The organism is Kitasatospora sp. NPDC058170, from assembly GCF_042883905.1.
In the GTDB taxonomy this organism is placed as follows: domain Bacteria; phylum Actinomycetota; class Actinomycetes; order Streptomycetales; family Streptomycetaceae; genus Kitasatospora.
Genome location: NZ_JBHVUV010000022.1, coordinates 119,737 through 175,727 on the forward strand (window position 1 = coordinate 119,737; position 55,991 = coordinate 175,727).

The window sequence follows — 55,991 nt, forward strand, 5'->3', positions numbered from 1 at the left end:
CCGCGACCTCTGGTCGGTGGAGCGCGCCGAGCTCGGCTCGCCGTCCATGGAGCGCTTCGCCCTGCGGCGCGACGGCGACCAGTACCTGCTGTACCTCAGCTACGTCGACCCGGCCGACAACCGCTGGCGGGTCGACGCCGTCCGGGCCCCCTCGCCGGACGCCTTCGACCTGGCCGCCCGCACCCCCGTCCTGACCGCCACCAGCACCGGCACCGAGGGCGTCAAGGATCCTTACCTCCTCGAACACGGCGGCGCCGTCCACCTGTTCGCCACCGTCTCCCGGGCCCGCGCGTTCACCCCCGAGGAGCGCGCCCTGGCCCACGCCGACGCCGACATCCACACCACCGGCCTGACGGTCCAGCCGACCGCGCTCGCGGTCTCCCCCTCCGGCGACGGCCTCGGCTTCTCCGCCCCGGCCGGCCAGGGCGCGGAGGTCCTGGACGTGGGCAGCGGCTGGGACGCCTACGAGGCCCGGATCACCGCCGTCCTGCCGGACGGCACGGGCGGCTGGCTCGCGCTCTACGACGGCTCGGCCGACGCGGCCGGGAACTACGAGGAGCGCTGCGGCCTCGCCACCTCCCGCGATCTGCGCCACTGGCGCCGGCTCACCGAGGGCGGTCCCTGGCTCGGCAGCGGCGTCCGCTACGCGGATGTGGTCGCCGCCCGGGGCCGCTGGTACCTGTACTACGAGCAGACCCGCCCGGACGGCGCGCACGAGCTGCGGGTCGCCGTCCTGGACGAGTTCGCCGGCCTGCGACCGCCGCACCCCCAGGACGGGCCCGACCGGCCCTGAGTCGCGCTCAGTCCTCGCGCGCCGCGGCCACCACCTCGGTCATGGCGAGCAGGAAGCGGCGGGCGACGGCCAGCTCGGCCGGGTCGAAGCGGCCCATCGCCGCGACCAGGTCGGCGATCAGCCGGCCGAAGAAGGTCTCGCCGAGCTCCATCGCCTGCTCCTCAACGAGCAGCCGGACCTTGCGCCGGTCCCCCGGGTCCCGCTCACGGCGGATCAGCCCGAGCCGCTCCAGGCGGTCGACCAGGGCGGTGGTGCCCGCGGAGTTCAGCCGCAACGCCTCACCGAGACGCCCGGGGGTCACCACCGTCCCGGCGCGGGCGGCGTCCAGCAGATGGATCAGCGCCCGCAGGTCGGTCGGGTGTAGTCCGTGGCGGCCGGCGAACTCGGCACCGAAGAGGTCGAGTTCGACGGTCAGCCCGCGCAGCAGATGGACCAGCTGCTGCCGCTCGTCCGGTCCGTCCGATCCAGCCGCTGTCTCCACCTTGTCGTCCTCTCCCTGGCGCCACGTCTCCACGACGCTACTTCTTCGCGGCGCTACTTCTTCACGGCGCATCGCCTCCACGGCGCATCGCCTCCACGGCGCATCGCCTCCACGATGCCGCCTTCCCGGGCGCAGCCTTCCCGTGGTGCCGCCCGTGCGATTATTCTCTCGTTCAGCGAGATTATTGTTCAGCGAGCAAACACGCCACCCGGAGGGCCCGATGTCCACGTCTGCCACGACCTCCGCCGACGGCTCCGCCGGCTCAGCCTTCTTCGCCGCCTACGACGCCGCCCTGGCCCGCTGGCCCGTCCCGGCCGAGGCCCTCGACGTGCGGACCGAGCACGGCACCACCCGGGTCAACGCCTGCGGCCCGCGGGACGGCCGACCCCTGGTCCTGCTGCACGGCGGCGGCGCCACCTCAGCCGCCTGGTTGGCCTGCGTCGGGGCGCTCGCCGCCGCCGGACACCGCGTCCTCGCCGTCGACCTGATCGGCGACCCGGGGCGCAGCGTCCTCGACGGCTCCCCGCTCGGCTCGGTGGCCGGACTGCTGGGCTGGCTGGACGCGGTGCTCGACGGGCTCGGCGTCCGGACCGCCGACCTCTGCGGCCACTCGTACGGCGCCTGGATCGCCCTGGAGTACGCGCTGCACGCCCCGGCGCGGGTCGGTCGGCTCGCCCTGCTCGACCCCACCCAGTGCTTCGCGGGCTTCCGCCCCGGCTACCTGCTGCGCGTGCTCCCGCTCCTCCTCCTGCCCCGCACGACCGCCCGCGCCCGCTCCTACCTGGACTGGGAGAGCCGCGGCAGCGGCCTCGACGCCGGGCTGCGCGAGGTGTACGCCCTGGGCCACGCCGGCTTCCCGGCCTCCCGCCCGGTCACCGGACCCCGCCCGACCCCTGCCCGCCTGCGCGAACTGGCCGCCCCGACCCTGGTCCTGGTCGCCGAGCTCAGCCGCCCCCACGACGCCCGCCGCCTCGCGGATTCGGCCCGCGCCGCCCTGCCCGCCGCCACCGTGACCGTCCTGCCCGGCGTCTCCCACCACACCCTCCCGACGGCTCACCCCGCCGAACTGAACCGCCACCTCACGGAGTTCCTCACCACCCACGGCTGACCCCGCCCACCGGGCACGCCCCCGCCGCCCGGCTACCCGGCAGCCCGACGACCGGCCGGGACGCGGTGCCCTCCACGGGCAACCGGCTTCCTCCCGGCGGTGGCCGATGCGGCGGCTGCCCGCAGCAGGCGGGGGTCCTCCCTACTCCCCCGGGCCCGCCAGGCCGTCGATCAGGGCGGCCAGGGCCGCCGGGAGTTCGTCGCAGCGCCCACCCGGTCGCGCGTACGGGGTGTCGGCCAGGACACGGGCCAGGGCCGGGAGGCGCTCGGGATCCACGGCGGCGAAGACGACATGGCGCTGGTTGGGTTCGCGGGGCGGGCTGACGGGGTGTTCGGAGAGGAGTTCGCCGAGGACGAGCTGCCAGCAGGAGCGGAACGCCGCCGAGGCGCGGGCCGGTGGCAGCCCGGCGGCCATCAGGTCGGCGAGGCAGGCGTCGGTGAAGGCGAGGGCGTTCTCTGCTACCAGCTCGCCCCGGATCAGGATGTGCAGCACCCAGGCGTGGCCGGCCATGTAGGTGTGGGCGTCGAGCAGCCGCCGCAGCACCCGGGTGCGCGGCCCGGTGCCCGGCACCTCGACCGGGAGGCCCTCGGCGATCTGCTCCAGCACGGCGAGCAGCAGCGCGTCCCGGTCGACCACGTGACGGTACAACGAGGCCGGGGCGGTACCGAGTTCGGTCGCAACGCTGCGCATCGTCAGCATGTCGATGCCGTCGCGTTCGATGACCCGGCGGCCGGCTGCGACCACCCCGGCGGTGGTCAGCCCGGGCCGAGGGCGGCGGCGCCCGTACCGGCCCCGCTCGGGAGTCCCGGACGCCTCGGGCACCCCGTCGCCCGCGGCGCCGCCGGCGACGGATGCGGCGTGCTCGACCGAACCGCTCTGCTCTGGCATTCCGCCATCCTGCCACGCGTCACGGGCCTCCCAGCAGGGCGCTTGCGCCCTCCATCATGTAAGGCTTACCTTACGCGAACAACGTTCGCATCGGAGGTCGCCATGCCCGAAGCCGCACCGCCCCGCACCGACTCCACCCCCGCCAAAGCCCCCGCCAAAACCCCCGCCCGAGCCGGCACCCTCACCCGCACCGCAGGTGCCGCCTCCGCCGGTACCGGCGGGCGGAGCGGCCTCGTACTGCTCACCGTCTGCCTCTGCCAGCTGATGGTCACGCTGGACGCCAGCATCGTGAACATCGCGCTCCCCGCCATGGGTGAGGCGCTCGGCTTCGCCGACGGCGCACTGCCCTGGGTGGTCAATGCCTATGCGCTCGCCTTCGGCGGCCTGCTGCTGCTCGGCGGCCGGATCGCCGACCTGGCCGGACACCGCCGTGCCCTGCTCGCCGGCCTGGTGCTCTTCGGCCTCGCCTCCGTCCTCGGCGGCTTCGCCCGGACTCCCGCCCAGTTGGTCTCGGCCCGCGCCGGACAGGGCGTGGCGGCCGCGGTGCTGGCGCCGATCAGCCTGACGCTGATCATGGTGACCTTCGCCGAAGGCCCCGCCCGCGCCCGCGCGGTGGGCATCTGGTCGATGGTGACCGCGGGCGGCAGCGCGCTGGGCGTCCTGCTCGGCGGTCTGCTGACCGACCTGCTCGACTGGCGCTGGGTTCTCTTCGTCAACATCCCGATCGTGCTGGTCGGGGTGCTGCTGGCCGGGCGGTCGATCCCGGCCGTCCGACCGCCGCGCACCGGGCGGCTGGACGTGCTCGGCGCGGTGCTCGGCACGGCCGCGATGACCGCGCTGGTCTACGGGCTCATGGAAACCGACCGCCACCCCTGGGGTTCGGCCCGGACCGTCGGCACCCTCGCCGCGGCCGTGCTGCTCGGCCTCGCCTTCCTGGCCTGGGAGGCCCGGTTCGCCTCGGCGCCGATCGTCCGGCTGGGCGTGCTGAGGGCCCGGACGGCCTGGGTGGCGAGCCTCGTCGTGACGCTGATCGGCGCCTCGATGCTGGTCGGCTTCTACTTCTGCTCGCTGCACCTGCAGAACGTGCTGCACTACGGTCCGCTGGCCGCCGGCGCCGCGTTCCTGCCGTTCTGTGCCGGGACGATGGCGGGCAGCATGATCGCCGGCCGCCTCACCGCCCGGTACGGCAGCCGGACCGTCCTCACCGGCGGCCTGCTGCTGGCGGGCCTCGGGATGCTCTGGTTCGGCGGGCTCGGCGTGGACTCGGGCTATCTGGAGGCCTTCGTCGGACCGTCGGTGGTGGCGAGCGTCGGGGTCGGGATCTGCATGGTCGCCAATACCTCGATGGGCACTTCGGGGGTCGATCCGCGCGAGGCCGGACTGGTCAGCGGCCTGCTCAACGCCGGTCGCCAGTGCGGCGGAAGCATCGGGCTCGCCGTGCTCTCCACCCTCGCCGTGGCCGCCACCCGGCACGCCTCGGCGGCGGGCGACACCCCGTTGGCGGCCCTGGCGGCCGGGTACGACCGGGCGTTCGTCGTCACCGCTGCGCTGCTGGGCGTGGCGGCGCTGATCGCGGTGGTGTTCGTACCGGGCCGGGCCGCCGCTGCGCGGCGCTGACCCGGGGGCGCTGACCCGGAGGCGCTGACCTGAGGCATTGACCTGGGGACGCTGACCTGGCGGCCCGTCCTCTGCCCGGGTCCGGACGGCCGTCACTCCCGCGCTGTCGACCTACCAACCTGTCGACCTGTCGACCCGCTGCTGGGCCTCTCCGCCGGACCGCGGCGAGGAACGGCTCCACCGGTCGCGGCCGGAGCGACCGGCCGGAGGCCGTCCCCGCCGACCGGAGCCGGTCGTTCCCGGCCCGGCCGGTCGTTGCCCGCGGATCAGGTGTCGGCAGGCGCGGGTACAGGTCAGCGCGGTACGGGTCAGCTGGGCACGTCCGCAAAGCGCGCGTACCGCCGAGCGCGGGTTCGGGCGGATCCAGGTGTCAGTAGATCAGGTAGCCGGGCCGGTGGCCCTCGTCCTCGATCTCCCCGGTGGCCTGCGCCCGCAGCTTGCGGGACAGCGATTCCAGGGCACGGGAGGCCGCGACCTCCTCGCCGATCCGGGCGAGCGGACGGTCGTCCGCACTCTTGATCGACTCCCCGTGGGCGCTGAGGCCCGGCGCCCTCGCGCCCGTCAGCCTCGCGTCACATCCCGTGTGCACGCCGTCTTCCTCGAAGCTCAGCTCCACATCCCACTGGTTGTGCATGCCACACCTCCTGGCGCCGGCCCCCGTCGTGCCTGCTCGGACCGGCACGGATGGTCACCCGGCACGGATACCTGCTCCGTGGCGGCTGCTCACACCAGCGTGCGCCCGCCCCGCCCGCCGCGGCAAGCGCGAGCGCCGCAGAGGCGGGCGGGATGAGCGGGACGGGAGGAGTGTGCAGGACCGGCAGAACGAGCGGGACGGGCGCAACGGCCGGGTGGGCGAGCGCGGCATCGAGCGCGGTGCCCCAGACGCAGCGGGCACGGTGAACCAGGCGTCGCGGGCGCGGCCGGCGCCGACAAGCCGCCGGCCAACCGCCCCGGCGGTAGGCTGGCGACAGCGCGCCGCGACCGCTGTCGAACCACGGACCGCCGGTGCGGCGCCGGCAGCAACGTTCGGGTGGTCCCTTCGTGGCGGTCTTCCTTCTCGCCCTGAGCGCCGCCTGCTGCCTGGGACTCGGATTCGTCCTCCAGCAGCACGCCGCGCAGCGGGCTCCGCGTGCCGACCTACTGCACTGGCGGCTGCTGCTCGACCTGCTGCGGATGCCCGAGTGGCTGCTGGGGACCGGCTTCATGGTCAGCGGCCTGATCCTCTCCGCACTCGCCCTGGACCAGGGCGAGGTCTCGCTGGTCGAGCCGCTGCTCGCCACCAACCTCATCTTCGCGATGGCCCTGTCACGTGTGCTGACCCGCCAGAGCCTCGGCCGCTCGGGCTGGGCCGGCGTGCTGCTGCTCGCGCTCGGGGTGACCGCCTTCATCGTGGCCGGCCGCCCGACCGGCGGCGGCGAGGCGGGCGGGGAGCTGCGGCAGTGGCTGGTGGTCGGGATCGTGGTGGGACTGACCCTGCTGCTGGTCTCGATGGCCCGCAGGCTGCCACTGTTCGAGGAGGCGACGCTGCTCGCCCTGGCCGCCGGGCTGCTGTACGGCCTCCAGGACGCGCTCACCCGGGCCACCGCACAACGCCTGGACCACGAAGGCCTGGGCGCGGTGCTGCAGACCTGGCAGCCGTACGCGGTGGCGGCGGCGGGGGTGGTCGGACTGCTCCTGGTGCAGAGCGCCTTCGAGGCCGCACCCCTGCGGATGTCCCTGCCCGCGCTGACGGCGGCGCAGCCGATCACCGGCATCGCCTGCGCGGTCGCCTTCCTCGGCGACCGGCTCCGGATCACTCCCGGCGCTCTGGCCTGGGAGTCGGCGGGGCTGGTCGCGATCGTGGTCGGGGTGGTGGTGATCGGACGCCACCCGGCCATGCCCGGCAGCGCCGCCAAGGGCGGCAGCGGCGGGACTGCCGAGGACGGCGCCTCCGCCGGGGCCGACACCGCAGGACACGGCACCGTCGACGGCATCGGCGACGGTGCCGGTGACAGCACCAGTGACGGCGCCAGTGACGGCGCCATCGGCCGCGGCCCCGACGACGGCCCGGGCTCCCGGTAGCCGGCAGGAGGCTCGGATGTGCTGGAGCGCGCAGGCGGACCTGATCGCCGGTGGCCTGGTGTCCGGCGTCGGCGTGCTGTGCCTGGTCCGGGCGCACCGGGCCGGACACCCGGAGCGGCTCCCCCTCGCGGCGCTACCCCTGGTGTTGGGCCTGCACCAACTGATCGAGGCCGCCGTCTGGTTCGGCGCGGACGGCGGTCTCTCCCCCGGCCCCGCCGGCTGGGCCCGCACCGCCTGGGCGGTGATCGCGTTACCGCTGCTGCCCCTCCTGGTCCCGGTCGGGGTCTGGTGCGCGGCAGGCCCGGCCGAGGACGACCCCGCGATCACCGGTCGACCTGCCCTCGATGAACGGTCCACCGTCACCGAACCGTCCGCCGTCACCGGACGGCCTGTCGGCGCCGGACGGCCTGTCGTCGCCGGACCGCCTGTCGTCGCCGGAGGATCCACCGCCGCCGGACTGTCCGCCGTAGGCGACCGGCCCGCCGCCGGCCCGCGACACGCAGCGGCCGGCCGGAGGCGGCGTGCGGTGCTCGCCGGGTTCGCACTGCTCGGCGTGCTCGTCGCCGTCCCGCTCGCGACGGCGGTGGCGACCCACCCGGTGACGGCCCAGGAGCACGGTCGCACCCTCAGCTACGCCATCGGCATCCCCCATCCGGGCCTGCTGCTGACCGGCTACCTGCTCGCCACGGTCGGCTCGCTGCTCGTCAGCGGTGACCGCCTGCTCCGGCGGCTCGGCGTACTCATCGGCGTGGGAGCCGCGGTGTGCGCGGTGCTGTGGCAGATGGCCTTCGTGTCGACCTGGTGCGCGCTGGCGGCGGTGGTCAGCGTGGTCCTGCTGCACTGGGCAGGCCGGCGCAGCGACTGAACCCTCCGCTGCCAGGCCCCCGCCCCCGCCTGCACCTCTCGCACCTCCCGCACTTCGTCACCGCCTACGGCTACGCCGCCACCGTGGGCCGCTCCGGCGGTGTGCCCGCCGGAGCGTCCGGTATCAGGTCGGCGGCTGCCCGGCCCTTGCCGCGCAGGCGGTCCATCTCGCGCCACTCGGGCCGCAGCCCGGCCACGGCGGTGGTGGCGAAGTACAGGCCGCCGGTCACCAGCAGCACGGGGACCAGCCCGGACAGCGCCACCGCCGAACCGGCGAGCAGGCCTCCCAGCGGGATGCCCGCCCAGGCCAGCGAGTCGCCGAGGGCGCCGACCCGGCCGAGCAGATGGCGGGGCACCCGCTCGAAGGTGACCGCGCCGAGGATCGGGTTCAGAAACCCGGCCCCGAACCCGCCCACCGCGAACACCGCGAGCACCGCCCACATCGGCCCGTCCAGGGCCAGCACCAGGAACCGCGGCGCCCCGCAGAGCAGGAACCCGGCGAAGAACACCGTCCGACGCGGCAGCCGGTGGGCGATCGCCGCGGCTATCACGCTGCCGGCGACCGCCGCGATCCCCCAGGCACTGCCGGTCAGCCCGATCGCGGCCGGACCACCGCCCGACTCCTTGGCCCAGACCGGCACAAGGACCGTCATGAACCCCGCGTCCAGCAGGTTGGTGATCCCGATCATCACGATCACCGTCAGCAGCAGCGGCTCACCCCGCAGGAAGGTGAAGCCCTCGCGGAACATCCGCCAGTAGCCCACCTGCTCCTCCGCCGAGGCCGCCGCCCCCGGCCTGTCCGCCCCCGGTCCCTCCGCCCCTGGACGCGCCGTCCCTGAACCGCCTGCCGTCGAAGCCGCGACCGCGACCGCCGGGCGGCCCACATCGCGGGGCAGCACGAGCGAGATCACCACCGAACCCAGGGCGAAGGCGATCGCGTTGACCGTGAGCCCGGCCATCGGGCCGAGCAGCGCGATCAGCCCGCCGCCCACCGCCGGACCGACCGTGGAGGCCAGCCGCTCGGTGACCCCGGCGAGGCCGGTGGCCCGCTCCAGCGGGATCCGGGCGTGGTCCGCCGCCTCCGGGACCATCACCTCCTTGGCCAAGTCCCCCGGGCCGCGCACCGCGCCGATCAGCCCGACCATCACCAGCAGCAGCCAGAACGGCAGCAGGCCCGTACCGTGCAGCAGCGGCACGAGACCTGCGGCGACCGCACTCACCGCATCCGTCGTCCACGACACGACGCGCGGACCCAGCCGGTCGATCACCGGCCCGGCGAGCGCCTTGACCAGCACGTACGGCGTCATCTCGACGAAGGCGACCAGCCCCGTCATGGTGGCGCTGCCGGTGGTGGCGAGCACGAACCACGGGAGGGCGATCGCCGAGACCCGTGTACCCGTCAGGGAGATCGCCATCGCGGTGAGCACACCGGCCAACGGCCGGACACTGCGCGGGGCGGCAACCGCCGGAGCCGCGGTCGAGGCGGCGCTCATGGCCGGTCCTCCCCGTCGGCGTCGTGGTCGTCCGAACCGCCCTCCAGGTCGGGCAGCAGCTGGATGCCCACCGTGACCCGCTCCGCCTGCTCGGGCGCGGCCTCGCCCACCTTGCGATAGCGCCCGATCACCGCCGCCAGCTCCGCCGAGAGGCTGCGCGCCTCCTCCGGCGTGAGCTGCAGCGCCCAGTCGCTGAAGTCGGCGGCGTGCCGCCAGTCGCGCGGCATGGTCTCGAAGGAGTTCAGCGCGCGCTGCATGGTCAGCGTGTGCGCGGCGACGATCGACTGCATGTACCCGAGCGCGGCCTCGGGCTCCTGGTCGGCCAGGTCCATGTCCGTCCACCAGGTGCTCTGGTGCACGGACTTCCACCAGCGCTCACGGGCGTTGCCCCGCTCGGCGTCCTCGGCGACGAACCCCGCCGCGGCGAGCTGGCGCAGGTGGTAGCTGGTCGCCCCCGAGGTCAGGCCCATCCGCTCGGCGAGCCTGGTCGCGGTGGACGGGCCGTGCCGGCGCAGCAGTCCGATCAGCTGGACGCGCACGGGATGGGCCAGCGCCCGCAGGCCCTTGGCGTCGAGAACGACATCGGTCTGCGGGTCGGGGCTGTGCGGCCACCGGGCTTCTTCGGTCATGGCAGCAGCGTAGAACCGCAAACACTTCTTCGCAAAGGGTTATTTGCGAAGAGTTCTTTGCGGTTCCGCTCGCCCGCGGCCCCGCCGCAGGGCAGCACGGGGCAAAGCAGGCCAATGCATGGCAAATCGGGATGGACAAGGACGGAATCCGGACGGCCGGGCCGCCGAACCGCCGGGACGCCACCCACGCGGCCTCAGTCCCGGGCAACCGCCAGCGTCAGGACCACCGTCAGACCGCCGCCGGGGGTGGCCTCGACGCCCAGCCGGCCGCCGGCCGCCCGGACCAGACCGTTGAGGGCGGGCCCGGCAGGCCCCCCGGAGCGCATGCCGGCTATCAACCACTGCCGGGCCTCGGGGAGTTCGCAGCGCCCCCGGTCCACCACCCGCAGCTCCACCCGGGCCCGGTCCTCCCCCGGGCCGCCGGAGCCGACGGCCGCGTGCGCCCGGATCAGCACCCTCGACCCGGCCGGGCTGCGCCGGATCGCGTGGTCCACCAGCCCGGCCACCGCCGACTCCAGCCGGCGCCCGTCCGCGACCACCACCGGCAGTCCGGCCGGCACCTGCGCCAGCGCCCCCGCCGACCGCCCGTCGCCGCGCAGCACCCGCTGCACCACCTCGGCCACCTGGACGTGCTGCGCCGACGGGGCACACCCCTCGGGGCGCCCCGTCCACCCCACCCGCTCCAGCTCGGGCCGGGTCAGCGACCGCGGCCCGGCCATCACGTCGGTGCGGGCCCGCCCGGCACCGTGGCCGTCCGGCTCACCGGCCCCACCGCCCAGGACCCCACCGCCCAGGACCCCGACGGCCGACCCGCCGAGGCCGCCGAACCCGCCGAGCACCCGGGCACCCGCCGCAACCCGGCCCCAGAGCTTCCCGCGCGCCATCGCCCTGCCCCTCGTGCATCACCGGCTGCCACCTCGCGTTCGCGGCACGCCGAACGGGCCGCGTGCGGCCCCTCGGCCAAGCCTGCGCCCGCACGGCGCCGGTGACAATCCCGCTCCCGGACACGAAGCGCGGCCCGCACCCCGCCGGTCGGCGGAACGCACACCCGTCGACCGGCGGGGCCAGGCCCCGGACCGGCCCCCGTCCACCCGGCCCGATCCGCCCGCCGAACCTAGACTGGCCCCATGACCCGGCTCAACGACCAGGTCCAGGAGCTGCTCCAGGAGTACGCGGACCTGATCTCGATCACCGGCGGGGACGCGTTCCGGGCCCGCGCCTACGAGAAGGCCGCCCGCGCGGTCGGCGGTCACCCCGAGGACATCGCCGGACTGGACGCCAAGGGGCTCCAACAGATCCCCGGCGTCGGCAGATCCACCGCCGAGAAGGTCGCCGAGTACCTGCGCACCGGCCGGATGGAGGCCCTGGAGACACTGCGCGCCGCCATCCCGGCCGGTGTCCGGGAGGTGATGGCCGTCCCCAGCGTCGGGCCGAAACGCGCCCTCGCCCTCTACCGCGACCTGGACATCGCCTCCGTCGACCAACTCGCCGAGGCGATCCGCGCCGAGCGGCTGACCGAGGTGCCCGGCTTCGGCGAGCGCAGCGGCGCGAAGATCCTGCACGGCATCGAGCTGCTGCGGCAGTCCGGCGGCCGGACCCTGCTCGACGCGGCCACCGAGCAGGCCGAGCAGATCGTCGCGGCGCTCACCGCCGTCCCCGGCTGCACCCGCTGCGCGTACGCCGGTTCGCTGCGCCGGATGCGCGAGACGGTGGGTGACATCGACGTGCTCGCCACCGCCGAGGACTCCGCTCCGCTGATGGCCGCACTCGCCGAACTCCCCCACGTGGCCGAGGTGATCGGGAGCGGCCCGACCAAGACCTCGGTGCGCACCGCCAAGGGCCTCCAGGTCGATCTTCGGGTGGTCCCCGAGGAGGACTGGGGAGCGGCGCTGGTCTACTTCACCGGCTCCAAGGCGCACAACATCAAACTGCGCACCATGGCCGTCCGTGCGGGCCTGAAGCTCTCCGAGTACGGGCTGTTCGACGCCGAGAGCGGCGAGAAGGTGGTCTCGGCCACCGAGGAGGAGGTGTACGCGGCGCTCGGCCTGCCGTGGATCGCCCCGCCGCTGCGCGAGGACCGCGGCGAGATCGAGGCCGGCCTGCGCGGCGAACTGCCGGATCTGGTCGCCGAGGACGACCTGCGCGGCGATCTGCACACCCACACCGACCTCACCGACGGGCTGGCCACCCTGGAGGAGATGATCGACACGGCGGCCGCCCGCGGCTACGCGTACTACGCCGTCACCGACCACGCGCCGGACCTGGTCATGCAGCGGATGACCGACGAGAAGATGCTCGCCCAGCGCGAGCGGTTGCGCGAACTCGCGGGCCGCCACCGCCGGATGCGGCTGCTGCACGGCACCGAGCTGAACATCGGCCCGGACGGCGGCGTGGACTGGCCCGCCGAGTTCCTGGCCGGGTTCGACGTGTGCGTGGCCTCCGTCCACTCGCACTTCGGCGCCGACCGGGCCGCCCAGACCCGCCGCCTGATCCGCGCCTGCGAGAACCCGAACGTGCACGTCATCGGCCACCTCACCACCCGGCGGATCGGCCGGCGCGGCCCGATCGACGTCGACCTGGACGCCGTCTTCGAGGCGGCCGCCCGGACCGGCACCGCGATCGAGATCAACAGCTCGCCGCAGCGGCTCGACCTGCGCGACGAGGACGTGCTCCGGGCGAAGCGGCACGGGGTCCGGTTCTCGATCGACAGCGACGCCCACGCGACCGGTCAGCTGGCCTACCCGAGGTACGGGATCGGCACGGCGCAGCGGGCCTGGCTGGGCACCGAGGACGTGATCAACACCTGGCCCTGGCAGCGGCTGAAGCGGTTCCTGCGCAAGGACGCGCTGCGCTAGTGCCGCGTCAGGCAACTTTTGCCCGTCAAGGAGCGGCGTCCGGTGCGTGCTATCGGCGTGCCGGCCGGAAGTCCTCGTACTGGACGTACTTGGGCTTTCGGCCGGTGCGGCGGGAGTGCGTGCCGGGCGTCGCGACGGGGCGAAGGTTGCCTGACGCGGCACTAGCACCCGCATGGCACCCGGCGCCGGCGCGACCGGCACATCCGCCTCCGCGCTCCCCTCCAAATCGCCGCATTTCGACCGCCGAACCCCTGGTGCAAAAGGGACGGGAGGCGCATCATGAGTAGTGGACCTGCGAGGTAGCCGAGGGAGTTCGACCGCAGGAGGCAGTGGCGACAGATCGAGACGGATCAGGGTCTGCCGCTGGTACCTCGGTCGACGATCGAACTGTGAGGCCGGAGGACGGGATGTCCGGAGGCCACCCCCGCCTCGCAGGTTCCGCACACCCCGGGCGCCCGCCGAGCCCTGAGCCCAGGCCCTGATCCCTGGCGCTGATCCCTGGCTCGTGTCCGACCGTTCCCGGTAAGCGCACGCCCGGCGGTACCCGCCCTACGCCACAGGCTGCGGGTACCCCATCTCCCAGGCGTGCACGGCGATTCCCACCCGGTTGGAGACCCCGAGCTTGCGCTGGATGCTGGCCAGGTGCGTCTTCACCGTCCCCGCCGAGATGAACAGTTCGGCGGCGATGTCCGCGTTCGTCCGGCCCGCCGCCACCTGCCCGGCGATCTCCACCTCCCGCTCGGTGAGCTGCGCCACCTGCGGGCGCCGCCCGGCCGGACGCCGGGGCGCGGCGGTGACGTGCTTGAGCAGGCGCACGGTGACGGACGGGCTGATCAGGCTCTCACCACTCGCCGCCGCACGGACCGCCTCGGCCAGCAGCGCCGGGCCGGAACGCTTCAGCAGAAACCCCGACGCGCCGTGCTGCAGCGCGGGGTAGACGTACTCGTCGAGGTCGAAGGTGGTCAGCACGACCACCCTCACCGGGGTGACGGCACCGGGACCGGCCAGTCTGCGGGTCAGCTCCAGTCCGTCCATCCGGGGCATCCGGATGTCGACCAGCGCGACGTCGGGGCGCAGCTGGGCGGCGAGTTCGAGCGCCGCCATGCCGTCGGCGGCCTCGCCGACGACCGTGATGTCCGGCTGCGCCTCCAGGATCCGCCGCACCCCGCGGCGGACCGTCTCCTGATCGTCCGCGATCAGCGTACGGATGGGCGCAGGATGGGCACTTGTCACACGGAGCAGTCTCGCACGGCCGACCGACCGGCCCCGGGCGTGGACTCAGCCCCGGCCACGGACTCAGCCCCGGGCGCGAACTCAGACCCGCGCGCAAGCCCCGCCCCGGGCTCAGGAGGCGCCGCCCTTGAGGTCGGTCTCCCGCCCGTCCCGCAGCACGGTGAGGTTGCGCGGCACCTCGACCCGGAACCGGGCATCGCAGTTGGCGATGCCGACGCAGCCGGCCTGCAGGTCCAGGGTGTCGTCGCTCAGAACCCAGCTGGTCTCCTTCCGTCCCACCACCCGGGCGTCGAACCAGCGGGTCACCTTGATGTCCTGCCGGTCGGTCGCGACCAGGTCGGTGGAGACCTCGTGGGAGCGGACGTTGAGGGTGGTACCGCCGTAGCCGAAGGTCTTCTCCTCGGGGGTGGCGTCCGAGGCCGTCGCACAGCCGGTGACGGCCGCCAGCGAGGCGAGGGCGGCCAGGGCGAGGGCGGTGGCGGGCGTCTTGCTGCGGCGGGCGGGCGATGCGGTCATGGGAAGAATCCTCCGGCGGGGCACGAGTGGGGTCACGGCTACGAGCATCGCCGTTCCACGCGTGCCTGCCATCTGCCGTTCGGCAGATACCGGGTGACCCGCCTCCCCCGAGCCCCCGCCCTCCGCCGGAGGTGTCGGACACCTCCACCTGGCTTCGGGTGACCGGTTCCCCCGCAAACCGCTCACGGGGGCCGGATACGGCGAGTATGGTCGGTTGTATGGCAGTGAGAAAAGTGACCGTGACCATCCCCGAAGATCTCCTCGAGGAGATCCGGACCGAGGCAGACGAGCGAGGCATCTCCGCGTACGTCACCGAGGCACTGCGCGCAAAGCGCGACCGGGACAGGCTCCAGGAGCTCGTCCGCTGGCTGGAGGAGGAGCACGGACCGGTTACCGAGAGCGAGCAGTCAGCAGCGTCGGCCGAGTTGGCCGGACTCGATGCCGAGCACGAGCGCCGCCGGGCCGCCCGGAGCAAGCACACCGGAGAGTCCGCGTGACGAAGAAGCCCGGCACCGGACCCAAACCTCTTCGCGTCTTCGTCCTCGACTCCGAAGCCCTGTCACTTGCCGTTCGCGGTGACCGCATGATGATCGCCCGCCTCGAACTCGCGGCGCGTGGCGAGGCCGACGTCGTGACCTCTCCCATGACCCTGGTCGAAGCCCATGACGGAAGGACCACCGAACAGCGCTGGGACTGGGTCCTCTCCCGCGTCAACGTGGTCGAGCTGGGCAGGGACGAAGCCAGGCAGGCTCGCCGACTACTGGCTGCCGCCAACCTGCACGGCCACAAGTACGCCATCGACGCCATGCTCGCCGTCGTCGCGCTGCGCCAGAGAGGCCAGGTCACCGTCTTCACATCCGATGTCGACGACCTGGAGAAGCTGCTCCCGGACAGCATCGTCGTCAGCAAGGTCTGATCCGCCGCAACAGGTCCGTCCATCCCCGAGCGCCTCTCCCGCGCAGCCGTGGAGCGACGGCCTCAAACCCGCCCCGCCGGGAATGCGGGCCGGGTGCGGTCGGGCCCGGCCTGACGCACCGGCAGCACACAGGTGATCCGCCAGCCGGACGGCCGGTGCGGGCCGGCGTCCAAGGTCCCGCCGTGGACGGCGACCCGCTCGGCCAGGCCCGCCAGTCCGGTGCCGCCGCCGGTGCGCCGCCGCAGCAGGCCCTTCGCTCCGTGCGCACCCCCGCCGTCGTCCGTCACCGACACCTCCACCACCCGGCTCGTGCCGATCGCCGGCCGGCCAGCGTCGATCTCCGCCCCACCCGAGCCGATCACTGCCCCACCCGAGCCGGTGTCCGTCCCGCCCGAGCCGGTCACCGGCTGGACCGCGACCCGGACGGCCACCTCGGTGGCGCCGGGGGCGTGCCGCCGGATGTTGGTCAGGGCCTCCAGGACGACGGCGTACACCGTCTCCTCGGCCTCGCCGGACAACGCGGCGGAGCTCTCCGCCGCCAACTCGACGGTGGCGCGGGTGGAGCCGGAGGCGCCGAAGCGGCCGACCAGTTCCGGCAGGTCCGCGAGCCCGCGCACCCGGGTGGCGGAGGCCGTCGGCTCGGCCTGCGGCTCACGCAGCGCCCCGACCATCTCGTCCATCGAGTCCAGCGCCCGCAGCCCGGCCTCCTCCAGGCGGCGCAGCAGCGCGGCCGTCTCCTCCCCGTCCTGGCCTGGGAGTTGTCCGGCCTGCGCCTCCAGCACGATTCCGGTGATCTCGTGCGCGACGAAGTCGTGGAGCCCGCGGGCCACTTCGAGGCGCTGCTCGCGGCGGGCCCGCGACACCGCACGTTCCCGGCGGGCGTCCAGCGCCCGCAGGTAGAGGCCCGCCCCGGCCACAGCGACGGCAGGGAGCAGGGAGAGCGAGACGGCGAGCAGCGAGGCCGACCAGTCGGATTGCGGCACGCGCAGGGTGAACCGCAGCGGCAGCAACAGGAGCGCCACCGCCAGCAGCACCAGCACCGGGACGACCCGCCGCCCGCGCACCCGGCGCGCCGCCCGGCCGAACAGCACCAGCAGGGCCGCCCATTCGAAGGGCAGCCACAATCCGGCGAGGCGGTAGGGGCCCGAGTAGCCCGCGTCCAGGGCGAGCGAGCACACGGCAGCGGTGCCGGCCGCCACGGCGAGGGTGACCCGACCGGACGGCCAGGGCAGCACCGCCACGGCTCCCGCGAGCGCCGCCGTCGCGGCGAGCAGCAGCGCGGCCGGGTGATCGCCCGGGTGTGCCAGCAGGACGGGCGCGGCCAGGACCAACACGACGGCGCCGCCCAGGAGTCGGCGGATTCGGACGACGCCGGAGGGAGGCAGGAGGGCGGTGCGCATGCGCCCGAGCCTACGGGGCGACTCCGGACCCACTCGCCCCGCTCTCCCGGGGGAGGCCGGAATCGTCCGCGAGGAGGAGGGAGTCCCCCCTGTCGCGGGAGGTCTGGCCGCCAGTCGGAGCGGAGAGTGGTCCCTGCCGGAACCGAGGCGAGACCCGCACCGGCGCCGACTCCACCGACCGCCCCGCCGAGAAGGACGAACCGCCATGTCCCGTCGTAGCACCGCCAGTACCGCCGCCCGGGTGGCGGCCGTCGCCGCCCTCTGCCTGGCGGCCACCGTCGCCGCCGTGCCCGCCAACGCCGACCCGGCCGGCGACGCCTCCTCGGCCGCCCGGGTCCGGGGCAACGCCGGGGCCACCCTCACCGCCGACTTCCCGGGCTTCGAGGGCGACGCCGTCCGGTTCGAGGTCGACGCCAGGACGGACGTCAACTCCGCGCCCGCCCACGGCAAGGGGCACTTCCACGTGACGCACCACCGTCCGGACGGGCGGCTGGTCGCCGACTTCGAGGGCGACATCGGCTGCCTGGCCGTGGGCGGCGGCACCGCGATCGCCACCGGCGTGGTCACCAAGGGCGAGGTGCCCTGGTTCCCCGGCACCGAGGTCGTGGGCACCAAGGTGTCGATCACCGTCCAGGACAACGGCCGCGCCGACCGGCTCGGGTGGATCTGGGGCGCGTTCGGGGCACCCGTCTCGGACTGCCAGGGCACGGTACCGTTCATGCGCACCAGCAGCGGCGGCGGCTTCACCGTACGGGGCTGACCCACCCGGACGGTGCGGGGCCGGCGTTCCGGGCCGCACCGCCCGCCCACCCGCACGGAGGACCACCCGATGACCGTCGACCGGCCGACACCCGCACCTGCCGCCGGACCCGCCCCCGACCAGGGCCAGAGCCCAGGTCCGGGTCCGGGTCCGGGTCCGGGTCAAGCGGGCAGCCGGAGCGCGGGGCGAACGGCATCGGCCTCCGTGACCACACCGGTGGCGGTGGACGACGGGCACCCGCTCGCCGTCGGCCGGCCCGGCCAGGGCCCCGGCCCGGTGCTGTCGCGCGCGGACACGGGGGTGCTGCGCGCGCTCACCGGTCCGGTCCCGGCGACCGGCCCCGGACGCCATCACGGCCGAGTCCCCAACCACCGCCACGGCCACAACCACGGCGACAGCCACAGCCACAGCCACAGGAGGAACGCGCCGGCCGCCCCTTCGGAGGCCCGGCGATGAGCACCGCCGACTACCGCCGACTGACAGCCGTCGGTCCCTACTTCGCCCTGGACTCCGCCGACGCACCCGGCGACGGCCCCCCGCCCGGCTTCCAGCCGCTGCGCGACCTGTACGCCGAGGGTCCGGAGTCCCTGTCGGCCCGGCGGGTGGACGTGGTCGCCCAGCGGCTGGGCGGCGTCGAGCCGCGGGTCGCGGCATCGATCCTCCAGCTCGGGCTGGCGGCCCGGTTCTGGTCGGTCGGACTCGGCGCGGCCACCCTCCTGGGAACGGTGCCCGAACTGCACCCCGACCGGTCGTACCTGCGCGTGCCCGACCAGGGCCCGGTCGACCTGTGGGTACCGTACGAGGACACCCGGGCGGACCGCGAACCGCTCGCCGACCAGCTCCACCGGATCGTCGTCCAGGGCCAGTTGACGCCCCTCGCGGCGGCTCTCCGGTCGGTCGTCCCGGTGTCGGCGCGGCTGCTGTGGGGCAACGCCGCATCCGCACTGGCCGGGTCGCTCCGAATGCTGAACGGCCAGGTGCCGCCCGGCCCGGCCCGCGCGCTCGTGGCCGAACTGCTCGGCCGCGCACCGCTCGCCGGCACAGGGACGCTGCGCGGCGCCGCCTTCCGGCGCAACAGCTGCTGCCTCTACTACCGCGTGGGCCCGGGCGCCGGGGTCTGCGGCGACTGCTGCTTCGACCGTCCGCCCCGACCCGCCGCGCACTGAGCCGGCACCTCGTCGGACCCTGCCGACCAGCAGACCGGCCGACCGGCCGACCAGCACGCAGCGTCGAACCAGCCGCCCCCGGCACCGGGTTGAGCCCCGTCCACCGCCCGTTCCAGGCGGCCTTCCCCGGCAGCCACTACGATGCCTGCCGGGGAGGGTGATTCGCATGAGTGGATCCGCGCACGCACGCCGGGCCGTCGTCGCGGCGCTGGTCGCCGTCACGGCACTTGGCTGCTCGGCGACTCCCCCACCGGCACCCCTGGGAGAGACGGACCCGGACTTCGCCAGGGTCCGCACCGACACCGCCCCGCTGCAGCGCCGCTTCGCGGCGATCGGAGAGCTCTCCGACCCGCACTGGCTCGGCTACAACCTGCACTACGAGAGCCGGCCCCTCGTCCCCGACCCGGACCCGCCCATCCGGGTGGTCGGGATCGCCCGCCTCCCCGCAGGCACCGCCGCCGCCATCACCTCCCGCCCCGAGTACGCCTTCCACCCCATCGAGCCCGTCGACCCCGCCGGCCCTGCCTCCCCCACCGCGAGCACCCCCGGCAGCCCCCGGCCCGACCTCCTCCTCCCCGGCCCCGGCCAACTGCCCGTCCCGCTCATCCACACCCTCCCCGTCGAGTCCGACTGGCTCACCAGCGACGCCTACGACCGAACCATCACCAAGTCGCTCTACCAGGGCCGGTTCTTCCTGGACCCGCTCTCGGACAGCGTCTACTTCGACACCATCGCCCCCACGGTCGTGGACGGCAGCAGCCCGTCCTAGCGGGTCGTCAGCCCCCGAGCACCGCTGCCGACCCAGCTCAACCCAGGCCCCCAGGCCCTCAGACCCCCGACCCAGGCACCCAGGCCGGACGGCGCCGCCGGTAGTAGGCGTAGGTCAGGGCCAGGACGATCGGACCCCACAGCATCACCGGGCCGATGCAGACCCGCGCCAGCAGCTTCCACCACCCGTTGCTGAAGGCCACCTCGTGGAAGCCCAGGAGGTCGAACCAGGCGAGCGGCAGCGTGTTCCACAGCGCGACCAGGCCCAGGCCGCCCAGGGTCGCCGGAACGACCGCGGCGAGGGGCGCGACCCGCCTCCCGCCGATCAGCGGCACCCAGCCGGGGACGACCTCGCCCCACCCGCTGACCAGTCCGACGCAGAGCAGCGCCAGCGCCTCGGTGAACAGGCTGAGCCCGACGACGTAACCCGGGGCCCACCACGGCATGGGCGGTGCCGCCGGGTCGACCGTGCCCATCGTGAAGTCGAACGCGAACGGCAGGCGCCACAGGCAGTGCGGCAGCACGACGAACGGCAAGGACCTGGCGAGCCGGAGCGCCCAGCGCGGGACCGGACGCTCGGTGGCTCCTGAAAGAGGTGTGATCGGCATGGCTCCACGGTCGCCGAGCCCCGACCGCGGTACGTCGGCCGCGCGGACGGTCCCGGTCCCCCGCCGGAGCCACTTCCCCACCAGGGGCTCCTCCTTGCGGCCGATGGTCGGCACGCCCCCGCCGGGGCGACCGGGGGCGTCCGGTGGCGGGCGTCCGGGGCGTCCGACGGCGGGCGTCCGGCGCCGTCAGCCGACCCGCCGGGCCAAGACCTGTCCCGGCCAGTCCCCGGAGAGGAAGCGATCGGTGGGGGTGAAGCCGTTGCGCTCGTAGAACGCGACCAGTTCGCCTCCGCCGCCCGCCCAGCAGTCGACCCGCAGCAGCGCCGCACCGGCCCGCCGGGTCTCCTCGACGGCGTGGTCCAGCAGCGCTGCCCCGATGCCCCGACCGGCATGCCGCCGGTCCGAGATCAGCAACCGGACGTACCGCTCGGGTTCCCCGGCCGGCGCGATCGGCAGCTGCGGGCTGGGCCCGGAGTCCAGCACCAGGGCGCCGACGGGCGTTCCGCCCAACTCCGCCATGTAGGGCGTGTTCTCGGTCAGGTAGCGCTCGACCCTCGCCACCCCGCCGGGCTTCTGCGAGTACGGCGTCGTGCCCCACTGCTCGGTGTTGCCGCGACCGTTCATCCAGACCACCGCGGAGTCGAGCATGTCCAGCACGGCCGGTGCGTCGGCCAGGCCACCCGATCTGATCTGCAGGTCCTGCGTGGTTTCGTTCACGGAGGAAGCTTAGACAGTGACGGAGGACAGGGCAGGGGCGAAGCCCGCAGCGCAGCGCTGCGGCCTGTCCGCCGCCCCTGCCGCCACCGCCGCCACCGCCAGCCGGGCCCCGCGCCGCCTCAGAGCAGCTCGAACACCCCGTACGAGAACCCCTCCGCCCGGATCTCCCCACCCGTCACCCGCACGCCCTGCACGTCCAGCGGCCGCACCACCGCACCTGACGACGAAGCCCCGGACACCGGAGTCCCGGACACCGAAGCATCGGACGACGAAGCCTCGGACGACGAAGCCCCCAGCGGCACCACCGCCGGATCCCGCCGCGGGTTGACCACGACCAGGTACCGCCCGGCCCGGGTGTACACCAGCGGATAGCCCGCATGCCGCACCTCCACCGAACCGCCCGCGCCCAGCCCCGGGTGGGACCGGCGCAGCGCCACCAGTCGGCGGACGGTGTGCAGCAGCGACGTCGGGTCGGCCCGCTGGGTGGCCACGTCGGGCCGCCCCCGGTCCGGGTCGACGGGCAGGTAGAGCCGCTCGGCGGGCGCGGTGGAGAACCCCGCGTTCGGCCCGGGAGCCCACTGCATGGGGGTGCGCGAGCCGGCCCGGTTGTAGCGCGGGCCGAGCACACTGCCCTCGGTGTCGGGCAGCCCGGGCAGGTAGCGCATGCCGATCTCGTCGCCGTAGTACACGGCGGGCAGGGTGGGCCAGGTGAGCAGGAGGGCGAAGGCGGGGGCGAGCTGCTCGGCGGTGCGCGGGCCGGTGGCGAGCCGCGAGAAGTCGTGGTTGGCGGTGGGCAGGGCGATGTACCCGGCGCCCTCGGTCAGTTCGGCGGCCGAGCGCCAGGCGTCCAGGAAGACCTGCGGGGTGCCCCGGCCCTCGGCGTCGAAGTAGCAGGCCCCCTGCTGCCAGAACTCCTCGACCGTGCCGGCGTTGTTGTTGAACAGCGAGCGCAGCGGCAGGCCCTTGTCGGGGCCGCCGAACTGGAGGAAGAAGTCGGCGTGGAAGCCGGCCGCGACGGCGGTGGCCGGCTCGCCCCACTCGGCGAACAACGCGGCCTGCGGGTGGGTGCGGTCGAGCCAGTCGCGCAGCTCGGTCCAGAGCTTGGCGGTCTCGGTGAACCCCGGGTCGTCCTTGACCAGCGAGGACGCCATGTCGACGCGGAACCCGGCCAGGCCGAGGCCGAGCCAGTGCGACATGATCTCGCGCAGCGCGGCCCGGTTGGCGCGCGGGCCCTCGGCGTCGACCGACTGGCGCCAGGGCTGGTCGGAACGGCTGCGCGCGTAGCCGAAGTTGAGGGCGGGCTGACAGTCGAAGAAGTTCGGCCGGTACCAGCCGGGGCGGCTGCCGGGCGAGGCGACGAAGCCGTCCACCGGTGTGCCGGACCAGATGTAGCGGTGGTCGCCCGGGTCCTCGGCGGCGGCCAGGAACCAGGGGTGCCGGTCCGAGGTGTGCCCGGCGACCAGGTCGAGCAGGATCCGGATGCCCTTGCGGCGGGCGGCCTCGACCAGGGCCACCAGGTCCTCGGTACCGCCGTAGCGCGGCGCGGGCGCGAGGTAGTCGCTGATGTCGTACCCGGCGTCGCGGAACGGCGAGGCGAAGCAGGGGTTGAGCCAGACGGTGTCGACGCCGAGCCAGGCGAGGTGGTCCAGGTGCTCCGCGATGCCGGCGAAGTCGCCGATGCCGTCCCCGTCGGAGTCGGCGAAGGTCTGCGGGTAGATCTGGTACAGGACTGCGTCGGCCAGCCAGTCGGGGCCGGGACGGGTCGAGGTCATGGTGGTGGATCCTCCTGCCGGGTGCCGGGGGCCGGGTCTCAGATTCTCGTCCAATCCCGGCCGTCCCGACAGTCCGCCTCACCGGTCCCGGCGGCCGCCCTCACGCCCGGGGCCACTCAGGCCCGCACCGCCCGCACCACTCAGGCCCTCACAACCCCGCACCGCCCGCACCACTCAGGCCCTCACAACCCCGCACCACCCGCACCACTCAGGGCCCGCACGACCCCGACCCGCCCAGCCCGCGACCACCCGAGCCGCCCCCGCCCAGGACCCCCGCAAGCCCTCAACGCGCCCCGCAAACCCTCAACGCGCCCCGCAGGCCGCCGTGAACGCCTTGGCCCGGCGGGTGATCTCCGCCCAGTCACCGGCCGCCACCACCTCCGGGGGCACCACGTCCGTCCCCGCGCAGACGGCGAGCGCGCCGTGCGCGAGGAAGTCGGCGGCATTGCCCGCGTTGACGCCACCGGAGGCCACCAGGGAGACGTCGGGGTAGGGCCCGCGCAGATCCTTGAAGTACCCGGGTCCGAAGGCGCGGGCGGGGAAGATCTTGACGGCGGCGGCCCCCAGGTCCACGGCCCGGGCGACCTCGGTGGGGGTGAGCGCGCCGAGCACCGCCGGTACGGCGGCGGCGTGGGCGGCGGCCGCGACCTCGGGGCGGCAGCCGGGTGTGACCAGGAAAGACGCGCCGGCCTCGACGCCCCGCTCGGCCTGCTCCGCGGTCAGCACGGTACCGACGCCGACCCGCCATCCGGCGTCGGCGGCCCGACGCAGATGGGTCGTCACATCCGGCGTGGTGTAGGTGAATTCGGTCCAGGTGATGCCGCCCTCGGCGAGCGCGGCGCAGAGCGCGGCCGCGTCCGGTATCCGGGGGGCCCGGACGACGGCGATCACCGGATCGGCGGCCAGCGCGGCGCGCGCGGTGGCGATGACGGGTTCGACAGGGCTCATGCGGCTCGGGTTCCTCGCTCGGTGCGGCGCAGGGTGCGGCCGGGGCGTGCGCCCGTGGTGCGGCCCTGCCGGACGACGGCGGTGCCGTTGACGTAGACGTGCTCGATCCCGACGGCGGGCCGCCGGGGGTGGTCGAAGGTGGCGGCGTCCTGGACGCGTTCGGGGTCGAACAGCACCAGGTCGGCGTGGTGCCCGGCGACGATCAGGCCGCGCCGTTCCAGCCGCAGCCGGCGGGCCGGGCGGCCGGTCATCCGGGCGATCGCCTCCTCCAGCGTGAGGACACCCAACTCCCGGCCGTAGTGGCCGAGGTAGCGGGGGAAGGTGCCCCAGGCCCGCGGGTGCGGGCGGGCCCCGACCAGCAGGCCGTCACTGCCGACGGTGTGCGCCCGGTGGCGCATGATGGCCCGGACGTTCTCCTCGTGGCCGACGTGCTGCAGGATCGTGGTCGCCAACTCGTCGGCGCTCAGCAGGTCCAGGAAGACCTCGGTGCCGCTGCGCCCCCGCTCGGCGGCGAGTTCGGCGACCGTGCGCCCGACGGTGTCCGCCAGGGCCGGCGCGCGGACGCCGGAGATCTGGATGGTGGCCCAGTCGGTGACCACCCCGTGGCAGCCGTCGCTGCCCTGCTCCTCCACCGCGTGGCGCACCCGCTCCCGTACGCCGGGGTCGACCAGCCTGGCCAGGGTGGCCTGCGGACCGCCCTCGGTGGCCCAACTCGGCAGCAGGGCGGCCAGGGTGGTGGACCCGGGCAGGTAGGGGTAGCTGTCCAGGGTGAGGTCCACGCCGTCGGCCAGCGCCTGGTCGACCAGGGTCAGCAACTCCCCCGCCCGGCCCTGGTTGACGCCGAAGTTCATGGTGGCGTGGGTGAGGTGCAGCGAGCAGCCGGAGCGCCGGGCGATCTCCACCATCTCCGCGTAGCCCTCCAGGGCGCCCGCGCCGTAGGAGCGCTGGTGCGGCGCGTGGAAGCCGTCGAAGGCGGCGACGACCCGGCACAGCTCGACCAGCTCGTCCGTCCCCGCGTACATCCCGGGGGTGTAGCTGAGCCCGCTGGACAGGCCGACCGCGCCCTCGGCCAGGCCCTGCGCCAACAGCTCCCGCATCCGGCCGAGTTCGGCGGCGCTCGGGGCGCGGTTCTCCCACCCCATGGCGAGCATCCGCAGGGAGCCGTGCGGGACGAGGTAGCAGGCGTTGACGCCGGCACCCGCCCGGTCCAGCCGGTCGAGGTACTGGCCGACCGTGCGCCAGTCCCAGTCGAAGCCCTCCGGGTCACCGTTCCAGCCGGCGATCTGGCGGCGCAACGCGGCGAGCGTGGTGTCGTCCACCGGTGCGTACGACAGGCCGTCCTGCCCGAGGACTTCGCAGGTGACGCCCTGGGTGACCTTGGCGGGGTGCTCGGGTTCGAGCAGCAGCGCCAGGTCGGAGTGGGCGTGCATGTCGATGAATCCGGGGGCGAGCACCAGCCCGTCCGCGTCGACCGTGCGGCCGCCGTCCAGGCCCGGTCCGATCCCGGTGATCAGCCCGCGTCCGATCCGCACGTCGGCCCGGTAGCGCTCGGCGCCGGTGCCGTCGATGACGGTCGCCCCCTTGAAGACGAGCTGGTCGTCCATCAGAAGTAGGTCCTCACCAGGCCGGTGACCTGCGGCTCCGCGGCATTCGCGTCGTCCAGCACCGGGAGCATCGTCCACTTGTCGAAGGCGGTGCACGGGTGGGAGATCCCGAGCCGCAGGACGGCTCCGACGGGTGCGAGGTCTCCGGCGTCACGCAGGAAGGCGTGCTGGTCGTTGAGCGCGCTGACGTGGGCCGTGGTACCGGTCAACGCTGCTCCGCCCCGGACGAGTTGCGGCTCCGGCAGCCCCTCGTCGAAGGGCAGGTCGCGCTTGCCCGCGTCCAGCAGGGCCAGTTGCGGCTCGGGCCGGGAGACCACCCGAGCCCAGCCGTGCAGGGCGCTGCGGAACGGCCGTTCGCCGGCGCCCCGGACGAGCGGCGAGATGCCCCGGTAGAAGCCGTCGTCGTGCGCGATGTAGGCGCCCGAGCGGAGTACCACCCGGGCGTCGGTGAGGGAGGCCAACTCCTCGACCACCAGGTCGAAGTAGGCACTGCCTCCGGCGGTCACCACCGGTTCGCCGTCGGTCTGGGCGCCGCTCAGCCGGGTGTGCAGGGCGACCAGTGTGCGCAGGTAACCGCGTACCGTGGCCAGCCCCTCGGCGCTCGCGTCGTGGGCGAGCGCGCCCTCGTATCCGCCGACGCCCGCGAGGCGCAGCGTCGGGGCGCGCAGCACGGCCGCCGCGACCTCGACGGCCTCCTCGACGCTCCGGGTGCCGGTGCGGCCGCCTGGTCCGCCGAGCTCGACCAGGACCTCCACCGGCCGGCCGGCCCCGGCGGCGCGCAGCGCCTCGTCCATCAGCCGGACGCTCTCGGTGGAGTCGGCCCAGGAGACGAAGGAGAAGTCCGGGTCGCCGTCCAGTTCGCCCGCGAGCCAGGCCAGCCCGGCCGGGTCGAGCAGGGTGTTGGCGAGCAGGATCCGCTGCACGCCGAAGGCCCGGGCGACCCGCACCTGCGGCAGGTTGGCCAGCGTGATGCCGTGGCTGCCGGCGTCGAGTTGGGCCTGCCAGAGCGCGGGCGCCATGGTCGTCTTGCCGTGCGGGGCGAGCGCCACCCCGGCATCGGCGCACCAGGCGGCCATGGTCCGCACGTTGTGGTCGAGTGCGGCGGCGTCCAGGGTGAGCAGCGGGGTCCCGAGGTCGGCGAGCCCGGGCCGGGTGGCGAGGTAGTCCCGGACGCTGAGGCCCCAGGCCTCGGGCGGCAGGGCCTTGAACCGCCAGTCGAGCTCCTCGTCGGCGAGCGCCGCCACCTTGCCGGCGTCGATGCCCGGCCCGGTGCCGCTGCTTGCGAAGGTCTGGTCCACCGTCATCCTCCATTGCTCATGTTGCAACATGTGCAACGAGGGTTGCACATGCTGGCATCACGGTTCTAGCATCAGCGCCGGACCAAGGTCAACGAACGGCGAACGTCACCCGACACCGGACGGCGGCGACCGGCGGGGCGGACCACCGACGAGGGCGACGGGGTCGACCGCGGTCGGCCCCGTCGGCCGCAGGACGCGAGGAGCCCAGCACATGCCACGACAGGACGCCGCCGTGACCGCAGCGGCCCGCCCCGCCGAGGCGGTGTGCGTGGGCGAGTCGATGGCCGTCCTGCTGCCCGACCGGCCGGGCCCGCTGGAATCGGTGGACGGCTTCCGGCTCTCGGTCGGCGGCGCGGAGTCCAATGTGGCGGGCGCGCTCGCCGCGCTCGGCGTACCGAGCGCCTGGATCAGCCGGGTCGGGGACGACGGCTTCGGCCGCCGCCTGGTCGGCGAGCTGACCGCGCGCGGGGTGGACGCGTCGGCCGTCGCCGTCGATCCGCACCGCCCGACCGGCATCTACCTCAAGGAGGTCGGCGGCAGCACCGGCCGCCGCCACGACCTCGGCCCGGGGCGCAGCCGGCTGCACTACCACCGCAGGGGCTCGGCGGCCTCCGCCCTGTCCCCCGCCCTGCTGGACGACCCGGTCGCGGCCCGGCTGCTGGCCGGCGCCCGGCTGCTGCACCTGTCCGGCATCACCCCCGCGCTCTCCGACGACTGCCTGGCCCTGGTCCGCGCGCTCCTCGCCGAGCGCCGCCCGGGCCGGCTGGTCAGCTTCGACCTCAACTGGCGCCCGGCACTGTGGCGCGAGCGCGACCCGGCGGTACTGCCGCCCCTGCTGGACGCCGCCGACCTGCTGCTGCTGGGCGCCGACGAGGCCGAGGCCGCCTTCGGCACCGGCGACCCGCAGGAGCTGCGCCGCCGCTTCCCCTCCCCGGCCACCCTGGTGGTCAAGGACGCCGACCGCATCGTCACGGCGCTGGGCCGGGACGGCACCTCGGCCGCCGAGACGGCGCTCACCGTCGAGGTGGTGGAGGCCACCGGGGCCGGCGACGCCTTCGCGGCCGGCTACCTGGCCGGCACCCTGCGCGGCCTGGACCAGCGCCGCCGGCTGCGGCTGGGCCACCTGGCCGCGGCCTGCGCCCTGACCGCCCACGGCGACCAGGCCGAGCTGCCGCCCGCACCGGTGGTCGCGGCCCTGCTCGACGCCTCACCCGCGCAGTGGGCCGCCACCCGGGTGTCGGCGGATGGCATCGTGTCCCCGGTACTGCCCGTGCCCGGGGGCAGTGCCTCCGACCCCCGACCGGCCGCGACCCCGGCCCTTGGAGCACGATGAGCCAGACCGTCAGCCGCGCCCTGCGCATCCTCGCCGAGCTGGGCGAGGGCGAGCGCTCCCTCGACCAGCTGGCCGAGGTGCTCGGCGTGCACAAGACCACCGTGCTGCGGCTGCTGCAGAGCCTGGAGGAGGAGCGGTTCGTCCACCGGGACGCCGCCTACCGCTACCACCTCGGCGCCGGCCTGTTCGCCCTCTCCGGCCTCGCCCTGGAGCAGCGCGGCATCCGCCGGATCGCCGCGCCGCACCTCGCGGAGCTCAACGCGGCCACCGGCCAGACCGTCCACCTGGCCGCCTACGAGGGCGGCGAGGTCGTCTACATCGACAAGTACGACTCCCGGCACCCGGTGCGGATGTACTCGCGGATCGGCCTGACGGCCGCCCTGCACAGCGCGGCCGTCTCCAAGGTGCTGCTCGCCGACCTCCCGCCGGCCGAGCGCCGCCGGGTGGCGGCCGGCATCGACTTCACCCCGCACACCGCCCGCACCCTCACCACCCCCGAGGCCCTGCTCGCCGAGCTGGACCAGGTCGCCGCCCAGGGCTGGGCCCAGGACCACGCCGAGCACGAGGCCTTCATCAACTGCGTGGCCGCGCCCGTCCGGGATGCCACCGGGCGGGTCGTCGCGGCGGTCTCCATCTCCGTCCCGGACGTCGTCCTGCCCTACGAGCAGGTCCTGGAGCTCCTCCCGGCCCTCCTCGCCACCGCGCGCGCCGTCTCCGCCGACTGCGGGCAGACCCCCCGGACTCCCCGGCCCCCCAGGACCGACTGACCCGCCCGACCCGCCCGACCCGCCCGACCACGCCGGACCAGGCCCACCCGGCCTGCCCGGCCGATCCACCCGGCCGATCCACCCGGCCGGCCCACCGAGCCGCCCGCGGCACCCGCCACCACCGAGGAAGCACATGAGCGACAAGACCGAAGTCCGCACCGACGGCGCCCCCGCCCCGGCCTGGATGTTCTCCCAGGGCGTCCGCAAGGGCCCGATCCTGCAGGTCTCCGGCCAGGGCCCGCAGGACCCGGCCACCGGCGAGTACCTCCACCACGGCGACGTGAAGGCGCAGACCCGCCGGACCCTGGAGAACGTCAAGGCGATCGTCGAGGCGGGTGGGGCCACCATCGAGGACGTGGTGATGTTCCGCGTCTACCTCACCAAGCGCGCCGACTTCCCCCTGATGAACGAGGTCTACGCCGAGTTCATCGACGAGAACATCAAGCCGGGCGGCGTGAAGCCCTGCCGCACCACGATCTTCGTCGAGCTGCCGCAGGAGCCGATGCTGGTCGAGATCGACGCCCAGGCCGTCATCGGCTGACCTCCACAGGTGCATCACCGGCCGTGCGCCGGGGCCCGGACGGGCACACCTCGTCCGGGCCCCGGCGCATCCGGGGCGTCCGACCCGGCCAGGCATCGGCGCGGCCGACCTCAGCCGACGGCCACTCCCGTCTCCTCCGCGACGGCGCCGCGGGCCACCACCCGCCCGGCCCGCTTCGCCGTGCGCCGCTCCAGCGCACCGGAGAACAGCGCCACCGCCAGCGCGGCGACGGTGAGCAGCCCGCCCACCCAGTTCGGCGCGTCGTAGCCGAGACCCGACGAGATGACCAGTCCGCCGAGCCAGGCGGAGAGCGCGTTGCCCAGGTTGAACGCGGCGATGTTGGCGGCCGAGGCCAGCGTGGGCGCGCCTTCGGCCTGGTCCATCACCCGCTTCTGCAGCGGCGCCACCGTCGCGAAGCCGAACAGGCCGATCAGCGGGATGGTCACGATCGCGCCGACCTTGCTGTGTGCGGCGAGGGTGAAGGCGAACAGCAGCACGGCCAGCACCGAGAGGATCACGTACAGGCTGCGCATCAGCGCGCGGTCGGCGAACCAGCCCCCGAACAGGTTGCCGACGAACAGGCCGACGCCGAACAGGAACAGCAGCCAGGTGACGCTGCCGTCAGCGAAGCCCGCCAGCTCGGTCATCATCGGCGTGATGTAGGTGAACATCGCGAAGATGCCGCCCCAGCCGAACACCGTCATGGTCAGCGCGAGCCAGATCTGCGGCCGGCGGAAGACCGCGAGCTCCGGGCCGAGCCGGGCGTCCTCGGCACGCGGCTGGACGGGCACCAGGGCCGCGATGCCGGCGAAGCCGATCACGCCGAGCGCCGCGACCACGTAGAAGGTGGAGCGCCAGCCGAAGTGCTGGCCGAGCAGGGTGCCCATCGGCACGCCGAGGACGTTGGCGGCGGTGAGGCCGGTGAACATCAGGGCGATCGCCCCGGCCCGCTTGTGCGGGGCGACCAGGTCGGCCGCCACCACCGAGCCGATGCCGAAGAACGCGCCGTGCGCGAAGGCCGCGAGCACCCGGCCGGCGAGCAGCAGTCCGTAGGCGGGGGCGAGGGCCGAGACCAGGTTCCCGACGATGAACAGGCCCATCAGCGCCAGCAGCATCCCCTTGCGGGGGGCCTTGGTGCCGAGGACGGTGAGCAGGGGGCCGCCGACCACCACGCCGAGCGCGTAGCCGGAGATGAGCAGGCCGGCGGTGGGGATGGACACCGAGAAGTCGCCGGCGACCTCGGGCAGCAGGCCCATGATCACGAACTCGGTGGTGCCGATGCCGAAGGCGCTGATCGCCAGCGCCAGGAGCGCGAGGGGCATGAGGGGACCGCTTTCCAGAGCAGGATGATTGCGTACGCAACTACCAGCGTCGACAATACGACCGGACGCCGGATACTTGCAAGCGCGCCATATCCCCACCCGCACATTCACCGTGGCGCCTTGCCCTCACCCTCTCCAGTCATTAGGTTAGGCTCACCTAACTGACTGGAGGTCGTCATGAGCCAGAGCCCCACCGACGTCGAGGCGCCCGAACCCACCGCCGCCGAACGGGTCTGCAGCCTGCTCACCGCGACCTCCTCCGTGGTGGTCCGCGCCTGCGGCGAGTACCACGAACTCGACACCCCGGTATCGGTGCACGGCGCCGGACTGCGCATGTGCGCGCCGCTCGACGCGCCGCTCACCGTCGCCGCCGCCCGCGCCACCGAGGGACTCGCCGTCGTCCTGGACCTCACCGACATCGCCCCGGTCGCCGTCCGCGACCGTGTGCGCGGCCGGGTCTCCCTGGCCGGCCGCCTCCACCTCGCCCACCTCACCGACGACGGCCTCAGCGTCCACCTGCGCCTGGACGTCGCACACGCCGTGCTCTCCACCCCGTACGGCACCACCGCGCTCACCGGCGCCGACCTCGCCCTCGCCGCGCCCGACCCGCTCGCCCGCTACGAGGCCGGGCTGCTCACCCACCTGGCCGACGACCACCCCGACGCGCTCGCCGTGCTGACCCGGCTGCTCGACCCGAACCTGCTCGCCGAGCGCCCCGACGTCCGCCCGCTCGCCCTCGACCGGTACGGCCTGGTGCTCCGCCTGGACCACCAGCACGGCCACCGCGACGTCCGCCTGGTCTTCCCCGAACCCGCCGGGGACACCGAGGACTTCGGCCTGCAGGTACACCAGCTGCTCACCGTCGCCCACAACAGGCTGCCCGCCCACCGGAACTAGTGCCGCGTCAGGCAACCTTCGCCCCGTCACGACGCCCGGCACGCACTCTCGCCGCACCGGCCGAAAGCCCAAGTACGTCCAGTACGAGGACTTCCGGCCGGCACGCCGATAGCACGCACCGGACGCCGCTCCTTGACGGGCAAAAGTTGCCTGACGCGGCACTAGGTCCTGTCCGGCCGATGAGCGGGCGGACAGGCTTACAGGCATCAGGACATGACGGACCGTCACGCCGAACATGAACGCACCCGGAAACGACAGCGGCCGGCCCGGCTCGCGAAGGAGGTTCGCGAACCGGGCCGGCCTGGGCGTGTCCCGCGCCCGTGGTGCCGCTGTGGTGCGGCGATTCCCCGGTCGAGCGGTCACCCGACATGACCATCCCGGAGGTCGTTCGCCCCGCATCCAGCGGTGCTCCGAGGGCCGCCCGAAAGCGGCCGATCAGGGCCGACCGGTCGGAGCCGACCGGTCAGCGGGGGCGACCGATCAGATGCTGACGCCGTGGGCGCGCAGGTAGGCGATCGGGTCGATGTCGGAGCCGTACTCCGAGCCGGTGCGGATCTCGAAGTGCAGGTGCGGGCCGGTCACGTTGCCGGTCGCGCCCGACAGGCCGATCTGCTGACCGGCGGTCACGGTCTGGCCGATCGAGACACCGATCGAGGACAGGTGCGCGTACTGGGCGTACTTGCCGTCGGCGAGCTTGATCTCGACCTCGTTGCCGTAGGCGCCGCCGTTGCCGGCCTTCACCACGGTGCCGGCCGCGATGGCGCGCAGCGGGGTACCGGTGGAGGCGACGAAGTCGGCGCCGGTGTGGTGGCCGGAGGACCACATCGAGCCGGCCACGCCGTAGGCGGTGCCGAGCTTCGGGTTGGCGACCGGGGAGACGTAGCCGGAGGTGCTGGCGACGGCGGCCGGGGCCGGGGTGGCGGCCGGGGCGGCCGGCTTCGCGGCGGGGGCGGCCGGCTTGGTGGCCGGGGCCTGGGCCGGCTTGGCGGCCTGGACCGGCTTCGGGGCCTCGGCCTTCGCGGCCGGCTTGACCGAGTCCTGCGAGGTCTGCGGCTTGGCGGCCGGAGCGGCCGGCTTGGCGGCCTCGGCGGCGGCCGGAGCGGCGGCGGCCTTGGCGGCCAGCGCGAGGTGCTGACCCGGGAAGATCAGGTTCGGGTTGGCACCGATGACCGAGCGGTTGTGCTCGTACAGCGCCTGCCAGCCGCCCTCGACGTTCTTGGCATCGGCGATCTTCGACAGGGTGTCCCCGCCGACGACCTTGTAGCTCTGGTCGGCCTGGGCGGCGGCCGGAGCCGCGGCCGGGGCGGCCTGCTGCGCGGCGGCCGGGGTGGCGTCGACGCTGGTGGCGCCGGTCCAGGTGCTGGTCTGCTCGGTCTTGGCGGCCGGAGCGGTGTGGGCCTGGGCGCTGATGGTGGTCACCAGCGGGAGGGCGAACGCGGCGCCGGTGACGGCGGTGGCGATACCGATGCGGACGGCGCGGGGCAGGGCGATACGACGAGCCTGTGCGGGCATGGGGTATTTCCTCTCCGACGCCTGCGAGGTGAGCTGTCGGGTTCGGGCTGGAGTTGCCCGGCCGCACGTGCGGCTTCACCCCAAGCCGGACCGTGAATTCCGGTCCGGCGACTTACCTTTGGGTCCCCCGCTCCTGCCGAACAGAGTTCAGTTCGTACCACCGGGCAGCGGCAGGACTAGGCGTTCCACCCGGTGGCCACCCGGGCCAATGCCGGGCGGTCGCTGAACTAAAACCCATCCGTCCGGGTGAAGCAATGTCGATCTCTTGAACCCGCAACAAAAGCCGGGGGCACCGTGACGCTCCGAATGATCGGCTGTGCGGTGCGCACACAATCCATTGACCGCCCGCGATCGTTCGACCACGTTCCGTCCATTTCATGACCGGTGCGCATGCGATCACGCACGGAAAGCCATCCGCCGACACACCGCCGGTGAGCCTTGTCACGTCGGCCCCCGGGGCGCACGATCAGGCCGTGGCCACCTCCGAGGCCGGCACCCTGCGCCTGGGCACCGCGCAGGGACGCTGGGTACTACTGGCGACCGTGCTCGGCTCCAGCATGGCGATGCTCGACGGCACGGTGGTGAACGTCGCCCTGCCCCGGATCGGCACCGATCTCGGTGCTCCGCTCGCCGCCCTGCAGTGGACGCTCAACGCCTATCTGCTCACCCTGGCCGGGCTGATCCTGCTCGGCGGGGCGCTCGGCGACCGCTACGGGCGGCGCCGGGTCTTCCTGCTCGGCGTGGTCTGGTTCGCACTCGCCTCCGCGGCCTGCGCCGCCGCGCCCACCATCGGGGTGCTGATCGCCGCCCGGGCCGTCCAGGGCATCGGCGGGGCACTGCTCACCCCCGGCTCACTGGCGATGCTCCAGGCCGTCTTCCACCCGGACGACCGCTCGGCCGCGGTCGGCCTCTGGTCCGGCCTCGGCGGGGTGTCGGCCGCGATCGGGCCCTTCCTCGGCGGCTGGCTGGTGGACGGCCCGGGCTGGCGGTGGATCTTCCTCTTGAACGTGCCGCTCGCCGTCCTGGTGGTCGCGGTCGCGTCCCGGCACGTCCCGGAGAGCCGGGACGAGAGCGCCACCGGGCGGTTCGACGTGCTCGGCGCCGCACTGGCCGCGCTCGCCCTCGGCGCGGTCACCTACGCGCTGACGGCCGCGGGCAGCGGACTCTCCCCCGGGGTCTGGGTGACCGGCGCGGCCGGCCTCGCGCTCGGCGCGGCCTTCGTCGCCGTCGAGCGCCGCACCGCGGAGCCGATGCTGCCGCTCGGCCTCTTCTCCTCCCGGCTGTTCACCGCCGTCAACCTGGTCACCCTCTGCGTGTACGCGGCCTTCAGCGGCGTCTTCTTCCTCCTGGTCGTCCAGCTGCAGATCGTCTCGGGCTTCTCCCCCCTGGTCTCCGGGCTGGCCCTGGTGCCGATCACCGTGCTGATGCTGGCGCTGTCCGCGCGGGCCGGCCGGCTGGGCAAGCGGATCGGGCCGCAGCTGCCGCTCACCGTCGGCCCGCTGCTCTGCGCGGCCGGCGTGCTGATGATGCTGCGGATCGGGCCGGACGCCTCCTACTGGACGGACGTCCTGCCCGCCGTCACCGTGATGGGCTGCGGGATGGTCCTGCTGGTGGCGCCGCTGACCGCCACCGTGCTGGCCGCGGTGGAGGTCCGTCACGCGGGCATCGCCAGCGGCGTCAACAACGCGGCCGCCCGCGCGGCAGGCCTGCTCGCGGTCGCCGCCCTGCCGGCACTGGCCGGCCTGAGCGGCGACGCCTACCAGGTCCCGGCCTCGGTGGACTCGGCCTTCCACACCTCGATGCTGATCTGCGCCGGGCTGCTGGTCGCCGGCGCGGTGGTGGCCTTCACCTCCGTCCGGGGCAACGTGCTGGCCACCGAGGACCACCCGGTGGCCGAGCCGGACTGCCAGTGGACCTGCAGCACCAACGGCCCACCGCTGGACCCGGGCCACCTCGCGGCGCGGCACGGCGAAGGCCCCGCCACCGGACCGGCGACGGGGCCTTCGACAGGCTGACGAATCGTCAGAGAATGTCACCCGGGGCGTACTTGGCGGCCTCGGGGTACGCGGCCGCGACGGCCTCGATCCGGCGGACCACCTCGGCGACCTGGGCACCGGCCGCACCGGTGAAGGACAGCCGGTCGGCGAGCAGCGCGTCCAGCGCGGCCCGGTCCAGCGGGATCCGCTCGTCGGCGGCGAGCCGGTCCAGCAGCTCGTTCTCCCGCGCACCGGCCCGCATCGCCAGCGCGGAGGCGACGGCGTGCTCCTTGATGACCTCGTGCCCGGTCTCCCGGCCGACGCCCGCGCGCACCGCCCCCATCAGCACCTTGGTGGTGGCGAGGAACGGCAGGTAGCGGTCCAGCTCGGCCTCGATCACGGCGGGGAAGGCGCCGAACTCGTCGAGGACGGTCAGGAAGGTCTCCAGCAGGCCGTCGAACGCGAAGAAGGCGTCCGGCAGCGCGACCCGGCGGACCACCGAGCAGGAGACATCGCCCTCGTTCCACTGGTCGCCGCCGAGCTCGGCGGTCATCGAGGCGTAGCCGCGCAGGATGACGGCCAGGCCGTTGACGCGCTCGCAGGAGCGGGTGTTCATCTTGTGCGGCATCGCGGAGGAGCCGACCTGGCCCTCCTTGAAGCCCTCGGTGACCAGCTCGTGGCCGGCCATCAGCCGGATGGTCTTGGCCAGGCTGGAGGGCGCGGCGGAGAGCTGGACGAGTGCCGTCAGCACCTCGAAGTCCAGCGAGCGCGGGTAGACCTGGCCGACGCTGGTGAACACGTTGTCGAAGCCCAGGTGGCCGGCCACCCGGCGCTCCAGCTCGGCGAGCTTGTCGGTGTCGCCGCCGAGCAGGTCCAGCATGTCCTGGGCGGTGCCGACCGGACCCTTGATCCCGCGCAGCGGGTAGCGGGCGATCAGCTCCTCGAGGCGGCTGAAGGCGACCAGCAGCTCGTCGGCGACGGTCGCGAAGCGCTTGCCGAGGGTGGTGGCCTGCGCGGCCACGTTGTGCGAGCGGCCGGCCATGACCAGCTCGGCGTGCTGGGCGGAGATCCGGCCCAGGCGCACCAGCACGGCGACCGTGCGGTCGCGCACGTGCTCCAGGGACTGGCGGATCTGCAGCTGCTCGACGTTCTCGGTGAGGTCCCGGGACGTCATGCCCTTGTGGATCTGCTCGTGGCCGGCGAGGTCGCTGAACTCCTCGATCCGGGCCTTCACGTCGTGGCGGGTGATCCGCTCACGGGCGGCGATCGAGTCGAGGTCGACCTGGTCGAGGACCCGCTCGTAGTCGGCGACGGCGGTGGCGGGCACCTCGACGCCGAGGTCCTGCTGGGCCTTCAGGACGGCGAGCCACAGGTGGCGCTCCAGGACCACCTTGTGCTCGGGGGACCACAGCTGGGCCAGGGTCGCCGAGGCGTACCGGGAGGCCAGGACATTGGGGATCAGGGGCTTCGCGCTCACGCTTCGCAAGCCTAACAGCCGAGGTCAGCCGGAACGGCAGCGGATCGGGTGGGCCCGGGCGACGGGGCGCCCGGGCCCGACCGGCCAGGACCTAGCCGCCGGTCGGCGCCGGCGCCGGCATCCGGCCGCTCAGCACCGGCAGCACCTGGGCGCAGATCGAGTGCAGCGCCACCCGCTGCTCGTCGCTCATCGCCTCGAAGGCCTGGTGGGTCCGGCCCATCTCGCCGCGGATCAGCCCCAGGATCTCCCGGCCCTGCTCGGTGATCACCACGATCTTGACCCGCCGGTCGCCCGCCGCCGCCTCCCGGTTGGCCAGCCGCAGCGACTCCAGCCGGTCGACGATCCCGGTCACGTTGGAGGCGTCACAGCCGAGCCGCCCGGCCAGCGCGCGCATCGGCACCGGCTCCTGCACCGCGCCCAGCGCCTTGGCCTGCGAGGAGGAGAGCCCGTGCCGGGCCGCGGCCGCCGCGAAGTCCTGGAAGTAGGCGGCGCCGACGGCGGCCAGCGCCTCCATCAACTCGGCGTTGGTCGGTACGGTCGTCGTCGCTGTCGAACCCATGGGGCCAGCGTACGGCCGAGTCCTTCAGCAACTCAAGCTTTGACCACGGCAAATGTCCGATCACCAACCGGTCGACCCCGTACAGCCGCCCGCCACCGGGCCCCCGGCGCACGCCGACCGGCGGCGGGGAGCCGCGTCGGACCCGCGCCGTACCCCGGCAGGCTCAGAGCACCAGCTGGTCGAAGAGCCGCCGCAGCTCCGCCTCCGGGTCGGCGGTCAGCCCGGTGTGCACCGGTCCGGGCTGGACGATCGCGCTGCGCGGCGCCGTCAGCCAGCGGAACCGCTGCCCCGGGCTGTCGGCCGCCGCCGGACCGGCCGGCGGCCCGCCCGCGCAGACCGCCTCGATCCCGTGCAGCGCCCGGCGCACCCCGGCGACGTCCGCCACCGGGTCCAGCGCCAGCAGCCGGCCCTGGTCCAGGTGCGTCCGGGCGGCCAGGTGTCCGTGGCGGCGGCAGTACAGCAGCACGCCGACGTTGACGCACTCGCCGCGCTCGACCCGGGGCACCGCCCGGATCACCGCGTACTCGTAGTCGTCCAGCTCCGCGGCGGCCGACCCGGAGAAGTGCGCGGCCTGCGCGACCACCCCGGACTGCGCGGCCTGCGCGGAGGGCGAGGCCTGCGCGGTGTGGACGGGCTCGGTCATGCGGGCACCTCCGGCAGCCAGTCGCGCGGACCGGCCAGTCGCTCGGTCAGCTGGGCGCGGTACGCGGCGCGCACCGCCTCGGGCGAGTCGAACCCGGGCTCGTCCGCCAGCCAGACGTCGGGGATCAGCGCCACGGCCTGCTCGACGGCCGCCTCCGCGAGTGGGGCGAGCGCCTTGTCCGCCGCCGCCAGGTCCGGCTCGGCCCGCAGCAGGGCGTGGTCCGAGGCGTCGTACGGGCGGCGGGGCCACGAGGCCGCGCCGGCCCAGTGGTGATGGAAGATCAGGCTGGCGCCGTGGTCGATCAGCCGCAGCCCGCCGGTGGCCACCAGCAGGTTGGGGTTGCGCCAGGAGCGGTCGACGTTCCCGATCAGCGCGTCGAACCAGAGCACCTGCCCGGCCAGACCGGCGTCCACCTCGAAGCAGAGCGGGTCGAAGTTGAGCGCGCCGCTGACGAAGGCCATACCGAGGTTGAGGCCGCCACTGGCCCGCATCTGGCCCTGGACCTGCTGGTCCGGCTCGCTGCGGGCGAGCACCGGATCCAGGTCGACGGTGACGAGTTCGGGGACCGGCAGGCCGAGCCTGCGGCCGATCTCACCGGCCAGCACCTCCGCGACCAGCGCCTTGCGGCCCTGCGCCGCGCCGACCCATTTCAGCGCGTACAGCCGCCGGTCGTCGGCCTCGACCAGGCCCGGCATCGAGCCGCCTTCTCGCAGTGGCGTCACATAGCGGACGGCCTTCACCTCGGGGAGCACACCCGACAGCCTATCGGGCACCTGCACGAGGCGGGCGCGCCGCCCGGCCTCCCGCGCCCGGTGTCCGCACGGCCCTGCGCCATCCGCGCCGCCCCGGTGGCAGCGCCTGCTGCTCCGTGCGAGTGTGGCGGGCAGTAGTCGCGCAGATAGTGACCTCGGACCCTGCACGGTACGACCTGCACTGTAAGGGATGAACGATGGAACGACCTCGGATCCTGATCGTGGGCGGCGGCTTCGCCGGACTGGAGTGCGCTCGCCGGCTCGAACGCAAGCTCACGCCCTCGGAGGCGGAGATCTCGCTGGTCACGCCGTTCAGCTACCAGCTCTACCTGCCGCTGCTGCCGCACGTGGCGGCCGGGGTGCTCACCCCGCAGTCGGTGGCGGTCTCCCTGCGCCGCACCCTGCGCCGCACGCACATCGTGCCGGGCGGTGCGATCGGCGTCGACCCGCGCTCCAAGGTCTGCGTGGTCCGCAAGATCACCGACGAGGTGGTGGCGCAGAAGTACGACTACCTCGTCCTCGCCCCCGGCAGTGTGACCCGGACCTTCGACATCCCGGGCCTGACGGACTACGCGCGCGGCATGAAGACGCTCGCCGAGGCGACCTACGTCCGCGACCACGTGATCGCCCAACTCGACCTGGCCTCCGCCACCCTGGACCAGCGGGAGCGGGAGTCCCGGCTGCAGTTCGTGGTCGTCGGCGGCGGCTACGCGGGCACCGAGACGGCGGCCTGTCTGCAGCGGCTGACCACCGCGGCCGCCAAGCGCTACCCGCGCCTGGACGCCCGGCAGATCAAGTGGCACCTGATCGACATCGCCCCGAAGCTGATGCCCGAGCTGGGCGACTCGCTCGGCCAGACCGCGCTGGAGGTGCTGCGCGAGCGCGGCATCGAGGTCTCGCTCGGCGTCTCGGTGGCCGAAGTCGGCGCCGAGTCCGTCAAGTTCACCGACGGCCGGGTGCTGCCCTGCCGGACGTTGATCTGGACGGCGGGCGTGGCCGCCAGCCCGCTGATCGGCACGCTGGACGCGGAGACGGTGCGCGGCCGGATCGCGGTGACGGCGGAGATGCGGGTGCCGCAGTTCGAGGGCGTGTTCGCCCTCGGCGACGCGGCCGCGGTGCCGGACCTCGCCAAGGGCGACGGTGCGGTCTGCCCGCCGACCGCCCAGCACTCCGCCCGCCAGGGCCGCGCGGTGGCGCACAACGTGATCGCCGCCCTCCGCAACCAGCCCCTGGAGCCCTACTACCACAAGGACTTGGGCCTGGTGGTCGACCTCGGCGGCAAGGACGCGGTGTCCAAGCCGATCGGCGTGGAGCTGAAGGGCGTCCCGGCCCAGCTGGTGGCCCGCGGCTACCACCTGATGGCGATGCGCACCAACGCCGCCAAGTTCCGGGTCGGCGCCAACTGGCTGCTGAACGCCACCGCCGGGGACGACTTCGTCCGGACCGGGTTCCTCGCCCGCCAGCCCGCCCGGCTGCGCGACTTCGAGTACACCGACGCCTATCTGACGAAGGATCAGGTCCGCGCGCACGCCCAGGCGCTGCTCGCCAAGGGCTGAGCCGCCGAGGGCCGATCCGCCGAGGCCGGTGCCCCCGCCCACCCGGGCGGGGGCACCGGCGCGCCCGCTACTTCGCGGACAGGTACATCCCGTTGGCGTCCTGGCCCGCCGTGTTGCGGCAGGCGTAGTTGCCGCCCGACTTCCCGTACAGCAGGGCCAGGCAGCGCCCGAGGGCCTGCTGGCCGTAGTAGTTGGGGTGCATCGACTCCTGGACGGTGCCCTGCGAGGCGCTCAGGCCGGCGTCGACGAACCGCGCCCACTCACTGGTGGTGGCGGACGGCGCGCTGGTCGAGGTGGCCTGCCGGGTGGCCTTGGAGCAGACCTCGCGTCCCTGGAGCATGTCGCCGAGATCCAGGAACTGCACGCCCTTCGAAGCCGCGACGCCCGCCAGGGCGCCGGAGATCCGCGGCACCAGGGTGTCGCGCGCCCAGTCCGCGTCGTCGTTCCAGAACGGACAGCCACCGGTGTTGGCCCGGGCCCAGCCGCTCTCCGGGTAGCGCATCTCGGCGCTGCGCGGGATCGGCGACGGGTAGGACTGCAGCACGATCCGGTAGTCCCCGGACGCGTAGCCCGCGGTGGACATCACCGCCCGGATCTCGTCGATCGCCTTGCCGACGCCGGCCATCGCACCAGGGAGCTTGGCGTCGACCGCGGCCTGCTGGTCGTCGTGGCAGTACGAGTACCAGATCAGGTAGTCCGAGACGCAGGCCTCGATCACGTCCGCGAAGCCGAGGTCGTTGCCGCCGATGGACAGCGTGATCAGCTTGACGTTGTTCTGCGCGGCGACGGCCGCCAGCTGGTCGGCCTGCGGGGCCTCGCCCTTGAAGGACTGGCCGCCGTTGGAGGCACGGAAGACGTTGGCGGCGACGGCGCCGGAGCAGGCCAGGTTGATCTGGTTCTGCGCCACGGTCGGCGCGCTGCGCACCTCGGCGACGTCCGAGCGGTCGCACCCGCTCGCGTACGTGGCGCCGTAGATCCGGCTCGGGTCGTACGCGCTGCCGGTCCAGGACCGGTCGGTGCCGGCCCGACTGCTGCCGGTGACAACGGAGTTGCCCTTCCAGCGGCCGGCCTCGCCGGAGATGTAGCTGTCCCCGAGCGAGACGCTGGCCGTCGGGCCGGTCCCGGCGGCGTGGGCCGGCGCGGCGGCGCCGGCGACCAGGCCGGCGGCGCAGAGCGGAAGCGCGAGGAGGGCGGCGGACAGACGCCGCCCGATGCGGGCGGTCCTGCTGGTGATGCTCGAACTGTTTTCGGGCACGGCGGAACTCCTGCGGTCGGTCTCGCCCGCGCTGTGGGGGCGGGGAGACGCGTCGGTGAGGGTAGGCCGCCGGCCGGTGGCGCGATGAAGATGACATGCCCGCGCTTGTTACCGCTAGGTATCTGCACCAGGTTTCTCGCTGTGTTACCGGTCGGTTCAGATCAGTCGCGCCCCGGCCCCGGAAGTTCCCAGCACGGCCGCAAGATCGTCGGCCAGCCGTCGCGCGTCCGCCAGGTCGAGCCGGGCGATGGTGATCCGCATCCCGGGCGGGGCCTCCAGCCGGTAGCGGGCGCCCGGCGCGGCCACCCAACCGCGCTGCACCAGGGCGGCCAGCGCGGTGGTCTCGTCCGGGACGGACAGCCAGACGTTCAGCCCGCTGGCGCCGTGCGCGTCGATGCCGCGCGCGGCCAGCTCCGCGAGCAGCGCGTCCCGGCGCTCCCGGTAGGCGGCCGCCACCCGGTCGGCCGGCGCCGCGTCGGTGCGCCACAGCTCGGCCACGGTCTGCTGGAGCAGGTGGCTGACCCAGCCCGCGCCGAGCCGCTGCCCGCCCAGCACCCGTCCCATGGTGTCGGCGTCCCCGACCGCCACCGAGAGCCGCAGGTCCGGCCCGTAGGCCTTGGCGGCCGAGCGCACCACCGCCCAGCGCTCGGAGCCCGCGCCGACCAGCGGGTGGTACGCCTGGTCGACGATGCCGTACCCGTGGTCGTCCTCGATCAGCAGGACGTCGGGGTACCGGGCCAGCACCTCGCGCAGCGCGGCCGCCCGGCCCGGGGTGAGCGCGGCCCCGGTCGGGTTCTGCGCCCGGCTGGTGACGACCACCGCCCGCGCGCCGCCGGCCAGCGCCGCCGCGAGGGCCTCGGGCAGCGGGCCCTCGTCGTCCAGCCGGACGGGGGCGGGCTTCAGGCCCTTCGCCGGCAGCAGGTCCAGCAGGCTGCCCCAGCCCGGGTCCTCGACCGCGACGGCGTCGCCGGGGCGCAGCCGGGCGGCCAGGATCCGCTCGATGGTGTCGAGCGAGCCGGAGGCGACGGCGACCGGCCCGTCCGGCAGGCCGTCGGCGCGGAAGGCCGCGCGGGCGAGGGCGAGCAGCCCGGGGTCGGCGGCCGGCCGGCCGTAGAGGACCGGGTCGCGGCGGGCGGCGTCGGAGGCCGCCGCGAGGGCCGGGGTGAGGTCGGGCAGCAGCGCCGGGTCGGGGTTGCCGTCGGAGAGGTCGCGGGCGTGCGGGGGGACGGGCAGGCGGATCTCGTCGCGGGGGGTGTGCGCGGGCCGGGGCCGGATCCGGCTGCCCTTGCGGCCGGCCGTCTCGATCACGCCCCGGTCGCGCAGCAGCCGGTAGGCCGCGGCGACGGTGTTGGGGTTCACGCCGAGCTCGGCGGCGAGGTCGCGCAGCGGGGGCAGCGGGGTGCCGGGCGCGAGCCGTCCGCTGCTGACGCCTTGCTCGACGTCGGCCGCGATGTCGCTGGCGCGCCGCCCCTTGATCGGATAGTCTCCTAGCACAAAACAGATTATGCACTAGTACATAGAGGTTGTCATGTCTGGCGGCACCCCGGCCTACGCTCGCACCGCACGCACCACCCCGACCCGCTACAAGGACCGCGCCACCTGGGAGCAGGAGGCGATCCACGCCGTCCTCGACAGCTCCTGGGTGTGCCACCTGGGCTTCATAGCCGACGGCGCGCCCGTCGTCCTGCCGACCATCTTCGCCCGGGTGGGCAGCCGTCTGTACATCCACGGCTCCACCGGCAGCCGCCCGCTGCGCGGGGCCAGGGGCGAGCAGGGCCTGCCGGTCTGCATCACCGTGACCCTGGTCGACGGCCTGGTGCTGACCAAGTCGGCGTTCAACCACTCCGTCAACTTCCGCTCGGTGGTGGCCCACGGCACCGCCCACCAGGTCACCGACCCCGAGGAGCTGACCGTCGCCCTGGACGCGCTGGTGGACCACGCCGTCCCCGGCCGCTCGGCCGAGGTCCGCCCGGCCAACGCCAAGGAGCTCGCCGCCACCGCCGTCATCCGCCTGGAGCTGGACGAGGTGTCCGCCAAGACCAGGGCCGACGGCGCAGACGACGACGAGGACGACCTCGACCTGCCGTACTGGGCCGGCGTGGTGCCGGTCGCCACCCGGTACGGCGCCCCCGAGCCGCACCCGTCCACCACCGTGCCGCTCCCCGCGCACCTGCGCGACCTCACCGCCTGAGGGCCGGCCGATGCTGATCCGCTCCTGGGACCGGGGCGACGAGGCCGAGTGGCGGGCCTGGCTGGCGCAGGGCCGCGACTTCGGCCTGCTCGCCGCCAACGGCCCGCCCGGCCGGGGCCCCGTCCTCGTCCCCACCCACTTCCTGCTGGACGCCGAGCGCGGCGAGATCCTGCTCCACCTGGCCGCGCCGAACCCGCTGTTCGCCGCCGTCCGCGCCGACCCCGAGGTCACCCTCGCGGTGACGGACGACTACGTGTTCGCCCCCGGCCACTGGCGCGGCGAGCCCGGCACGCCCACCAGCTACTACGCCTCCGTCCAGTTCACCTGCACCGCCGAGATCGTCGACGGCGCGGCCGAGAAGGCCGCGATCCTCAACCGCCAGCTCGCCCACTTCCAGCCCGAGACCCCGGACACCCGGGTCACCCCGGGCCAGGGCCCGTTCGGCAAACTGCTCCCCGGCCTGCGCGGACTGCGGCTGACGGTCCGCGAGGTCCGCGCCAAGTTCAAGTACGACGACAAGAAGCCCGCCGCCGCCCAGCAGGCCATCGCCGACCGCCTCGCCGAGCGCGACCACGGCCTCGACGCGGCCGCCCGCACCCAGCTGCTGCGCCGCAACGCACGCCGTACGCAAGGGCTCTGATCCCCCGAACGGCGGGGCCACCGGGCGAACCGCCCGAGGCGCTGATCGAATGTGAGACGAACCCTGCCCACTCGGCCGTGCCGACGGGCCCGTCCACCCCGGGAGCGCGCGTGTCGACAGTCCCCGGCCGTCAGGCCGCCGGCGAGGCCCATCTGGGGCACGTCGTGTTCATCTCCGCCGCGGCCGCGATGGGCGGGTTCCTGTTCGGCTACGACAGCGCGGTGATCAACGGCGCGGTGACAGGCATCCAGAAGCACTTCGAGGTGGGCAACGGCGAGACGGCCTTCGTGGTCGCGATCGCGCTGCTCGGCTCGGCGGCCGGCGCGGTCGCCGCCGGCCGGCTCGCCGACCACCTCGGCCGGGTGCGCACCATGCTGCTCGCCGCCACCCTGTTCGCGATCAGCGGCATCGGCTCGATGTTCCCGCCGACCATCCAACTGCTCGCCACCTGGCGGGTGGTGGGCGGCGTCGCGATCGGCATCGCCTCGGTGATCGCGCCCACCTACATCGCCGAGGTCGCGCCCACCGCCTACCGCGGCCGGCTGGCGTCGTTCCAGCAGATGGCGATCGTGCTCGGCATCACCGTCTCCCAGCTCGCCAACTGGGCACTCAACCAGGCGGCCGGCGGCGAGTCCACCGGCCACCTGGCCGGCATCCAGGCCTGGCAGTGGATGCTCGGCGTGGAGACCGTCCCGGCGCTGGTCTACGGGTTGATGGCGCTGGCCATCCCGGAGTCCCCGCGCTACCTGATCGCCGACCGGCGCGAGGAGCAGGCGCGCAAGGTGCTGGTGGAGGTGGAGGGCGAGGGCGTGGACCTGGACGCCCGGGTGGCCGAGATCCGGGCGGTGCTGGAGTCCTCCCACAAGCCCCGGCTGAAGGACCTGCTGGGCGGGCGGTTCGGGCTGCTGCCGATCGTCTGGGTGGGCATCGGGGCCTCGGTGTTCCAGCAGTTCGTCGGTATCAACGTGATCTTCTACTACTCCTCCTTCCTCTGGCAGTCCGTCGGCATCAACGAGGCCAACTCGCTGCTGATCAGCCTCTCCACCTCGATCGTCAACGTGATCGGCACGGTGATCGCGATGGCCCTGGTCGACCGGATCGGCCGCAAGCCGCTCGCGCTGGCCGGGTCGGTCGGCATGGCGGTGGCCCTCGGCACCGCCGCCTGGGCCTTCTCCTTCCGGCAGGGCACCGGCGACACCGCCACCCTGGACGACACCTACGCCACGGTCGCCCTGGTCGCGGCGCACGTGTTCGTGTTCTGCTTCGCGTTCTCCTGGGGCGTGGTGGTCTGGGTCCTGCTCGGCGAGATGTTCCCCAACCGGATCCGGGCCCTCGCCCTGTCGGTCGCCGCCTCCGCCCAGTGGATCGCCAACTGGGCGATCACCGTCAGCTTCCCCGACCTCGCCGACTGGAACCTGTCGGCCACCTATGTCATCTACGCCGTTTTCGCGCTGCTCTCCATCCCGTTCGTGGCCTTCTGTATCAAGGAGACCAAGGGCCGCGCCCTGGAGGAGATGGGTTAGGGCTCGTCGGAGAAGCCCTGGCCGCGCCCCCTCCCGGCGTCGCAGCCGTCCACGCCGCCGCGCGCGCGGCCCGTCCCACCGAGAGGAAGCCATGCCGGACCAGGGCGGCTCCCGACAGAACGTCACCTTCCCCGGCAACGGGCGCGAGGCCCACGGCTACCTCGCCCGCCCGGCGCAGGGCGTCGGGCCCGGTCTGGTACTGGTCCAGGAGTGGTGGGGGCTCACCTCGCACGTCGCCGCCATGACGGACCGCTTCGCCGCCGAGGGCTTCACCGTCCTCGCTCCCGACCTGTTCGGCGGCGCCACCACCCACGACGCCGCCGAGGCCGCCCGGCTGAAGCGCGAACTGCCGGTCGAGCGGGCGGTGGTGGACCTGCGCGGCGCCGTCGACTTCCTGCTCGGCCTGGACGGGGTGGTCGGGGACGCGGTCGGCGTGGTCGGGTTCTGCATGGGCGGCGGCTTCGCCCTGCTGCTGGCCGCCCAGGAGGGCGACCGGGTGGCCGCCGCCGTCCCGTTCTACGGGCTGCCGCCCGACCCCGGCTTCGACTACCGGGGCCTGACCGCGCACGTCCTCGGCCACTACGCCGAGCACGACCGCTCGATCCCGATGGCGGCGGTGGACGAGGCCGCGATCCGCATCGGCGAGGCCACCGACGTCCGCCCCGAGATCCACTTCTACCCGGCCGGGCACGCCTTCATGAACGACGAGGACCTGCTCGGCACCTACGACCCGCTGCAGGCCCGGATCGCCTGGCGCCGCACCCTCAGCTTCCTCTGGGGCCACCTCGGCTGATCCGCCCGCCGCCCGGGCCGACCCCCGGCCACCGCCCCCGGCCACCTCCGCCGACCCCGGCCGCCGCGTCAGGACCGTAAATCCGCTGGACAGCTGTCAACTCCCCCGGCATAGTCGCCAGGTGCGCAGCCAACCCCCACCCCGCAGCCGTTTCGCCTGGGCCGGACGCAACTACCGCATCCAGACCGCGGCCACCGTGATCAGCGGGCTCGGCAATGCCGGCGCCCCGATCGCCACCGCCTTCGCCGTCCTGGCGAACGGCGGCTCGACGACCGAGGTCGGCTACGTCACCGCCGCCCGGCTGGTCCCCACCGTGCTGCTGCTGATGGTCGGCGGGGCGCTCGCCGACCGGCTGCCGCGCCACCACGTGATGGTGGCCGCCAACCTGTTCAACGCGCTCTCCCAGGCCGTCCTGGCCGCCCTCGTCCTCGGCGGGCACGCCGAGCTCTGGCAGCTGCTCCTGCTCTCCGCCGCCGGCGGTGCGGGCCACGCGTTCTACGCCCCCGCCTCCGAGGGCATGCTGATGCAGAGCGTGGCCAAGGAGCACGCCGCGCGGGCCTTCTCGGTGTTCCGGATGGGGCTGAACGCCGCCCAGATCGGCGGCGCGGCCCTCGGCGGCGCGCTGACCGCCGTCGTCGGCCCCGGCTGGGTGCTCGCCGTCGACGCGGCCTGCTTCGTGCTCGCCGCCGGGCTGCGGTTCTTCCTGGAGGCCGAGGCGGCGCCCGCCACCGGGGACGGCGGCGGCATGCTGCGCGATCTGCGCGAGGGCTGGCGGGAGTTCGCCTCCCGGCGCTGGCTCTGGGTGATCGTGCTGCAGTTCTCCGTCCTGATGGCGTGCATCAGCGCCGTCGAGGCGGTGTACGGGCCGATCGTGGCCGAGCAGCGGCTCGGCGGGGCCCGTGACTGGGGCCTGGCGATGTCGGCCTACGGGGTCGGCCTGGTGGTCACCGGTGTGCTGATGGTCCGCTGGCAGCCGCGCCGGATCCTGCTGGTCGGCAACTACGGCGTCTTCCTGTTCGGACTGCCCGCGGTGGCCCTGGCCGCGGCGGCGCCGCTGCCGGTGCTGGCGGCCGCGATGTTCCTCTCCGGCGCCGGGGTGACGGTGTTCGGCGTCAACTGGATGATCGCGCTCCAGCAGGAGATCCCGGCCGAGATGTTCTCCCGGGTCGCCGCCTACGACCACCTCGGCTCGCTCTGCCTCGCGCCGGTCGGCACCGCCCTGGCCGGCCCGGCCGCGACCGCGCTCGGGCTCTCCGGCGCGCTCTGGGCCTGCGCGGTGATCTGCCTGCTGCTGAGCACGCTGGTCCTGCTGGACCCGCAGGTCCGCCGACTGCCCCGGCGCGCGCCCGACGCCCCCGGCGCTCCCGAACCGCAGCCCACCGAGCCCGCCGCCGCCGGCGCCACCGCCGGTTAGGCCCTGGCTCCCGGCGCGGTGCCGAGCGCCCTGTGCGCCCCGCGTGCGCCCTCCGGTGGGCAACCACCGGCGGGCGCCGTTCGCCCGACCGCCGCGTCCCCCGGCCGTCCGGCCGCCGCTCAGCCCGTGGGCAGCCAGCTGACGTGCCCGGCCAGCAGCGCGTACCCGACGAAGGCCACCGTGTCGATCAGCGCGTGCGCCACCACCAGCGGCATCACCCGCCCCCACCGCCGGTACAGCAGGCAGAAGACCACGCCCATCACCATGTTGCCGACCAGCCCGCCGACCCCCTGGTACAGGTGGTACGAACCGCGCAGCACCGAGCTCGCCACCAGCTGCGCCGGCCACGACCACCCCAGCTGCCCGAGCCGGCGCAGCAGGTAGCCGAGGACGACGACCTCCTCCAGGACGGCGTTCTGCCAGGCGGAGGCGAGCAGCACCGGGATCCGCCACCAGACGTCGGGCAGCCCCGAGGGCGCCACCGTCAGGTTGTAGCCGGCCGCCTGTGAGGCCAGGTAGAGCGCCAGCCCCGAGCCGCCGATCGCGGCGGCGACGGCGGCTCCGCGCCCGAGGTCGCGCAGCTTCTGTCCGAGGTCGAAGCCGAGCACCCGCAGCGAGACGCCCTCGCGGACCAGCAGGTAGCCGACCAGGGCGACCGGCATCAGCCCGCGTCCGATGTAGTAGATCTGCCAGGCGAGGTCCAGCCAGGGCCGGCCGGGCGCGCGGGAGCCGTTCAGGGTGGCGACCTGCTGGCCGAGCTTGAGCGGTTCGGTGAGCGAGCCGGCGAAGCTGATCAGCGCGCCGATGCCGCTGGCCCCGAGCGAGAGGCCGAGGACGATCAGCAGTTCCGCGCCGAGCAGCCGGCGGGTGGGCTTCGCGGTCCCCGGTTCGGTCGAGGCGGTGGTCACGGGCTGCTCCAGCGGGCGGGCGTCGCTCCGGCCGTCGGCCGACCGCCGGAGCGATCATCCTTCCACAGGACCGCGCCCGGTCGGATGAGCCCACCGGCCGCCACCCGCCGCGCCGACCAAGGCGACCAGGGGCCCCAGGGCGCCCAGGGCGACCCGCCTACCCCACCGGCCAGGTGTGCACCGGCTCCCCCGCCCGCATGTACTCGATGTACCGCCGGGTCATCGCGGCCAGCGCGGCCGACCGGTCCATCCCGAACTGCTCGCGCATCCGGTGGAAGGTGGCGCTCTGCCAGGAGGCGCCGTTGACCCGGCGCAGGCAGCGCTGCTCGATGATGCCGAGGTAGCGGTCCCGGTCGGCGGGCTCGACGCCCCACTCGTCCAGGCCCTGGTACGCCATCGGCAGCAGGTCGTTCAGCACCAGGTCGACCGCCGAGACGGTGGCCAGACCTCCCCCCCGCCCGGCCCGGCCGTGCCGCGGCCACTGGAAGACGGCGTCGAGCCCGTACCGGGCGGCCTGCTGGAAGTTCTCCTCGGCCCGCTCGAACGGCAGCCTGGTCCAGATCGGCTTCGACTGCTCGGCGAGCACCCGGACCAGCCCGTAGTAGAACGCGGCGTTGGCGAGCGTGTCGGCGACGGTCGGCCCGGCCGGCAGCGCCCGGTTCTCCACCCGCAGGTGCGGCACCCCGCCGCTGACGTCGTACACCGGGCGGTTCCACCGGTAGATGGTGCCGTTGTGCAGCCGCATCTCGGCCAGCCTCGGGGTGCCGCCGGAGGCGAGCACCTTGGCCGGGTCCTCGTCGTCGCAGATCGGCAGCAGCGCCGGGAAGTACCGCAGGTTCTCCTCGAACAGGTCGTAGGCGGAGTCCACCCAGCGCTCGCCGAACCAGGTGATCGGGCGCACGCCCTGGGCCTTGAGCTCCGCCGAACGGGTGTCGCAGGCCTGCTGGAACAGCACCGGCCTGGTCTCCCGCCACAGCTCCCGGCCGAACAGGAAGGGCGAGTTGGCCCCGAGCGCGAGCTGCGGTCCGCAGATCGCCTGGGCCGCGTTCCAGACCGAGGAGAACCGCTCGGGGGTCACCTGGAGGTGGAGTTGCAGCGAGGTCGCGGCGGCCTCGGCCACCATGGTGATCGACTCCAGCTGGAGGTGCTCGACGCCCTCGATGTCCAGCGTGATGTCCTCGCCGCGGGCCGCCAGGATCTGGTCGCTGAGCAGGCTGTACCGCTGGTTGAGGGACATCGAGTCGAGCCCGGTGTGGTCGTGCTCCAGGGTCGGCAGGATCCCGACCATCACGATCCGCGCCCCGGCCTCGGCCGCCTGGCGGTCGGCGTAGCGCAGCCCGGTGTCGATCTCCTCGCGCAGTTCCTCCAGCACATGGCCGCAGAGCCGGTGCGGGGTGATGTTGACCTCGATGTTGAACTGGCCCAGCTCGGTCTGGAAGTCGCTGGAGCCGATGGCGCTGAGCACCTGGGCGTTGCGCATCACCGGAAGGCCCTGCTCGTCGGCCAGGTTGAGCTCGATCTCCAGGCCCATCACGGCCCTCGGCCGGTCGAAACGCTCCTCGCGCAGCATCCGCTCCAATGCGTCGAGACAGGACTGCAGCTTGCGCCGGTACAGCTGTCGGTCCGACAGGTCCGCCCGTGTCGCCACGACCTTCTCGCCCATGGTCCCCTCCTCCTGACCGCCCGGCCGACCGACCGTGCAAGCATCATGCCCACCCCGAAGATCGATACCCGATTGCGTCGAACGGCTTGCAATGCAAGGAAACTGATGGCCTTTCAGCTCATCTGCCGACTTGCCCGGCGCCACCGCCTGTGATAAACAGGTCACCCTGTGCACCTGTTCGAGTAGAATTCGCACTGCGCTCCGGCCGGCCCGCTACCGCTCCGAAACCCTCGTCGACGGAAGCGGCCGTACCCGCACCGCGATCATGCACAACCGGACACGGCCAGGTCCCGTCACCGAAGACACACCGCGCCACGCCGGTATGCCGCACTCGCACGCCGATCTCGCACGGAGAGGCGACCCCGCCATGACTCTGCAGACCCCCCAGCCCCCGCCCAGCGCCCTGCGCGCGGTCCTGGCCGCACTCGATTCGGAGACCGCGCTGCGCCAACCCGCCGCCGCCGCGCTGCGTCATCCGATCGGCCCGCTGCTGCCCGCACACCCACTCGCCGTCCACGTCCTGGAGGGCCCGCGCCCCGAGCTCTCGGCCGCCCGGCGGACGGGCTGGCGCTTCCTGATCAAGGACGGCGCCGAGGTGGCCGCCGCGGCGGAGGTGGTGCAGGGCACCGAGGGCCACACCTTCTCCCACTTCACCGCCGGGCCGTACCTGGACTCCACCGTCCGCGCGCTGCGCCAGGCCTGGCAGCTCGCCCAGTCCTCCCGGTCCCGCCAGCAGCCGAGACTGCTGACCTTCCCCGGCCAGTACGCGACGGCCCTGTGGCTGCACAGCCCGGACGGGGGGCCCGCCGCGGACCTGCTGATCCCGCTGGCGCCGGCCCCGCTCGGGGTCACCGCGCACCGCGCCTACCCGGCCGCCGACCTGCTGCCGATGCTCACCCGGGCGCCGCTCGCCAAGCCGCTGCTGCTCGGCTTCTCCTGATCCCGCCCCGATCCCGGCCTGAACCGCCCCGATCCCGGCCCCGAACCGCCCCCGAGCCGGCCTGAGTCCGGCCGCCCCACCCGCAGCTCCGCGAACACCCGGACCCGCCCTACCCGGACGGGCCATCGGGCATGACCTCATCGGGTCAGTCGCCCCATGGCCCGTCCGGCGGCCGTTTCGGCCTCAAGCCACCTGAACGGGTGATCTCTGCCCGCGGCTTGTGGCGCATGTCACGAAATCGCTGCGCGAGCGTCTCCAGATGCCGACACTGGGAACCAGCGTGGAAGGACCACCTGTCCTACCCACTTGAGCGCCGGCCCACACCTGGGCCTGCGTCCGGACAGGATCCGGCTACCGCGGCGGCTCGCGACGGGTCATCCGGCGGCGACCCGCACCACGGGGGAGGATCGCAGAGCGAAGCGAGGGTACGTATGTGCCAGCACCGTCCTGAGTGCCCGTCGGCCGAATCCGAGGACCGCGAGGCGGCCGTACCGGTGGCCTGCCACCCGGAGCAGGGTTGGAGCCTGCTCTGCAACGGCGTCCTGCTCTTCGAGGACACCGGCGAACTGCTGCCCGACGGCCGGGTGATCGCCCCGCGCCGCCCCGTCGCCTTCGCCGCCTAGCCCCCTGGGGGACCACCGGGCAAGCCGACGACAATCCGGTCGCACGACCGCCGGCGGGGGCAGCCGCCACAGCACGACGAACGGGCAGGGCCCCGGCGGAACGTTCCGCCGGGGCCCTGCCGCATGCTGCCGGGTCGGACCCGTCAGACGCCGTACTCGTCCAGCGGCGGGCAGGAGCAGACCAGGTTGCGGTCGCCGTACGCGCCGTCGATCCGGCTGACCGGCGGCCAGTACTTGTCCGCCGGGTTCACGCCCGCCGGGAAGACCGCCTCCTCCCGCGAGTAGCCGTGCGCCCAGTCGCCGACCATCGTGGCGGCGGTGTGCGGGGCGTTGCGCAGCGGGTTGTCGTCCGCCGCCCACTCGCCCGAGCCGACCTTCTCGACCTCGGCCCGGATCTCGATCATCGCGTCGCAGAACCGGTCGATCTCGTGCAGGTCCTCGGACTCGGTCGGCTCGATCATCAGGGTGCCGGCCACCGGGAAGGACATCGTCGGCGCGTGGAACCCGTAGTCGATCAGGCGCTTGGCGATGTCGTCCACCGTCACACCCGTCTCCTTGGTGAGCGGACGCAGGTCGATGATGCACTCGTGCGCGACCAGACCGCCGGGGCCGGTGTAGAGCACCGGGAAGTGCGGGGCCAGCCGCTTGGCGATGTAGTTGGCGTTCAGCACCGCGACCTGGGTGGCGCGCTTGAGGCCCTCGCCGCCCATCAGCCGGACGTACGCCCAGGAGATCGGCAGGATGGCCGCGGAGCCCCACGGCGCGGCCGAGATCGGGCCGACGCCGGTGGCCGGGCCGGCCTCCTCCTGCAGCGGGTGATTCGGCAGGTACGGCGCGAGGTGCGCGCGCACCGCGACCGGGCCGACGCCCGGGCCGCCGCCGCCGTGCGGGATGCAGAAGGTCTTGTGCAGGTTCAGGTGCGAGACGTCCGCGCCGAACTTGCCCGGCTTGGCGAGGCCGACCAGGGCGTTCAGGTTGGCGCCGTCCACGTACACCTGGCCGCCGGCCTCGTGCACCGCCGCGCAGATGTCGGTGATCTCGGTCTCGTACACGCCGTGGGTGGACGGGTAGGTGACCATCAGCACGGCGAGCTGGTCGCGGTGCTGCGCGATCTTGGCCTTGAGGTCCTCGACGTCCACGTCGCCGTCGACCAGGGTCTTGACCACGACCACGCGCATGCCGGCCATCACGGCGGAGGCCGCGTTGGTGCCGTGCGCGGAGGACGGGATCAGGCAGACGTCGCGCTGGGTGTCGCCGTTGGCGTGGTGGTAGGCGCGGACGGCCAGCAGGCCGGCCAGCTCGCCCTGGGAGCCGGCGTTCGGCTGGATCGAGACGGCGTCGTAGCCGGTCACCTCGACCAGCTGCTGCTCCAGCTGACGGATCAGGGTGAGGAAGCCCTGCGCCTGCTCGATCGGCGCGAACGGGTGCAGCTGGCCGAACTCGGGCCAGGTCACCGGCTCCATCTCGGTGGTCGCGTTGAGCTTCATGGTGCAGGAGCCCAGCGGGATCATGCCGCGGTCCAGCGCGTAGTCGCGGTCCGACAGGCGGCGCAGGTAGCGCAGCATGGCGGTCTCGGAACGGTGGCTGTGGAAGACCGGGTGGGTCAGGTACTCGTCCTCGCGCAGCAGCGCGGCGGGCAGCGCGTCGGCGCTCTCCGCCACCTCGACGCCCTGGACGCCGAACGCGGCCCAGACGCCGGCCAGGTGCTCACGGGTGGTGGTCTCGTCGGTGGAGACGGAGATCCGGTCCGCGCCGTCCTGGAACACGTTGATGCCGTTGGCCCGGGCGGCCGCGGCGATCTCGGCGGCACGGCCGGGGACGACCGCGGTGACGGTGTCGAAGAACTCGCCGTGCAGCAGCTCGACACCGCCGGCCCGCAGGCCCTCGGCGAGCGCGGCGGCGTAGCGGTGGGTACGGCGGGCGATGTCCGCCAGGCCGTCCGGACCGTGGTAGACGGCGTACATGGAGGCCATCACGGCGAGCAGCACCTGGGCGGTGCAGATGTTGCTGGTGGCCTTCTCGCGGCGGATGTGCTGCTCGCGGGTCTGCAGCGCCAGGCGGTAGGCGCGGTTGCCGTCGACGTCGACGGAGACGCCGACCAGGCGGCCGGGCAGCGAGCGGGCGTACTCGGCGCGCACCGACAGGTAGCCGGCGTGCGGGCCGCCGAAGCCCATCGGGACGCCGAAGCGCTGCGAGGTGCCGCAGGCGATGTCGGCGCCGAGCGAGCCCGGGGACTTCAGCAGGGTCAGCGCCAGCAGGTCGGCGGCGACGGCGACGATCGCGCCGAGGCCGTGCGCCTGCTCGATGACGGGGGTCAGGTCGCGCACCACACCGGTGGCGCCCGGGTACTGGAGCAGCAGGCCGAAGACGCCGCGCTCGGCGATCTCGGCCGGGATGCCCGCGGACAGGTCGGCGACGACGACCTCGACACCGGTCGGCTCGGCGCGGGTCTGGATCACCGCGACGGTCTGCGGCAGGGTCTCGGCGTCGATCAGGAAGACACCGCCCTTGACCTTGGTCACGCGGCGGGCCAGGGCCATCGCCTCGGCGGCCGCGGTGCCCTCGTCCAGCAGCGAGGAGCCGGAGGTGGACAGGCCGGTCAGGTCGGAGACCAGGGTCTGGAAGTTGATCAGCGCCTCCAGGCGGCCCTGCGAGATCTCCGGCTGGTACGGCGTGTAGGCCGTGTACCAGGCCGGGTTCTCCAGGACGTTGCGCAGCACCACCGGCGGGGTGAAGGTGCCGTAGTAGCCCAGGCCGATCATCGGCTGGAGCACCTGGTTGCGGCCGGCCAGCTCGCGCAGCTCGGCGAGGACCTGGGCCTCGCTGCGCCCGGCGGGCAGGTCCAGGGCCGTGATGGAGCGGATCGCCTCGGGCACGGCGGTGGCGGCGAGCTCGTCCAGGGAGCCGTAGCCGACCTGGGCCAGCATCTTCTCCTGCGCGGCGGCGTCGGGGCCGATGTGGCGGTTCTCGAAGGGACTGGCCAGCTCAAGCTCGGTGAGGGTCGGGACGCTGGTGGGGCGTCCCGCGTTCGGCTGGGCGTTCATGTGGTCGAGGCCTCCTGGTCACGGACCGGCGGGGGTACGCGCGCCAGGCGGCTGAGCCGCTGTGGACAACAGCGGATCGACCTGGGCGGGCGGACCCGACAGGCCTCCCCCTCTGTCATCGGGACCTGAGAGCTTCGCCCGCGCGGTGCGCTGTGGGCGCCCCGCCGGCTTGCACCGTCGGTGAGGGTGGTGGCCGTCGGCTCCCTCGCCGGCGGTCCTGCCCTGCTTTCCAGAGTGACCTATCCCACACGGTACGGATGCCTGAGAGATTCCGGGGAGGAGTTGCTCCTTCGGCGCCCCGACCAGCGGCTTCCGCTCTCGGGGACTCTCCCGAGCGGGCTCGGCGGTCGCGCCCAGGGTACCAGCGGGAAGCCCTCCGATCACGGGTGCGTCAGGTCACTCGCCGAGTTCGCGCATGACCCGGACGGCGCAGCGGGTGGCCCGTCCGGCCCCGCCCGGGTCGCGGGTGTCCGCTTCATGGCTTTTGGTGTGAAGTGGCGGATGGGAAGGACGCTCCAGCCGCCGACCTGCGGGAGTTCCGCAGGACAGCGACTGGAGGAAAGCGTGCAGACCGATATCGACCCCCGGGACCTGATCGGCCACAAGGCGGTCGACCGCAATGGAGACAAGATCGGCACGGTCGACGAGGTGTACCTGGACGACGCCACCGGCCAGCCGGAGTGGGCCGCCGTCCGTACCGGCATCTTCGGCCGGGACGCCTTCGTCCCGCTGACCACGAGCGAGTTCTCCGGCGACGAGCTGCGGGTGCCGTACGACAAGTCGCTGGTGAAGGAGTCGCCGGACTTCGGCGTGGGCCAGCACCTGTCGCCCGCCCAGGAGCTCCAGCTGTACCGCTACTACGGGCTGGACACCCCGCTGGACGGGAGCCCGGGCGCGGGGGACGGCTCCGGCTCCCAGCCGGCCGACCTGGACTTCGGCTCCGTCCCGGCGGCGGACACGGCCACGGGCCCGGCGGCCGCACCGGCCGCGGGAGCGGCCGCGGGCGCCGCGGCGGGCACGGCGGCCGTCGCGGCCGCCACGAGCACGCCGTCCGACCCGGCCCCGCCGATGACCCCGCCCGTCACGTCCCCCCCGGCCGCGGCGCCGGTCAAGCCGCTCGCCTTCCACACGGCGGAGACCACGACCCCGAGCTCCCCCACCATCCCG

Annotated in this window: 51 protein-coding genes and 2 riboswitches (2 of these 53 only partly in view); of the genes, 25 read left to right on the top strand and 26 right to left on the bottom strand. The window is 74.0% G+C overall.

The window, feature by feature from the left end; genetic code table 11:
- On the top strand, positions 1-793 hold the 3' portion of the coding sequence (locus ACFVVX_RS24750; RefSeq protein WP_387948787.1) for a hypothetical protein. Its footprint begins 230 nt before the window's first position; 793 of the gene's 1,023 nt are visible here — the last part of the coding sequence; its start codon lies off the left edge, out of view; its stop codon occupies positions 791-793.
- Positions 794-800: 7 nt separating this feature from the next.
- Here ACFVVX_RS24750 and ACFVVX_RS24755 read toward each other — a convergent pair whose 3' ends face one another.
- Positions 801-1,307, bottom strand: coding sequence for a MarR family winged helix-turn-helix transcriptional regulator (locus ACFVVX_RS24755; RefSeq protein ID WP_387948788.1), 507 nt, complete (start codon positions 1,305-1,307; stop codon positions 801-803).
- Between the two features lie 187 nt (positions 1,308-1,494).
- On the opposite strand from ACFVVX_RS24755, the gene ACFVVX_RS24760 reads away from it, so the two are divergent.
- On the top strand, positions 1,495-2,382 hold the full coding sequence (locus ACFVVX_RS24760; protein WP_387948789.1) for an alpha/beta fold hydrolase: 888 nt from the start codon (positions 1,495-1,497) through the stop codon (positions 2,380-2,382).
- A 141-nt stretch (positions 2,383-2,523) separates the two neighbouring features.
- Here ACFVVX_RS24760 and ACFVVX_RS24765 read toward each other — a convergent pair whose 3' ends face one another.
- Positions 2,524-3,270: a TetR/AcrR family transcriptional regulator gene (locus ACFVVX_RS24765; RefSeq protein ID WP_387948790.1), complete on the bottom strand. Its 747-nt coding sequence runs from the start codon at positions 3,268-3,270 to the stop codon at positions 2,524-2,526.
- 102 nt (positions 3,271-3,372) lie between these two features.
- On the opposite strand from ACFVVX_RS24765, the gene ACFVVX_RS24770 reads away from it, so the two are divergent.
- Positions 3,373-4,887: an MFS transporter gene (locus tag ACFVVX_RS24770; RefSeq protein ID WP_387948791.1), complete on the top strand. Its 1,515-nt coding sequence runs from the start codon at positions 3,373-3,375 to the stop codon at positions 4,885-4,887.
- Between the two features lie 370 nt (positions 4,888-5,257).
- Here ACFVVX_RS24770 and ACFVVX_RS24775 read toward each other — a convergent pair whose 3' ends face one another.
- Positions 5,258-5,521 (bottom strand): dsRBD fold-containing protein, encoded by a 264-nt coding sequence (locus ACFVVX_RS24775; RefSeq protein WP_387948792.1) that lies wholly within the window; start codon positions 5,519-5,521, stop codon positions 5,258-5,260.
- Between the two features lie 407 nt (positions 5,522-5,928).
- On the opposite strand from ACFVVX_RS24775, the gene ACFVVX_RS24780 reads away from it, so the two are divergent.
- Positions 5,929-6,948: a DMT family transporter gene (locus tag ACFVVX_RS24780; protein WP_387948793.1), complete on the top strand. Its 1,020-nt coding sequence runs from the start codon at positions 5,929-5,931 to the stop codon at positions 6,946-6,948.
- A 16-nt stretch (positions 6,949-6,964) separates the two neighbouring features.
- On the top strand, positions 6,965-7,813 hold the full coding sequence (locus ACFVVX_RS24785; protein WP_387948794.1) for a DUF6629 family protein: 849 nt from the start codon (positions 6,965-6,967) through the stop codon (positions 7,811-7,813).
- A gap of 70 nt (positions 7,814-7,883) precedes the next feature.
- On the opposite strand, the gene ACFVVX_RS24790 is transcribed toward ACFVVX_RS24785, so the two are convergent.
- The 3 genes from ACFVVX_RS24790 to ACFVVX_RS24800 form a co-directional block, all read right to left on the bottom strand.
- On the bottom strand, positions 7,884-9,305 hold the full coding sequence (locus ACFVVX_RS24790) for an MFS transporter (protein WP_387948795.1): 1,422 nt from the start codon (positions 9,303-9,305) through the stop codon (positions 7,884-7,886).
- Positions 9,302-9,934, bottom strand: a complete 633-nt coding sequence (locus ACFVVX_RS24795; RefSeq protein WP_387948796.1) for an ArsR/SmtB family transcription factor — start codon at positions 9,932-9,934, stop codon at positions 9,302-9,304. The genes ACFVVX_RS24790 and ACFVVX_RS24795 overlap by 4 nt, the downstream gene beginning before the upstream one ends.
- A gap of 194 nt (positions 9,935-10,128) precedes the next feature.
- Positions 10,129-10,818: a hypothetical protein gene (locus ACFVVX_RS24800; RefSeq protein ID WP_387948797.1), complete on the bottom strand. Its 690-nt coding sequence runs from the start codon at positions 10,816-10,818 to the stop codon at positions 10,129-10,131.
- Between the two features lie 243 nt (positions 10,819-11,061).
- On the opposite strand from ACFVVX_RS24800, the gene polX reads away from it, so the two are divergent.
- Entirely contained in the window at positions 11,062-12,789 is a 1,728-nt protein-coding gene (gene polX / locus ACFVVX_RS24805; RefSeq protein WP_387948798.1) for a DNA polymerase/3'-5' exonuclease PolX, read from the top strand.
- 549 nt (positions 12,790-13,338) lie between these two features.
- Here polX and ACFVVX_RS24810 read toward each other — a convergent pair.
- Together ACFVVX_RS24810 and ACFVVX_RS24815 are read right to left on the bottom strand one after the other, a co-directional pair.
- Entirely contained in the window at positions 13,339-14,022 is a 684-nt protein-coding gene (locus ACFVVX_RS24810; RefSeq protein WP_387948799.1) for a response regulator, read from the bottom strand.
- 111 nt (positions 14,023-14,133) lie between these two features.
- Positions 14,134-14,538 (bottom strand): hypothetical protein, encoded by a 405-nt coding sequence (locus tag ACFVVX_RS24815; RefSeq protein WP_387948800.1) that lies wholly within the window; start codon positions 14,536-14,538, stop codon positions 14,134-14,136.
- Between the two features lie 218 nt (positions 14,539-14,756).
- On the opposite strand from ACFVVX_RS24815, the gene ACFVVX_RS24820 reads away from it, so the two are divergent.
- Entirely contained in the window at positions 14,757-15,035 is a 279-nt protein-coding gene (locus ACFVVX_RS24820) for a CopG family transcriptional regulator (protein ID WP_387948801.1), read from the top strand.
- The gene (locus ACFVVX_RS24825) at positions 15,032-15,454 is read left to right on the top strand and encodes a PIN domain-containing protein (protein WP_387948802.1); all 423 of its coding nucleotides are present in this window, start codon (positions 15,032-15,034) and stop codon (positions 15,452-15,454) included. The genes ACFVVX_RS24820 and ACFVVX_RS24825 overlap by 4 nt, the downstream gene beginning before the upstream one ends.
- A gap of 62 nt (positions 15,455-15,516) precedes the next feature.
- Here the strand turns inward: ACFVVX_RS24825 and ACFVVX_RS24830 are convergent, their stop codons facing one another.
- Complete coding sequence (locus ACFVVX_RS24830; RefSeq protein ID WP_387948803.1) at positions 15,517-16,854, bottom strand: sensor histidine kinase; 1,338 nt, start codon at positions 16,852-16,854, stop codon at positions 15,517-15,519.
- 205 nt (positions 16,855-17,059) lie between these two features.
- Here ACFVVX_RS24830 and ACFVVX_RS24835 point away from each other — a divergent pair, with 205 nt between their 5' ends.
- The 3 genes from ACFVVX_RS24835 (at position 17,060) to ACFVVX_RS24845 (ending at position 19,549) form a co-directional block, all read left to right on the top strand.
- Positions 17,060-17,614: a hypothetical protein gene (locus ACFVVX_RS24835; RefSeq protein ID WP_387948804.1), complete on the top strand. Its 555-nt coding sequence runs from the start codon at positions 17,060-17,062 to the stop codon at positions 17,612-17,614.
- Between the two features lie 452 nt (positions 17,615-18,066).
- Positions 18,067-18,780, top strand: a complete 714-nt coding sequence (locus tag ACFVVX_RS24840) for an IucA/IucC family C-terminal-domain containing protein (RefSeq protein ID WP_387948805.1) — start codon at positions 18,067-18,069, stop codon at positions 18,778-18,780.
- A gap of 166 nt (positions 18,781-18,946) precedes the next feature.
- Positions 18,947-19,549 (top strand): hypothetical protein, encoded by a 603-nt coding sequence (locus ACFVVX_RS24845; protein WP_387948806.1) that lies wholly within the window; start codon positions 18,947-18,949, stop codon positions 19,547-19,549.
- A 58-nt stretch (positions 19,550-19,607) separates the two neighbouring features.
- Here ACFVVX_RS24845 and ACFVVX_RS24850 read toward each other — a convergent pair whose 3' ends face one another.
- The 6 genes from ACFVVX_RS24850 to ACFVVX_RS24875 all read right to left on the bottom strand — a co-directional run bounded on the left by ACFVVX_RS24850 (position 19,608) and on the right by ACFVVX_RS24875 (position 26,495).
- On the bottom strand, positions 19,608-20,156 hold the full coding sequence (locus ACFVVX_RS24850; RefSeq protein ID WP_387948807.1) for a hypothetical protein: 549 nt from the start codon (positions 20,154-20,156) through the stop codon (positions 19,608-19,610).
- 186 nt (positions 20,157-20,342) lie between these two features.
- The gene (locus ACFVVX_RS24855; protein ID WP_387948844.1) at positions 20,343-20,804 is read right to left on the bottom strand and encodes a GNAT family N-acetyltransferase; all 462 of its coding nucleotides are present in this window, start codon (positions 20,802-20,804) and stop codon (positions 20,343-20,345) included.
- A gap of 188 nt (positions 20,805-20,992) precedes the next feature.
- Positions 20,993-22,645 (bottom strand): alpha-amylase family glycosyl hydrolase, encoded by a 1,653-nt coding sequence (locus tag ACFVVX_RS24860; RefSeq protein ID WP_387948808.1) that lies wholly within the window; start codon positions 22,643-22,645, stop codon positions 20,993-20,995.
- Between the two features lie 303 nt (positions 22,646-22,948).
- Positions 22,949-23,593: a bifunctional 4-hydroxy-2-oxoglutarate aldolase/2-dehydro-3-deoxy-phosphogluconate aldolase gene (locus ACFVVX_RS24865; protein ID WP_387948809.1), complete on the bottom strand. Its 645-nt coding sequence runs from the start codon at positions 23,591-23,593 to the stop codon at positions 22,949-22,951.
- On the bottom strand, positions 23,590-25,197 hold the full coding sequence (locus ACFVVX_RS24870) for an amidohydrolase family protein (RefSeq protein WP_387948810.1): 1,608 nt from the start codon (positions 25,195-25,197) through the stop codon (positions 23,590-23,592). Before ACFVVX_RS24870 ends, ACFVVX_RS24865 begins: the two co-directional genes overlap by 4 nt.
- A complete protein-coding gene (locus ACFVVX_RS24875; protein ID WP_387948811.1) occupies positions 25,197-26,495 on the bottom strand; it encodes an alanine racemase in 1,299 nt (432 codons plus the stop codon). The genes ACFVVX_RS24870 and ACFVVX_RS24875 overlap by 1 nt, the downstream gene beginning before the upstream one ends.
- A gap of 211 nt (positions 26,496-26,706) precedes the next feature.
- On the opposite strand from ACFVVX_RS24875, the gene ACFVVX_RS24880 reads away from it, so the two are divergent.
- From ACFVVX_RS24880 to ACFVVX_RS24890, 3 genes are all read left to right on the top strand, one after another.
- A complete protein-coding gene (locus tag ACFVVX_RS24880; RefSeq protein ID WP_387948812.1) occupies positions 26,707-27,828 on the top strand; it encodes a sugar kinase in 1,122 nt (373 codons plus the stop codon).
- Entirely contained in the window at positions 27,825-28,595 is a 771-nt protein-coding gene (locus tag ACFVVX_RS24885; protein WP_387948813.1) for an IclR family transcriptional regulator, read from the top strand. The genes ACFVVX_RS24880 and ACFVVX_RS24885 overlap by 4 nt, the downstream gene beginning before the upstream one ends.
- 133 nt (positions 28,596-28,728) lie before the next feature.
- Positions 28,729-29,136: a RidA family protein gene (locus ACFVVX_RS24890; protein ID WP_387948814.1), complete on the top strand. Its 408-nt coding sequence runs from the start codon at positions 28,729-28,731 to the stop codon at positions 29,134-29,136.
- A gap of 110 nt (positions 29,137-29,246) precedes the next feature.
- On the opposite strand, the gene ACFVVX_RS24895 is transcribed toward ACFVVX_RS24890, so the two are convergent.
- Positions 29,247-30,458 (bottom strand): MFS transporter, encoded by a 1,212-nt coding sequence (locus ACFVVX_RS24895; protein WP_387948815.1) that lies wholly within the window; start codon positions 30,456-30,458, stop codon positions 29,247-29,249.
- Positions 30,459-30,635: 177 nt separating this feature from the next.
- On the opposite strand from ACFVVX_RS24895, the gene ACFVVX_RS24900 reads away from it, so the two are divergent.
- A complete protein-coding gene (locus tag ACFVVX_RS24900) occupies positions 30,636-31,355 on the top strand; it encodes a DUF2470 domain-containing protein (RefSeq protein ID WP_387948816.1) in 720 nt (239 codons plus the stop codon).
- 480 nt (positions 31,356-31,835) lie between these two features.
- Here ACFVVX_RS24900 and ACFVVX_RS24905 read toward each other — a convergent pair whose 3' ends face one another.
- Positions 31,836-32,867 carry a peptidoglycan DD-metalloendopeptidase family protein gene (locus ACFVVX_RS24905; protein ID WP_387948817.1) on the bottom strand — a complete coding sequence of 344 codons (1,032 nt, stop codon included), beginning with the start codon at positions 32,865-32,867 and terminating at the stop codon, positions 31,836-31,838.
- 3 nt (positions 32,868-32,870) lie between these two features.
- A riboswitch (cyclic di-AMP (ydaO/yuaA leader) is annotated at positions 32,871-33,030 on the bottom strand.
- Between the two features lie 310 nt (positions 33,031-33,340).
- Here ACFVVX_RS24905 and ACFVVX_RS24910 point away from each other — a divergent pair.
- Entirely contained in the window at positions 33,341-34,882 is a 1,542-nt protein-coding gene (locus tag ACFVVX_RS24910) for an MFS transporter (RefSeq protein WP_387948818.1), read from the top strand.
- Positions 34,883-34,889: 7 nt separating this feature from the next.
- Here ACFVVX_RS24910 and purB read toward each other — a convergent pair whose 3' ends face one another.
- From purB to ACFVVX_RS24930, 4 genes are all read right to left on the bottom strand, one after another.
- A complete protein-coding gene (purB, locus tag ACFVVX_RS24915; protein ID WP_387948819.1) occupies positions 34,890-36,320 on the bottom strand; it encodes an adenylosuccinate lyase in 1,431 nt (476 codons plus the stop codon).
- Positions 36,321-36,411: 91 nt separating this feature from the next.
- The gene (locus tag ACFVVX_RS24920) at positions 36,412-36,879 is read right to left on the bottom strand and encodes a MarR family winged helix-turn-helix transcriptional regulator (protein WP_387948820.1); all 468 of its coding nucleotides are present in this window, start codon (positions 36,877-36,879) and stop codon (positions 36,412-36,414) included.
- A 163-nt stretch (positions 36,880-37,042) separates the two neighbouring features.
- Positions 37,043-37,522, bottom strand: a complete 480-nt coding sequence (locus ACFVVX_RS24925; RefSeq protein ID WP_387948821.1) for a DUF3037 domain-containing protein — start codon at positions 37,520-37,522, stop codon at positions 37,043-37,045.
- Entirely contained in the window at positions 37,519-38,274 is a 756-nt protein-coding gene (locus ACFVVX_RS24930; RefSeq protein WP_387948822.1) for a HipA family kinase, read from the bottom strand. The genes ACFVVX_RS24925 and ACFVVX_RS24930 overlap by 4 nt, the downstream gene beginning before the upstream one ends.
- 197 nt (positions 38,275-38,471) lie before the next feature.
- Here ACFVVX_RS24930 and ACFVVX_RS24935 point away from each other — a divergent pair, with 197 nt between their 5' ends.
- Positions 38,472-39,830 carry an NAD(P)/FAD-dependent oxidoreductase gene (locus ACFVVX_RS24935; RefSeq protein WP_387948823.1) on the top strand — a complete coding sequence of 453 codons (1,359 nt, stop codon included), beginning with the start codon at positions 38,472-38,474 and terminating at the stop codon, positions 39,828-39,830.
- A 67-nt stretch (positions 39,831-39,897) separates the two neighbouring features.
- On the opposite strand, the gene ACFVVX_RS24940 is transcribed toward ACFVVX_RS24935, so the two are convergent.
- On the bottom strand, positions 39,898-41,085 hold the full coding sequence (locus tag ACFVVX_RS24940; RefSeq protein ID WP_387948824.1) for a GDSL-type esterase/lipase family protein: 1,188 nt from the start codon (positions 41,083-41,085) through the stop codon (positions 39,898-39,900).
- Between the two features lie 156 nt (positions 41,086-41,241).
- Positions 41,242-42,579 (bottom strand): aminotransferase class I/II-fold pyridoxal phosphate-dependent enzyme, encoded by a 1,338-nt coding sequence (locus tag ACFVVX_RS24945; protein ID WP_387948825.1) that lies wholly within the window; start codon positions 42,577-42,579, stop codon positions 41,242-41,244.
- A 34-nt stretch (positions 42,580-42,613) separates the two neighbouring features.
- Between ACFVVX_RS24945 and ACFVVX_RS24950 the strand changes: the two genes are divergently transcribed.
- The 5 genes from ACFVVX_RS24950 (at position 42,614) to ACFVVX_RS24970 (ending at position 47,646) form a co-directional block, all read left to right on the top strand.
- Positions 42,614-43,276, top strand: coding sequence for a pyridoxamine 5'-phosphate oxidase family protein (locus ACFVVX_RS24950; protein ID WP_387948826.1), 663 nt, complete (start codon positions 42,614-42,616; stop codon positions 43,274-43,276).
- A 10-nt stretch (positions 43,277-43,286) separates the two neighbouring features.
- Positions 43,287-43,916 (top strand): FMN-binding negative transcriptional regulator, encoded by a 630-nt coding sequence (locus ACFVVX_RS24955; RefSeq protein ID WP_387948827.1) that lies wholly within the window; start codon positions 43,287-43,289, stop codon positions 43,914-43,916.
- A gap of 110 nt (positions 43,917-44,026) precedes the next feature.
- Positions 44,027-45,439 carry a sugar porter family MFS transporter gene (locus tag ACFVVX_RS24960; RefSeq protein ID WP_387948828.1) on the top strand — a complete coding sequence of 471 codons (1,413 nt, stop codon included), beginning with the start codon at positions 44,027-44,029 and terminating at the stop codon, positions 45,437-45,439.
- Between the two features lie 91 nt (positions 45,440-45,530).
- On the top strand, positions 45,531-46,232 hold the full coding sequence (locus ACFVVX_RS24965) for a dienelactone hydrolase family protein (RefSeq protein ID WP_387948829.1): 702 nt from the start codon (positions 45,531-45,533) through the stop codon (positions 46,230-46,232).
- 121 nt (positions 46,233-46,353) lie between these two features.
- Entirely contained in the window at positions 46,354-47,646 is a 1,293-nt protein-coding gene (locus ACFVVX_RS24970; protein WP_387948830.1) for an MFS transporter, read from the top strand.
- Positions 47,647-47,765: 119 nt separating this feature from the next.
- Here ACFVVX_RS24970 and ACFVVX_RS24975 read toward each other — a convergent pair whose 3' ends face one another.
- The gene (locus ACFVVX_RS24975; RefSeq protein ID WP_387948831.1) at positions 47,766-48,554 is read right to left on the bottom strand and encodes a CPBP family intramembrane glutamic endopeptidase; all 789 of its coding nucleotides are present in this window, start codon (positions 48,552-48,554) and stop codon (positions 47,766-47,768) included.
- Positions 48,555-48,711: 157 nt separating this feature from the next.
- Positions 48,712-50,217: a glutamate--cysteine ligase gene (locus ACFVVX_RS24980; protein WP_387948832.1), complete on the bottom strand. Its 1,506-nt coding sequence runs from the start codon at positions 50,215-50,217 to the stop codon at positions 48,712-48,714.
- Between the two features lie 367 nt (positions 50,218-50,584).
- On the opposite strand from ACFVVX_RS24980, the gene ACFVVX_RS24985 reads away from it, so the two are divergent.
- Together ACFVVX_RS24985 and ACFVVX_RS24990 are read left to right on the top strand one after the other, a co-directional pair.
- Positions 50,585-51,157 carry a hypothetical protein gene (locus ACFVVX_RS24985; protein ID WP_387948833.1) on the top strand — a complete coding sequence of 191 codons (573 nt, stop codon included), beginning with the start codon at positions 50,585-50,587 and terminating at the stop codon, positions 51,155-51,157.
- 431 nt (positions 51,158-51,588) lie between these two features.
- Positions 51,589-51,780, top strand: a complete 192-nt coding sequence (locus ACFVVX_RS24990) for a DUF5999 family protein (protein WP_387948834.1) — start codon at positions 51,589-51,591, stop codon at positions 51,778-51,780.
- A gap of 143 nt (positions 51,781-51,923) precedes the next feature.
- Here ACFVVX_RS24990 and gcvP read toward each other — a convergent pair whose 3' ends face one another.
- Complete coding sequence (gene gcvP, locus ACFVVX_RS24995; protein WP_387948835.1) at positions 51,924-54,824, bottom strand: aminomethyl-transferring glycine dehydrogenase; 2,901 nt, start codon at positions 54,822-54,824, stop codon at positions 51,924-51,926.
- A 239-nt stretch (positions 54,825-55,063) separates the two neighbouring features.
- Positions 55,064-55,167, bottom strand: a riboswitch (glycine riboswitch).
- 221 nt (positions 55,168-55,388) lie between these two features.
- Between gcvP and ACFVVX_RS25000 the strand changes: the two genes are divergently transcribed.
- Positions 55,389-55,991: the 5' end (the start) of a DUF2382 domain-containing protein gene (locus ACFVVX_RS25000; RefSeq protein ID WP_387948836.1), read on the top strand. Its footprint extends 750 nt past the window's final position; 603 of the gene's 1,353 nt are visible here — the first part of the coding sequence; it begins with the start codon at positions 55,389-55,391; the stop codon falls past the right edge of the window.

Coding starts and splice junctions, on each gene's coding strand:
- ACFVVX_RS24935 (WP_387948823.1), top strand. CDS start 38,472: ATGGAACGACCTCGGATCCTGATCGTGGGCGGCGGCTTCGCCGGACTG.
- ACFVVX_RS24905 (WP_387948817.1), bottom strand. CDS start 32,867: ATGCCCGCACAGGCTCGTCGTATCGCCCTGCCCCGCGCCGTCCGCATC.
- ACFVVX_RS24880 (WP_387948812.1), top strand. CDS start 26,707: ATGCCACGACAGGACGCCGCCGTGACCGCAGCGGCCCGCCCCGCCGAG.
- ACFVVX_RS24950 (WP_387948826.1), top strand. CDS start 42,614: ATGTCTGGCGGCACCCCGGCCTACGCTCGCACCGCACGCACCACCCCG.
- ACFVVX_RS24760 (WP_387948789.1), top strand. CDS start 1,495: ATGTCCACGTCTGCCACGACCTCCGCCGACGGCTCCGCCGGCTCAGCC.
- ACFVVX_RS24770 (WP_387948791.1), top strand. CDS start 3,373: ATGCCCGAAGCCGCACCGCCCCGCACCGACTCCACCCCCGCCAAAGCC.
- ACFVVX_RS24900 (WP_387948816.1), top strand. CDS start 30,636: ATGAGCCAGAGCCCCACCGACGTCGAGGCGCCCGAACCCACCGCCGCC.
- ACFVVX_RS24990 (WP_387948834.1), top strand. CDS start 51,589: ATGTGCCAGCACCGTCCTGAGTGCCCGTCGGCCGAATCCGAGGACCGC.
- ACFVVX_RS24980 (WP_387948832.1), bottom strand. CDS start 50,217: ATGGGCGAGAAGGTCGTGGCGACACGGGCGGACCTGTCGGACCGACAG.
- ACFVVX_RS24765 (WP_387948790.1), bottom strand. CDS start 3,270: ATGCCAGAGCAGAGCGGTTCGGTCGAGCACGCCGCATCCGTCGCCGGC.
- ACFVVX_RS24835 (WP_387948804.1), top strand. CDS start 17,060: ATGTCCCGTCGTAGCACCGCCAGTACCGCCGCCCGGGTGGCGGCCGTC.
- ACFVVX_RS24865 (WP_387948809.1), bottom strand. CDS start 23,593: ATGAGCCCTGTCGAACCCGTCATCGCCACCGCGCGCGCCGCGCTGGCC.
- ACFVVX_RS24820 (WP_387948801.1), top strand. CDS start 14,757: ATGGCAGTGAGAAAAGTGACCGTGACCATCCCCGAAGATCTCCTCGAG.
- ACFVVX_RS24795 (WP_387948796.1), bottom strand. CDS start 9,934: ATGACCGAAGAAGCCCGGTGGCCGCACAGCCCCGACCCGCAGACCGAT.
- ACFVVX_RS24845 (WP_387948806.1), top strand. CDS start 18,947: ATGAGTGGATCCGCGCACGCACGCCGGGCCGTCGTCGCGGCGCTGGTC.
- ACFVVX_RS24840 (WP_387948805.1), top strand. CDS start 18,067: ATGAGCACCGCCGACTACCGCCGACTGACAGCCGTCGGTCCCTACTTC.
- polX (WP_387948798.1), top strand. CDS start 11,062: ATGACCCGGCTCAACGACCAGGTCCAGGAGCTGCTCCAGGAGTACGCG.
- ACFVVX_RS24860 (WP_387948808.1), bottom strand. CDS start 22,645: ATGACCTCGACCCGTCCCGGCCCCGACTGGCTGGCCGACGCAGTCCTG.
- ACFVVX_RS24925 (WP_387948821.1), bottom strand. CDS start 37,522: ATGACCGAGCCCGTCCACACCGCGCAGGCCTCGCCCTCCGCGCAGGCC.
- ACFVVX_RS24830 (WP_387948803.1), bottom strand. CDS start 16,854: ATGCGCACCGCCCTCCTGCCTCCCTCCGGCGTCGTCCGAATCCGCCGA.
- ACFVVX_RS24775 (WP_387948792.1), bottom strand. CDS start 5,521: ATGCACAACCAGTGGGATGTGGAGCTGAGCTTCGAGGAAGACGGCGTG.
- ACFVVX_RS24885 (WP_387948813.1), top strand. CDS start 27,825: ATGAGCCAGACCGTCAGCCGCGCCCTGCGCATCCTCGCCGAGCTGGGC.
- ACFVVX_RS24855 (WP_387948844.1), bottom strand. CDS start 20,804: ATGCTCGACTCCGCGGTGGTCTGGATGAACGGTCGCGGCAACACCGAG.
- ACFVVX_RS24895 (WP_387948815.1), bottom strand. CDS start 30,458: ATGCCCCTCGCGCTCCTGGCGCTGGCGATCAGCGCCTTCGGCATCGGC.
- ACFVVX_RS24850 (WP_387948807.1), bottom strand. CDS start 20,156: ATGCCGATCACACCTCTTTCAGGAGCCACCGAGCGTCCGGTCCCGCGC.
- ACFVVX_RS24815 (WP_387948800.1), bottom strand. CDS start 14,538: ATGACCGCATCGCCCGCCCGCCGCAGCAAGACGCCCGCCACCGCCCTC.
- ACFVVX_RS24955 (WP_387948827.1), top strand. CDS start 43,287: ATGCTGATCCGCTCCTGGGACCGGGGCGACGAGGCCGAGTGGCGGGCC.
- ACFVVX_RS24890 (WP_387948814.1), top strand. CDS start 28,729: ATGAGCGACAAGACCGAAGTCCGCACCGACGGCGCCCCCGCCCCGGCC.
- ACFVVX_RS24785 (WP_387948794.1), top strand. CDS start 6,965: ATGTGCTGGAGCGCGCAGGCGGACCTGATCGCCGGTGGCCTGGTGTCC.
- ACFVVX_RS24985 (WP_387948833.1), top strand. CDS start 50,585: ATGACTCTGCAGACCCCCCAGCCCCCGCCCAGCGCCCTGCGCGCGGTC.
- ACFVVX_RS24965 (WP_387948829.1), top strand. CDS start 45,531: ATGCCGGACCAGGGCGGCTCCCGACAGAACGTCACCTTCCCCGGCAAC.
- gcvP (WP_387948835.1), bottom strand. CDS start 54,824: ATGAACGCCCAGCCGAACGCGGGACGCCCCACCAGCGTCCCGACCCTC.
- ACFVVX_RS24870 (WP_387948810.1), bottom strand. CDS start 25,197: ATGGACGACCAGCTCGTCTTCAAGGGGGCGACCGTCATCGACGGCACC.
- ACFVVX_RS24920 (WP_387948820.1), bottom strand. CDS start 36,879: ATGGGTTCGACAGCGACGACGACCGTACCGACCAACGCCGAGTTGATG.
- ACFVVX_RS24800 (WP_387948797.1), bottom strand. CDS start 10,818: ATGGCGCGCGGGAAGCTCTGGGGCCGGGTTGCGGCGGGTGCCCGGGTG.
- ACFVVX_RS24790 (WP_387948795.1), bottom strand. CDS start 9,305: ATGAGCGCCGCCTCGACCGCGGCTCCGGCGGTTGCCGCCCCGCGCAGT.